This window comes from Micromonospora sp. NPDC049645, assembly GCF_040675155.1.
Classification (GTDB): Bacteria; Actinomycetota; Actinomycetes; order Mycobacteriales; family Micromonosporaceae; genus Micromonospora.
This window is the reverse complement of record NZ_JBFAOI010000008.1, coordinates 1-56834: the sequence shown is the minus strand read 5'-3', so window position 1 is coordinate 56834 and position 56834 is coordinate 1. Positions and strand designations below refer to the sequence as shown.

Genomic DNA, 56834 nt, shown 5'->3' with positions numbered 1-56834 from the left:
CCGCTGGACGAGGTCCCGCTGGTGCAGAAGCGCGCCGTGCAGCTGTGCCGGGAGAACGCCAAGCCGGTCATCGTGGCCACCCAGATGCTCGACTCCATGATCGAGAATTCCCGTCCCACCCGGGCGGAGGCGTCCGACGTCGCCAACGCGGTGCTCGACGGCGCGGACGCGGTGATGCTCTCCGGCGAGACCAGCGTCGGCAAGTATCCGGTGCTCACCGTCAGCACCATGGCCAAGATCGTGACGACCACCGAGGCCGGTTCGATCGGGGTGCCCCGGTTGCAGCACGACCCGCGTACCCACGGTGGCGCCCTCACCGTCGCCGCCTCGTCGATCGCCCGGGCCATCAACGCCAAGGCGCTCGTCGCCTTCTCGCAGACCGGCGACACCGTGCGACGGCTGTCCCGGTTGCACTGCGACCTGCCGCTGCTGGCCTTCACGCCGGTCCCCGAGGTGCGCGACCAGCTCGCCCTCACCTGGGGCGTGGAGACCTTCCTGATGCCGTTCGTGCAGCACACCGACGACATGTTCCGCCAGGTCGACCAGGCGCTGCTCGGCCTCGACCGGGCCAACCCCGGTGACTACGTGGTGATCGTGGCGGGTAGCCCGCCCGGCACCCCCGGCTCGACCAACACGCTGCGCGTACACCAGCTCGGCTCGCTGGTCGACGCCGCGTCGGCGCGGGCCCTGCAGTGAGCGACGGTCGGGTCGCGGTCGGCCAGGCGGCGGTAGACCAGCTGCTGGAGGTACTGGACCTCGACCCGACCGGCGAGATGACCTTCCGGGGGATGAGCCCCCCGGTCGGTCCACAACGGGTGTACGGCGGCCAGGTCGCCGGCCAGGCCCTGGTCGCCGCCGGTCGTACCGTCGACCCGGAGCGGTTCGTGCACTCGCTGCACGGCTACTTCGTCCGCCCCGGCGACCCGGTCGAACCGATCGCCTACGAGGTGGAGAACGTCCGCGACGGTCGGTCCTTCTCGGTCCGCCGCTCGGTCGCCCTCCAGCACGGCAAGCCGATCTTCTTCATGTCGGCGTCGTTCCAGCGGGCCGAGGAGGGTCTGGACCACCAGGCCCCGGCCCCGCTGGACGTGCCGCCGCCGCAGGACGTGCCGACGATGACCGACCGGCTGTCCCGCTACCCGGAGCGGCTGGGCATCTGGGGTCAGATCCCGCGACCCATCGACGTGCGCTACGTGGGGGAGCCCGGCTGGGTCCGCCCCGGCGACCGGCCCGCCGACCCGCACCAGCGCGTCTGGATGCGCATCGACGGCAAACTGCCCGACGATCCGCTGCTGCACGCCTGCGCGCTCACCTACGCCTCGGACCTCACCCTGCTGGACTCGGTGCTCTCCGCGCACGGCGAGGTGTGGGGGCCGGGCGGGCTGGTCGGCGCGAGCCTGGACCACGCGCTGTGGTTCCACCGACCGTTCCGGGCCGACGAGTGGTTCCTCTACGACTGCCTCAGCCCGTCCGCGTCCGGGGCGCGTGGGCTGGCCACCGGTCGGATGTTCACCACGGACGGCCGGCAGATCGCCAGCGCCGTCCAGGAGGGCCTGCTGCGCCGCGTCGGCGCCTGACCTGCCCGGCGCGTGGTCGGCGCCTGTTGGCCGCGATCGCGTCGGTCAGTTCTGGTAGATGGCCTCTCCGGCGATCTCGATCTGCACCGTCTTGCCGACCAGCACCCCGCCGCTCTCCAGCACGACGTTCCAGAGCAGGCCGTAGTCCTCGCGGTTCAGATCGGCCGTCGCGCTGAATCCGAAGATGTTCTGCCCGTACGGATCACGACGGGCGCCACCGAAATTCACCTCCAGGTCGACCGCGCGGGTGATCCCCTTCACGGTCAACTCACCGGTGAGGACGAATCGTCCGGGAATTCCGTCGGACTGCGGCGGAACAATGTGACTCCGGCCTCGTCCGCCCAGCCGATGGTTGCGCAGCCGGGCCCACTGGAATATGGGGTCCTCGTTGCGCTGCCATTTAATGCCGGTGCTTCGATATTCGAGGGTGGGATAGCGCTCCACGTCGAGGAAGTCGGCACTCTTCAGATGCGTGTCCCGGTCGAGGCTGCCGGTGGTGATGCTGGCCGACATGATGGTTGCCGTCACCGACGAGAGCAGCGGGTCCTCCGCCACGAAAATCTGGGCGGTGGCCTCGGCGAACTCGCCACGCACCGGGCTCACCATCATGTGCCGGGACAGGAAACCGATCCGCTTGTGCGCCTGATCGAGAAGATAGGTGCCGGCGGCCGGGATGGTCATGCCATCCCAGGTGCGTGTGGCGACATCGGTCATCGTGTTGCCTTCCCCCCGAGCGCGCCCGGGTGTTTATCAATATGTTGCTGGCGGCCGGGTAATGGGCCGGACATTCGTACTCCCGCCCAGCATAGGGACGCCCCGGAACACCATTTCGGCCGCCACCGCACGGTGGATCATGACGTACCTCACCGGTCCCGCACGCCGTCCCCGACGGGCACGTACCGCACGAGGTTTCATCGATGCGTGGCCGATCGGCCGAGGGTCGCCCGCCCGCCCGGCTGACCAGCGACTAACCTTGCCGACATGCGCCTCTCCGCCCGGGTCGACTACGCCCTCCGCGCGGCCGCCGAGCTCGCCGCGACGGCCAGCGGTCCCGGGCGTGGCCGGCCGGTCACGGCCGACCAGATCGCCCGTGCCCAGGAGATCCCGCCGAAATTCCTGGAGAGCATCCTGCTCCAGCTGCGCCGGGGCGGCATCGTGCACGCCCAGCGTGGCCCGGAAGGCGGCTACTGGCTGGCCCGCCCCGCCGAGGAGATCTCCCTCGCCGAGGTGATCCGCGTGATCGACGGACCCCTCGCCCACGTACGCGGGCAACGCCCCGAGCAGCTCGGCTACCACGGCCCGGCCCACGCCCTCCAGGAGGTCTGGATCGCGCTGCGGGCCAGCGAACGGGAGATCCTCGAACTGGTCAGCGTCGCCGACGTGGCCGCAGGCACCCTGCCCCCGCGGGTCACCGAGCTGGCCGCCGACCCCCGCGCCTGGATCTGAGCACCGGGCCCGGTCCCCGGCCGCGCCGCCCTTCCGGTTCCCAGCGCCGCCCGGCTTCTCGGCCTGCGGCGACGCGGGGGCCGTCGTCGGGGAAGCGCAGCCACGCGATGTCCTCGGGCTTGTCAACCTGCGGCCGCTGTCCCGGCTTGTCAGCCTGCAAGCTTGTCCGGCTCCTCGGCCTGCGGAGTTGCCCGCTCTTTCAGCCGGGCGTCGGCCGGCTGTTGACCCGTGGCGCCGCCCGCCGCGTCCCATCCACCGATCGGGGGCTTGACCCTGGCTGCCCCATCCCGCATTGTCGACCAAGTCGATAGGAGATACCGAAAAGTCAGGGGGCGCTCGTGCGCAAGCTGTTGGTCCTCGCTCTGGTCGGGCTCGTCGCGCAGTTGATCGATGGCTCGCTCGGCATGGCGTACGGGTTGACCTCGTCCACCCTGCTGCTGGTCGCCGGGGTCGCCCCGGCCGCCGCCTCGGCCTCCGTGCACCTGGCCGAGATCGGCACCACGCTCGCCGCCGGGGTCGCGCACTGGCGGTTCGGCAACGTCGACTGGCGGGTGGTGACCCGCATCGCCCTACCCGGCGCGATCGGCGCCTTTGCCGGCGCCACCGTGCTCAGCTCGATCTCCACCGAGGCCGCCGGACCGTGGATGGCCGCCATCCTCTTCACCCTCGGCGCGTACCTGCTGGTCCGCTTCGCCCGACCGCTGCGCACCGACCGGGTCGGCGGGCGGCTCCGTGGCCGCTTCCTCGGCCCTCTGGGTCTGGTCGCCGGCTTCGTCGACGCGACCGGCGGCGGCGGATGGGGTCCGGTAGCGACGCCGGCGCTGCTCGTCTCCGGCCGCATGGAGCCGCGCAAGGTGATCGGCTCGGTGGACACCGCCGAGTTCGTCGTGGCCGGCGCGGCCAGCATCGGTTTCCTGATCGGGCTGGGCGCGGAGGGATTCCTGCTGCCCACCGTCGCCGCGCTGCTGATCGGCGGGCTCATCGCCGCTCCGCTGGCCGCCTGGCTGGTGCGAATCGTGCCCGCGCAACTGCTCGGCGCGGCAGTCGGCGGCGTGATCGTGCTGACCAACGCCCGCACCCTGATCCGCTCCGCCGAACTGACCGGTCCGACCCGCCCCGCCCTCTACGCCGTACTGGCCGCCGGCTGGCTGGTCGCCCTGGTGTTGGCAGTACGCGCCCTCCGCCGCACCCGTCAGGCCCGCGCCCAGGCCGCGAGTGCTTCCCTCACCGCCGCGCCCGCCGCCGTGGTCCCGGCCGATCTGGCCACCACGGGTACGTCCACCCCAAGCTGACCCCGTTCGGTTTGTGCGGCACCACAACTCCATGATCAACGCGCGGGTGTGGTGCAGGGCGCGGTGCGACGCGCTGCGGGGCCGGGCGGAGGGCGGGGTGCGGAGGTGCGTGGGTCGGAGCGGGGTGACGCTCGGTCGCACGTTGTGGTGCCGCGGCTTACCCCAAGATCGTGCTCGATCGTGGATGTAGTGGCTTCCCGGCGCTTCGTGGCCACTACATCCTGGGATCGAGCATGACCTTGACCGCTACGGGCGATCGAACCCCGCTTCCGGCCGATCGAGCACGGTGATCGTCGTCAAGATCCGAGCAGTTTCAGCGATGTCGCTGTCTCGCGCGTGTCGGAGGCACCAACATCACGGAAGTTGCGCGGGGCGCGGGGAGACGGGGCGCGGGGAGACGGGGCACGGGGCATCGCCAGATCCGCGGCGAGATCAGGGGGCGCGCGGGGCGTCAGGGGGAGGGCAGGGTGTCGGCTGCCTCGGACAGCAGTGTCCAGGCCTCGTCGACGTGTGCCTCGGTGGTCTGCGGCGAGCCGATGGCCAGCCGTAACGTGTAGCGGCCGGCGACGCGGGTGTGTGTCAGGAGGACCCGTCCGGTGGCGTTCGCCGAGGCCAGCAGTGCCGCGTTGGCCTCGTCGTCGGCGCGTAGTCGGAAGCAGACCAGCGAGAACGGGTGCGCCGCGGCCAACTCGAACCGGTCGTCGGCGCGGACCCGTTCGGCGAATCGCGCGGCCAGCGTCACTCCGGTACGGATGTGTGCCCGCAACCCCTCGACGCCGTACCAGCGCAGCACGAACCACAGCTTCAGGGCTCGGAACCGCCGGCCCAGTGGTACCTGCCAGTCCCGGTAGTCGAGCACCGCGCCGGACTCCGAGGCCGCGTTGCGCAGGAACTCCGGCAGTACGGTCAGTGCCTCGATCAGTTCGGCGCGGTCGGCCACCCAGAACGCGTCGCAGTCGAAGCCGGTGAGCAGCCACTTGTGCGGGTCGAAGCAGTACGAGTCGGCGTACTCCAGGCCGGCGTGTGACCACCGCAGTTCGGGGCAGACGGCGACGGCGCCCGCGTAGGCGGCGTCCACGTGTAGCCAGATGCCGTATTCGGCGCAGATGGCCCCGATTGCGGGGATGGGGTCGATGGCGGTGGTGGAGGTGGTGCCGATGGTCGCCACCACGATGGCCGGTACGTCCCCGGCGGCCAGGTCGGCCTCGATCGCCGCGCGCAGCGCGCCCGGCAGCATCGCCTGGGTGTCCGGGTCGACCTCGATCGACCGGACGCCGTCGCTGCCCAGCCCGGCGATGCGTACCGCCTTTTCGATGGACGAATGCCCGTGGGTGGAGGTGTAGGCGCGGTAGCGCCGGTCGATGCCGGTGTCGCGCCAGCGGCCTGCGCTGGCCCGGTGCAGTGCGGCGAGGGTGGCCACCAGTGTCGCCGAGGAGGCCGAGTCCTGGATGACGCCGCCGCCGGTGCCACTCGACCGGAACCGTTGTGGCAGGTCCAGCAGGTGGGCCAGCCAGTCCATCAGCACCGTCTCCAGTTCGGTGCAGGCCGGGCTGGTGGCCCAGAGCATGCCCTGGACGCCGAGCCCGGCGCTGACCAGGTCGCCGAGGACGCTCGGGCCGGAGGTGTTGGCCGGGAAGTAGCCGAAGAAGCCGGGGTGCTGCCAGTGGGTCAGTCCCGGTACGACGATCGAGTCCAGGTCGGCGAGGATCGACTCGACCGGTTCGCCGCCGGTGGTGGGAGGCACGCTGGGCAGGGCGGCGGCCACCGTGCCCGGGGGATCGGCCGGGGTGACCGGCCGTTGCTCCACTGTCGCCCAGTAGTCGGCGATCCAGTCGACGACGGCGTGTCCGGCGCGACGGAATTCGGTCGGGTCCATGTGGTGGGCGCTCACCCGGACGAGTTGATCAGGCATTGATCGTGGGGGCAAGACCCGGAGTTCAGGGACGGTCATCGATGTTGCGTGTTGGAAAGCGCTTGCCTTACGATGCGCGGTGAGTCGGAATCCGTGAGTTCCAGGGCGTTTCACCCCCGATCAGATCGCCGTCCGTCGCCGTCGCGACGGGGTAGGTCCACTGTGCTTCCCCGGGCAGGGCCGGTGGGCCGCAGCGATCACCACCGGATCCCGGAGGCAGTCCATGCACCCGTCCAGACATCGGCTGATCCTGCTCGCCGGCACGACGGCCGCCGCCGTCGTGGCCGGCACCCTCGGCACGGTCGTCGCCTCGGCCGCCGCCGTCGGCTGCCGGGTCGACTATCAGATCACCAACCAGTGGCAGGGCGGCTTCGGCGCCAACGTCACGGTCACCAATCTCGGCGACCCGGTCAACGGGTGGGCCCTCACCTGGTCGTACCCGACGGGCCAACAGGTCGGCCAGGCGTGGAGCGCCACCGTCACCCAGTCCGGTACGCAGGTCACCGCCCGTAACGTCGACTACAACGCCGGCCTCGCCACGAACGGCAGCACCGCGTTCGGCTTCAACGGTTCGTGGACCGGCAGCAACCCGGCGCCGAGCAGCTTCGCGCTCAACGGCACCACCTGCACCGGCGCCCCACCCACCGGAGAACCGACCACCCCGCCGCCCACGACACCGCCGCCCACGACCCCACCGCCCACGACGCCCCCTCCGTCGTCGGCCGGGGTGGTGCAGATGGAGGACCTGGACCGAGGGCTGGTCAGCGTCCGCTCCGGCAGCGGCAACCTGGTTTCCTGGCGGCTGCTCGGCACCGAGAACTCCGGTGCGGCGTTCAACCTCTACCGGGGATCCACCAGGGTCAACGCCAACCCGATCACCGGCGCCACCAACTACCTCGACAGCGGGGCGGCGGCCGGCTCGACGTACACCGTGCGGGCCGTGGTGGGCGGCGCGGAGCAGGCGGCGTCGGCGCCGGCGTTGCAGTTCGGCTCGGGCTACCTGGACGTGCCGTTGCAGATCCCGGCCGGTGGCAGCACCCCGAGCGGCGAGAGCTACTCCTACAGCGCCAGCGACGCCTCGGTCGGTGACCTCAACGGCGACGGCAGCTACGAGATCGTGCTCAAGTGGGAACCGTCGAACGCCAAGGACAACTCCCAGTCCGGCTACACCGGCAACGTCTACGTCGACGCGTACACCCTCACCGGCAGCCGGTTGTGGCGGATCGACCTGGGCCGCAACATCCGGGCCGGTGCCCACTACACCCAGTTCCAGGTGTACGACTACGACGGCGACGGCAAGGCCGAGGTGGCCATGAAGACCGCCGACGGCACCCGCTCCGGCACCGGTCAGCTCATCGGCTCGTCGTCGGCGGACTACCGCAACTCCAGCGGTTACGTGCTGTCCGGCCCGGAGTATCTGACCATGTTCAACGGTCAGACCGGCGCGATCGCCTCGACCGTCAACTACGACCCGCCCCGCGGCACCGTCTCCTCCTGGGGTGACTCGTACGGCAACCGGGTCGACCGGTTCCTCGCCGGCACCGCGTACCTGGACGGGCAACGTCCCTCGTTGATCATGGCCCGGGGTTACTACACCCGCGCGGTGATCGCGGCCTGGGACTTCCGCAACGGCACGCTGACCAAGCGCTGGACGTTCGACTCGAACTCCTCCGGCAACGGCGCCGCCGCCGGGCAGGGCAACCACCAGCTCTCGGTGGCCGACGTCGACGCCGACGGCCGCCAGGAGATCGTGTACGGCGCCGCCACCATCGACGACAACGGCCGGCTGCTGTACTCGACGGGCAACGGTCACGGCGACGCCCTGCACGTCGGGGACCTGGACCCGGGCCGCGCCGGCCTGGAGGTGTTCAAGGTCGACGAGGATGCCAGCAAGCCCAGCTCCTGGTTCGCCGACGCCCGTACCGGTCAGATCCTCTGGTCCACGCCGGCTTCCGGCGACAACGGCCGGGGCGTGTCCGCGGACATCTGGGCGGGTAGCCCCGGCGCGGAGTCCTGGTCGTCTGCGGTCGCCGGACTGGCGAACACCCGAGGTCAGAACGTGGGCCGCAAGCCGTCCTCGGCCAACTTCCTCGTCTGGTGGGACGGCGACCCGGTGCGGGAGCTGCTCGACGCCACGAAGATCGACAAGTACGGCACCGGCGGCGAGACCCGGTTGCTCGACGGCAGCGGGGTGGCGTCCAACAACGGCACCAAGTCCACCCCGGCGCTCTCCGGCGACATCCTGGGTGACTGGCGCGAGGAGGTGATCTGGCGGACCACCGACAGTCGGGCGTTGCGCATCTACAGCACACCCACCCCGACCAGCACCCGGATCTACACCCTGATGCACGACCCGCAGTACCGGGTGGCGATCGCGTGGCAGAACACGGCCTACAACCAGCCGCCGCACCCGGGGTTCTTCATCGGCAACGGGATGGGCACTCCACCCACGCCGGACATCCACCTACGTTGATGCTAGCCCTGGCGGTCCCGAGCGGGGTCGCCTAGGGTGGCAGGCACCGGGCCGCAGCCGCGGAATCCGCTCAGCTCCGGCCCGGTGCGCCACACCGCGGCATTCCCAACCCGTCCCGACCGGGAATGCCGTACCACCACCGGCACCAACATTAGGCACCGTCCGGGTCGGCAGGGTGACGCTGACGTGAAGATCGTGTTTCACGCGCTCCGGCGCAGACCGCCCGCCACCTGCTCGGCGATCAACTCGTACGACCGCACCCGGTCCTTGACGTCGTACACCAGCGTGGTCAGCATCAGCTCGTCCGCGCCGGTGCGCTCCAGCAGCTCGGTCAGCTGCCGACGCACCGTCTCCGGCGAACCCATCGCCTGACCGTCGCGGCGCGCCAGGACGAACTCCCGCTCGATCTCCGAGTACGGGTACGCCGCCGCCTCGTCGGGCGTCGACAGCGGCTCCGGCCGCCCGGAGCGCAGCTTCAGGAACGACAGGGCGCTCGGCCCGGCCAGCCACTCGGCCCGCTCGTCGGTCTCCGCGCAGACCGCGTTGACCGCCACCATCGCGTACGGCTTGTCCAGCCACTGCGACGGCCGGAAGTTCTGCCGGTACAGGGCCAACGCCGGCAGGGTGTTCGCCGAGCTGAAGTGGTGCGCGAAGGAGAACGGCAGGCCGAGCAGGCCGGCGAGCTGGGCGCTGAAACCACTGGAGCCGAGCAGCCACACGGCCGGCTGCTCACCGCGACCCGGCGTCGCGATAATCTGCCCCGGCTTCTCCCCGCTGAAGTAGTTCATCAGGTCGGTCAGCTCGCGCGGGAAACCCTCCGCCGACAGGCCCTCCATGGTGCGCCGCAACGCCAGCGCGGTCACCTGGTCGGTGCCCGGCGCCCGGCCGATGCCCAGGTCGATCCGACCGGGGTGCAGCGCTTCCAGGGTGCCGAACTGCTCGGCCACCACCAGCGGCGCGTGGTTGGGCAGCATCACCCCGCCCGATCCCAGACGGATCGTCGACGTGTTGGCCGCCAGGTGCGCCAGCAGCACCGCGGGGGCGGAGCTGGCGATCGCCGGCATGTTGTGGTGCTCGGCCACCCAGAACCGGTGGTAGCCCAGCTCCTCGGTGCGGCGGGCCAGCTCGGTGGTGGCCTGTAGGGCCGCGCCAGCGGTGGTGCCCTTGGCGACCGGGGCAAGATCAAGAACAGACAGCGGTACGGTGATCACACGCATTGCCAACTCCCTGGCCTGCCCGTTCATTCCACCGCCGCTCAGCCCATCCCGCGCGCCTGCTCGAAGATCAGACTGGTCTGCGTGTGCTGCACCACCGGGTCGACCGCCAGGTGGTCCAGCACGAAGTCCCGCAGAGCGTCGCCGGACGCCGCCCGCACATGTAGCACGTAGTCCTCCGCGCCGGCCACGTGGAACACCGACACCACCCCCGGCAGCCGCACCGACCGGGCCCGGAACGCGTCCACCGCCGCCCGCTCGTGCGCGGTCAACCGCACCGACACCAGCGCCTGCAACGGCAGGCCGAGCGCCGCCGGATCCACCTCGGCGTGGAAACCACGGATCGCGCCGCGCTCGCGCAGCGCCCGGGTACGCGTCAGGCACGTCGACGGGGCCACGCCCACCCGTTCGGCGAGAGCGTTGTTCGGCAGCCGACCATCCGCTGCCAACTCGGTCAGGATCGCGCGATCCACCTCGTCCAGGGCCGGATACGGCCGCACATCATTCGGTTCCGGGGGCATCCCACCATCATCGCCCGAACTAACTGCGAAAACCATCCCGTCTCGCAGAATGATCTGCCTTTCTATTGCCCCTGGATGGGCAGATGTTCGACGCTACCGGCATGACGACGGTGGACACCCGGGCCGTGCACGCCGGCCGCGACGACCTGCGCACTCTCGGCGTGCACGTGCCACCCATCGACCTGTCCACCACCAATCCGCTGCCCTCGGTCGACGAGGGCGGCGCCGCCTACGAGCAACTCGCCACCGGCGGCACCCTCCCCGCCGGGGGCGGCGCCGTCTACCAGCGGCTCTGGAACCCGACCGTCGCCCGCTTCGAAACCGCCCTCGCCGAACTCGAAGGCACCGCACAGGCCGTCGCCTTCGCCAGCGGCATGGCCGCCCTCACCGCCACCCTGCTCGCCGCCGCCCGCGACGGCCGCCGGCACGTCGTCGCCGTCCGGCCCCTCTACGGCGGCACCGACCACGTCCTCGCCACCGGTCTGCTCGGCACCACCGTCACCTGGACGCGCCCCCACGAGGTCGCCGCCGCCCTCCGCCCCGACACCGCACTGGTCATCGTCGAGACACCCGCCAACCCCACCCTCGACCTGGTCGACATCGCCGGCATCGCCGCCGCGACCGGCGACGTCCCGCTGCTAGTCGACAACACCGTCGCCACCCCCGTGCTGCAACAACCCGCCCGGCACGGCGCCACCCTCGTCCTGCACAGCGCCACCAAGAGCATCGGCGGACACGGCGACGTGCTCGCCGGCGTCGTCGCCTGCGACCACGCCTGGGCCGCACGGCTACGTCAGGTCCGCGCGGTCACCGGCGCGATCCTGCACCCCCTCGGCGGCTACCTGCTGCACCGCGGCCTGCAAACCCTGCCGCTGCGGGTTCGCGCCCAGCAGGCCACCGCCGAGAAGCTCGCCGGCTGGCTCGCCGACCACCCCGCCGTACACCGGGTGCACCACCCCTCGGTGCACGACCCGGCGGCGCTGGTCGGGCGGCAGATGTCCGGACCCGGCAGCCTGCTCGCCTTCGAGGTACGCGGCGGCGCGCCCGCCGCGGCCACCGTCGCCGGCGCCTGTCAGCTCATCACCCACGCGGTGTCCCTCGGCGGCGTCGACACCCTCATCCAGCACCCCGCCTCACTCACCCACCGGCCGGTCGAGGGTGACGCGAAACCCGCCGCCGCCCTGCTGCGACTCTCGGTCGGCCTGGAAGACCCCGAGGACCTGCGTGCCGACCTCGCTCACGCCCTCGACACGATCGCCTGACGCGGTCAGCGCAGCTCGCGGTTGCCCAACACCCGGACCGGCGAACCCTGCCGCGCCACCCGCAACATCGCCCGACCGATCCCGTCGGTGGTGGTGACCTGGTTCGGCAGCAACCGTCGCAGCACCGGAAACAGCGGACGGGTGACCGCGTACCCGAGCCGATACCACCGCGTCTTCGACACCGCCCCGTACGTCGGCTGGATGAACCCCGGCCGGGCCGCGTACCCGTTGGGCAGCAAATCCATGATCGCGTTCTCGGCGCGACCCTTGACCCGCGCCCACATCACCCGACCACGACCCGACGAATCGGTCCCCTGGCCCGAAACGTAGACGAACGTGACCTGCGGGCTCACCTGCGCCAACAACCGCGCCGCAGCGACCGGGTAGTCGTAGCTGACCCGCGTGTACGCGGCCTCGTCCAGACCCAACGAGGACACGCCCAGGCAGTAGAAACACGCGTCGACACCGGTCAACTCGGCCTGTACCGCGTCCAACTCGCCCACGTCCGCCACGGTCAGCTCCCGCAGCTTCGGGTCCTGCCGGCCGGTCGGCCGCCGACCGACCGTCAACACCTCCCGCACGTCGTCGGCGAGCAGACACTCGCGCAACACTCCCTGCCCGACCATCCCGGTCGCGCCGAAGACAACCACCCGCATCAGATCCAACCCCTGTCGCCGCCCGCGTTTCGCCGTGATCGTCAGCCAGGCTCCCACGGTCGGCGTCATCCAGCGGGCAGCGGTCAGGACTTCGGGCCGACGTGCCGGTCCAGCGTGGCGACAGCGGCGCGGCGCGCCACCGACAGCGAGTTGGGCCGGTTCATCCGCCAAGCGACGCCGAGCAGGTCGAGGCCCCACTGGCAGAGCCCCATGATGTCGGTCGACTCGTTGACGAACATGTAGCGCGGGTAGACGTACTCCTTGCCGCGCACGGTCACCCGGTTGGCGAACCGGCAGCCGTCGGAGTGGAACAAGCCGCGCAGGAAGTCCCCCGGATGCGTCGCGACGATGTCCCGTTGCCAACCGGCGAGAATGATCGGACGTTCGTGCTTCTTGCCGGGGCCATGCTGGGGAAGCAGGCATGGCCATTGCTTCGCGGAGCTCTGCACGCTGACACAACCAGGCTGCTGGACGCGCTGGACCTTCGCCGCGAGCACCTGCCGCATGCTGGCGTCGCATGCCTCGATCAAGCCCGGCCAACTACTGCTGCAAGCGATGCGGAGCACCGGTACCCGTGCGGAGGTGACGAGATGCCCGTCGCCCAGGTAGAGACCGAGCAGGTAGAGGTATGCAGACGGATCTGTCTGATTCTTGACCTCGGGCCGGCAGCGAAAGCAACGAAGCTCGCTGCCGGACCTTCTCGGCTCGACCTGGTGCTTGCACCAGTCCCTGACCGTCGGGTAAGGAAGTCTCAGACGTCTGGCAACCTCGGCGACCGTGCTGCCGGCGAGGTGCTGCTGCCGCGCACGAATGCGTAATTCAGGTGGATGCACACGACTATTTTGGAACAGCCGTACGACACTTTTGGTGCCCCCGGTGGGATTCGAACCCACACTGTCGGAGGTTTGAGCTCCGCTTCTCTGCCGGTTGGAATACGGGGACGCTTGGCCGAATGCTCTGGTGGCCTCCCATAGGTTACCTACTACGCTGAGGGCGGCGACACCCGGTCGGGTTGGTGTCGGCTTATGACTGGTGGGGGTAGGGCTGGTGGCTGAGACGCCGACGGATGCCGAGCGCAGGCGCGTACTGATCGCCGAGGACGAGGCGCTGATCCGGCTGGACCTCGCCGAGATGCTGGTCGAAGAGGGCTACGAGGTGGTGGGGGAGGCCGGTGACGGTGAGACAGCCGTCCGCCTCGCCGAGGAGCTGAAGCCCGATCTCGTCATCCTCGACATCAAGATGCCGATCATGGATGGGCTGGCCGCCGCCGAGCGCATCGCCGGCGCCCGGATCGCCCCGGTGATCATCCTGACCGCGTTCAGCCAGCGTGACCTGGTGGAGCGGGCGCGGGCGGCCGGCGCGATGGCGTACCTCGTGAAGCCTTTCCAGAAGAGCGACCTGGTCCCGGCGGTGGAGATCGCGCTGTCGCGTTACTCGGAGGTTGCCGCCCTGGAGGCGGAGGTCGCGAGCCTGACCGACCGCCTGGAGATCCGTAAGTCGGTGGAGCGCGCCAAGGGCGCGCTGATGACCACGTACGGGATGACCGAGCCGCAGGCGTTCAAGTGGATCCAGCGCACGGCGATGGACCACCGGATGACCATGAAGGAGGTCGCCGAGCGGATCCTCGCGGAGACCGCCGGCGGCGAGGTGTCGCAGCAGCCGACCGTCTGATCACCGGGTGCCACTCGGCGGCGGGTGGTCGGATCGATAGCATCGACCGCGTGTCGGTCCGGCGTGCGATCGCGGTGTTCGGGGTTGTCGTCACGCTGCTCGCCGGCTGCCGGGCCGCCGAGAACGAGCGCCTTCCGCAACCGGTTCGGCCGCGGTGGGAGATGGCGGTCCTGCCGGTGCCGCCGGGCTCGCCGGGTCGGCTGATCGTGCGCGATGTGACCGCCTGCGCGGGTCGGTGGTACGCGGTCGGCGCGGTGGGTGCGCCGGACGGCGGCACCCGGCCGGCCGCCTGGCGCAGCGCGGACGGTCGAGAGTGGACGCCGCTGCTGTCGCGTCCGTCGAGTTACTACGGTGAACGGGCGATCCTCTACGCCGTTGGCTGCCACGAGGGTCGGATCGCCGTCATCGGGGCGCGGGCGGGCGGCGCGCACGGCAACCCGCGGGTGCGGACGTGGCGGCAGGACGCCGACGGCGGTCTGCGCGAGGTGTCGGCGGAGTTCGAGCTGTACGGCGGGCCGGAGGCGGTCAGCGCGAGCCGCATCGCGGGCGGCGCCGGCGGGTGGCTGATCGCGGGGGCCCGGACGGGTGGGGCGGCGGTCTGGCGTTCCCCGGACGCGAGTGGCTTTGAGCTGGTCGACCGTGCCGCGCAGTTGGCAAGCGAGGCGGGCCTGACGACGCTCGCCACGGACGCGGTCGCGGTGCCGGAGGGTTGGTTGGTCGGTGGCGGGGGGCGACCTGCGGGTCGGGCCGATCGTGACCCGTTCGTCTGGTTTTCCGCGTCCGGCGTGACGTGGACGCGGTTGGCGCTGCCGGCGACGGGGGAGGACGAGATCGTGCAGCGCCTCGTGCGGGTCGGCTCGTCGGTGTATGCCGTGGGGGTGCGGGGGAGCGGGTTCCAGGCGTGGGTGCGGGAGTCGACGGGTGCGGTTCCGGGTGCCGGGACGTGGCGGGCCCTGGGGTCGTTCGGGGCGACGGGCGCGGGCGCGGTGGCCGGTGTGGAGTCGGCGGCCGGCGGTGGTGGCGCGGTGTTGGCGATGACGGTGGCGGCCGACGGGCACCGGTTGTGGCGATCCGACACGGGCGGCTCGTCGTGGCTGCCGGTGGTGCTTCCGGCGGACGTTTCCGCAGGTGGGGACACGTCCGCGGCGGCCACTATGTGGGACGGCCGGATGGTGGTCACTGTCGACGACGGGGTGGCGGCGAAGGTGTGGTTCGCGCCGTTGGGGCCCGTCTGACGGGTTGTCGACAGACGCCGATGTGACATCTAAACGCGAGGTTCCCCGCCTCTGGTAACGGTTGAGTCAATGCCGCCTACGACACCTTACGGTGAGTAGTGCTTGTGGGATAACGTCCCGCCCCAGACCGGGTGAACGGTCCGGTCCGTGGTCGCCTCCGGCGTTCTGCCAGGCGACTTCGGGCTTCTGGACGGAGGAGGGGTTCCAGCCTTGAGGCAAAACTTCGTGCGCGTCCTCGGCAGCGTCGCCATCTTGGCGCTTGTTGCCGGCGGCGCCAGCGCATGTAAGAAGGACGAGGGCACGTCGGAAGGTTCCGCCAACAAGGCGTGCGACCTCAAGATCGGTTTCTTCGGTGCGCTCTCCGGCGCCGACGCCGGCCTGGTCACCCCGATGAAGCAGGGTGCCGACCTGGCCGTGGAGAAGTACAACGCGGAGAACGCGGACTGCAAGGTCACCGTTCAGGCGTTCGACTCGCAGGGCAAGGCCGACCTGGCGGGTGGCCTCGCGACCAGCGCGGCGGCCGACACGAAGATCGTGGCGATGGTCGGTCCGGCGTTCTCCGGTGAGAGCGAGGTCGCGCTGCCGATCTTCGACACCGCGGGTCTCGCCGTCATCAGCCCGTCGGCCACCCGGCCGAGCCTGTCGGAGAAGGGCTGGAAGGTCTTCCACCGCGGCGTGGGTAACGACTTCTCCCAGGGCCCGGCGATCGCCAGCTACATCAAGAACGTGCTGAAGGCCCAGAAGGCGTTCGTCATCGACGACCAGTCGGCGTACGGCGCGGGTCTGGCCGACGAGGCCAAGAAGGGCCTCGGCCCCCTGGTCATCGGCACCGACAAGGTCGTCGACAACGCGCAGGAGTTCGGTGCGCAGATCTCCAAGGTGAAGACCAGCGGCGCGACCGTGCTGTTCTACGCGGGCTACACCGAGGAGGCCGCGCCGTTCCTGAAGCAGCTGCGGGCGGCGGGCTGGACCGGCACGTTCATCGGTGGCGACGGCATCAACGACGCCAACATGCTGTCGGTCGCCGGTCAGAAGGACGTCGAGGGCACCATCGCCACCTGCCCGTGTGGCCCGGCGACGGCTGCCAAGGGCACCTTCGTGACCGACTTCAAGGCCAAGTACAGCGTCGACCCGGGCGTGTACGCCGACGTGTCGTTCGACCTGGCCAACATCTACCTCGAGGCCATCAAGTCCGGCAAGACCAGCCGCGCTGACATCCAGGCATTCCTCTCCACCTACAACAAGGCTGGCTCCGCCTCGGGCGTGACCTACAAGTGGGAGCCGAACGGCGAGCTGGACCCGGCGCAGGTCAAGGTGTGGGCCTTCAAGGCGACCGCCGGTGCGTGGGCTCCTGACGTGGAGGTCCCGAAGGCCTGATCCCTTCGGGGTCACAGGTTTGAGGGCGTGACGAACAGAGTTGTTTCGATGCGGTCGGGGTGTGTAACCCCGGCCGCATCGGCTCAACGCAACACCCTTCGGAGCATCGGTGGACTTTGCAGAACTCGTCCGGGGCTTCCCGGAACTGACCACAACCGGGTTGGTGCAGGGTGCGATCTACGCGCTCATCGCCCTCGGCTACACCCTCGTCTACGGCGTTCTTCGCCTGATCAACTTTGCGCACTCCGAGGTCTTCATGATCGGCACGTTCGGTGCCATCTGGACCTGGGCGGCCTTCGGGCTCGATAGCAACAGTGGTGCGCCCTCGGTGGGTCACGCGCTGCTTCTGATCGCCCTCGCGATCGTGGCGGCCGCGTTGCTGTCCGGCAGCGTCGCGCTGCTGATCGAGGTTACCGCCTACCGGCCGCTGCGGCGCCGCAACGCGCCGCCGCTGGCCTTCCTGATCACCGCCATCGGCGCGTCGTACGCCCTGATGGAGCTGATGGGGACGCTGACCCAGCGTCGGCAGGTCGGCTCGCCGGCTCTGCTGCCGGCCGACACGCTGTTCAGCATCGGCGGCTGGAGCATCACGCCCGTGCAGATGCTGACGCTGAGCGTGGCCATCATCATGATGGTCGGGCTCGACTGGTTCGTTAACCGCACGCGCTTCGGCAAGGGCATCCGCGCGGTCGCGCAGGACGCCAACACCGCCGCGCTGATGGGTGTCAACAAGAGTCGCGTGATCGCGTTGGTCTTCGTGCTGGGTGGTCTGATGGCCGGTGTGGCCGCCGTCTTCAGTGACATGAAGAGCGGAAACACCCGGTACAACATCGGCTTCCTGCTCGGGCTCAAGGCGTTCTCCGCCGCGGTGCTGGGCGGTATCGGCAACCTGCGCGGCGCGGCGATCGGCGGCGTGTTGCTGGGGCTGGTCGAGAACTACGGGTCGGCTCTCTTCGGCTCGCAGTGGCGGGATCTCATCGCGTTCGTCGTGCTGATCGTCCTGCTGATGTTCCGGCCGACCGGTCTGCTGGGCGAGTCGTTGGGGAGGGCGCGGGCATGACCGCTCTGCGAGAGCGTTGGCACTCCGCTTCGAGTGCCATCGGTCGGCGGGTCGACGAGCTGCCGAAGTCCGCCCGGATCACCGGCTTGCTGGCCTTCATCGCGTTCCTCTACGTCCTGCCGAACAAGTGGTTCTACGAGTACCTGAACATCCCTGGTGTGTGGATCCCGCTGTACACCACGCGCAACGACATGGCGGCGGTGCTGTTCTACTGCGCGTGGATCGTGCTGCTGTCGCTCGGTCTCAACGTGGTGGTGGGCTACGCCGGCCTGTTGGACCTGGGCTTCTTCGGCTTCTTCGCCGTCGGCGCGTACACGGTGGCGTTGTTGACGTCGCCGGAGAGCAAGCTCATCACCGAGTACAACTGGCTGGAGAGCCCGTGGCCGTGGTTGGTCACGGTGCCGATCGCCATCGCCCTGGCGTTGCTGTCGGGTGTGCTGCTCGGCGCGCCGACCCTGCGCCTGCGCGGCGACTACCTGGCGATCGTGACGCTCGGCTTCGCGGAGATGATCCGGATCGTCGCGAAGAACCAGGACTGGATCCTCAACGGTGACCGGGGCATCCCGCAGGTGGGGCACCCGCCGGGCAAGTACCCGGACGGAACGGCCATTTTCCAGTTCGAGTTCAAGCCGTACTACTGGCTGCTGCTCACGGTGATCATTGGCGCCGTCTTCCTGATCCGCAACCTGGCGAACAGCCGGGTGGGCCGGGCCTGGGTGGCGATCCGCGAGGACGAGGACGCGGCGGAGCTGATGGGCGTACCGACGTTCCGGTTCAAGCTGTGGGCGTTCGCCATCGGTGCGGCGGTCGGTGGTCTGTCCGGCACGTTGTGGGCCGGTCAGGCGAACTTCGTCAACTCCTCGACGTTCTCGTTGGAGAATTCGATCCTGGTGTTGGCGGCGGTTCTGCTCGGTGGTGCGGGCAGCATCGGCGGTGCGATCCTCGGTGGCTTCCTGGTCATCTACATTCCGGAGTGGCTGCGGTCGGTGGGTGACGTGTTCGGTCTACCGGAGACGGCCACCGTCTTCGGTAACGACTTCGACGTCAGCCCGACGTCGTTGCGCTACTTCATCTTCGGGATTCTGCTGATCATCGTGATGATCTTCCGACCGCAGGGTCTCTGGCCGAACCGGCGGCGGGCCGCCGAGCTCAAGGACCGGCAGAAGGAGGTGGCTGTCGTTGAGTGAGCCACGGATGGGTAGCGAGCGCGACGCCAGCAGCGAGCGCGACATGGCGATCGACGCGCGGACGACGGTGGGTAGCCCGCCGGAGACGTCCTCGACGCCGGACGAGACCGTCAGCGAGCCGGCCCCGGCGACCGACGGTCGTAAGCCGCTGCTGGAGGTCGACCACGTCACGCTTCGCTTCGGCGGCGTGGTGGCCCTCAACGACGTCAACTTCACCCTCTACGAGGGGGAGATCCTCGGGCTGATCGGCCCGAACGGCGCGGGCAAGACCACCTGCTTCAACGCGATGACGGGCGTGTACGCCCCGACGACCGGGCAGATCCGGTTCCGGGGTGAGAAGGTCAGCGGCCGTAAGCGGTTCCAGATCACCAAGCTGGGCATCGCCCGTACCTTCCAGAACATCCGCCTCTTCCCGGAGATGACGGCACTGGAGAACGTGCAGGTCGGCGCGGACGCCAACCACAAGACCAGCGTCCCGAGCGCCCTGCTGCGGTTGCCGCGGCACTGGCGGGAGGAGCGGCAGGGCAAGGAGAAGGCCCGCGCGCTGCTGGACTTCGTGGGCATCCAGGGTCGCGCCGGCGACCTGGCCCGCAACCTGTCGTACGGTGACCAGCGTCGTCTGGAGATCGCCCGGGCCCTGGCCACCGATCCCACCCTGCTCTGCCTCGACGAGCCGGCCGCCGGCTTCAACCCGGCGGAGAAGGTGGCGCTGCTACAGCTGATCCGTAAGATCCGCGACTCCGGCGTGACCGTCCTGCTGATCGAGCACGACATGCGACTGGTCATGGGCGTGGTGGACCGGCTGGTGGTGCTGGAGTTCGGGCAGAAGATCGCCGAGGGGTCGCCGGCCGAGGTGCGCGACGACCCGAAGGTGATCGCGGCCTACCTGGGAGGTGTCGAGGATGCTGCTTGAGATCGACAATCTGAAGCTGCTCTACGGCCGGATCGAGGCGCTGCACGGCATCAGCCTGCACGTGGACCAGGGCGAGATCGTCGCGCTCATCGGCGCGAACGGTGCCGGTAAGACCACGACCATGAAGGCGATCTCGGGGTTGCACGCCATCTCCGGCGGCAGCATCAAGTTCGACGGCGTCGACGTCAGCCGGCTGCGGGCCGACCTGCGGGTGATCCGCGGGATCGGGCAGTCGCCCGAGGGCCGCGGTGTCTTCCCGGGCATGACGGTGCTGGAAAACCTGGAGATGGGGGCCTACACCCGCCGGGACAAGGCCGACATCGCCAAGGACCTGGCGATGGTGTTCGAGCTGTTCCCACGGCTGCACGAGCGGCGCAAGCAGGCCGGCGGCACGCTCTCCGGCGGTGAGCAGCAGATGCTCGCGGTCGGTCGGGCGCTGATGACCCGTCCGAAGCTGCTGCTGCTGGACGAGCCGTCGATGGGTCTGGCACCGAAGTTGATCCAGCAGATCTTCGAGATCATCACCCGGATCAACGAGCAGGGCACCACGATCCTGCTGGTCGAGCAGAACGCCCAGCAGGCGCTCTCCCGGGCCCACCGGGGCTACGTGTTGGAGACCGGCCGGATCGTCAAGGAGGGCACCGGCGAGGAACTCCTGCACGACCCGGCGGTCAAGGAGGCGTACCTCGGCGTGGCCTGATCAGCGACGCGGAACAGAACGAGCCGGCCGGTGAGGGATAACCCTCGCCGGCCGGCTCGCACTTGTCAGGCGTCGGGACCGTCAGCTCATGAAGTAGCTGAGATACCAACCGCGCACGCCGCACCGACCGCAGTCCTTCGGGTACGTGGTCAATGTGCAGTAGTGCGAGACGTAGCGCTCCCCAGCCGCGTCGCACGCCGCCTCGCTGGGGTACGGATTGGTGGTCGTGTGTACCCAGCCGTCGGCAAGCGCTGGCGCGGCCAGCCCCAAGACCCCGGTCAGGCCGAGAAACATCGTCACCAGGACGCGACTCGTCCAGATCTTCATTGATAACCCCCGTTACGTAAAGATTGAGGGGAGTCTAACTGGGCTGATCGGATCTTGCTGTCCCACGCGGGGGCGGATGATCGCGGCACCTGTCAAGTGCCGAGCGAGAGTTCGCGAGGCCGCCGGTTCGGAACTGCCATTGGTGGCGGGGAGACGGTGATTCGCGAGGGCTGCACCGAGCATCTCGAGATCGGTTCTGTTTCCGGGATCTCAACCTGCCCTTCTCAGGCGCGAGGTTGGCGCGGGGTTGTCGGTCCGACGGACTAGAGTCGCTGCCGTGACAGCTACGACACCGCGTCTACTCCTCGTCGACGGACATTCCATGGCATACCGGGCTTTCTTCGCCCTGCCGGTGGAAAACTTCTCCACCACGACGGGGCAGCCCACCAATGCGGTGTACGGCTTCACCTCGATGCTGATCAACGTGCTGCGCGACGAGCAGCCCACCCACATCGTCGTGGCCTTCGACGTCTCCCGCCGGTCCTTCCGCACCGACAAGTACGCGGAGTACAAGGCCGGCCGCAGCGAGACCCCGACCGACTTCAAGGGCCAGGTCAGCCTGGTCAAGGAGGTCCTGGCCGCGCTGCGGATCCCGGTGGTGGAGAAGGAGGGCTTCGAGGCCGACGACGTCATCGCCACGCTCGCCTGCCAGGCCCGCGACCAGGGCATGTCGGTGCTGATCAGCAGCGGTGACCGGGACGCGTTCCAGTTGGTCGACGACCAGATCACCGTCCTCTACCCGCGCAAGGGTGTCTCCGACCTGGCCCGGATGGATCCGGCGGCGATCGAGACGAAGTACGGCGTTCCGCCCCAGCAGTACCGGGACCTCGCCGCGCTGGTCGGCGAGACCAGCGACAACCTGCCCGGCATTCCGGGTGTCGGCCCGAAGACCGCCGCTAAGTGGATCATCACGTACGGCGGGGTGGAGGGCGTGATCGCCCGCGCCGACGAGATCAAGGGCAAGGCCGGCGACAGCCTGCGGGAGCGGCTCGCCGACGTGATCCGCAACTACGAGATCAACGGCCTCGTCTCCGACCTGGAGCTGCCGCTGCGCCCGGAGGACACCCGCTGGGCCGGGTGGGACCGGGAGGCGGTGCACCAGGTCTTCGACACCCTGGAGTTCCGCATCCTGCGCGACCGTCTCTACCAGTACCTGGAGTCGGTCGAGCCGGAGGCCGAGTCCGGCTTCGACCTCGCCGGCGAGGTGCTCACCGAACCCGGCGCGTTGGCCGGGTGGTTGACCACGCACGCGCCGACCGGCACCCCGGTCGGCTTGGCGGTCAAGCTCGACACCGGCCCCAACCGCCGGCACACCGCCTCGATCATCGGTCTCGCGCTGGCCACCGCCGGTGGCGCGGCGGCGTGGGTCGACCCGGCCGGGCTCGACCCGGCCGACGAGGGCGCCCTGGCCAGTTGGTTGGCCGACGCGCAGCGGCCCAAGGTGCTGCACGACAGCAAGCCGGCCGTGCTGGCCTGCGCGGCGCACGGCTGGCAGCTCGACGGCATCGTCCGCGACACCCAGATCGCCGCGTACCTGGCCCGCCCGGATCAGCGGTCCTACGACCTGACCGACCTGGCGCTGCGCTACCTGCACCGGGAGCTGCGGGTGGACGTCCCGGAGACCGGCCAGCTCACCCTCGACGGGCTCGGCGACGAGGGCGTGATCGAGCAGAACCTGATGCTCCAGGCCCGCGCCACACTCGACCTCGCCGACGCCATCGACGCCGAGCTGTCCCGCGACGGCGAGCAGTCCGCCCGGCTGATGGCCGGCGTGGAGCTGCCGTTGATGCGGGTGTTGGCCAGCATGGAGAGCACCGGCATCGCCGCCGACACGCACTACCTGTCCGAGCTGGAGGCACACTTCGCCGCCGAGGTGAAGGCCGCCGCGCAGGGCGCGTACGAGGCGGTGGGTCGGGAGTTCAACCTCGGCTCGCCCAAGCAGTTGCAGGAGATCCTCTTCACCGAGTTGGGCCTGCCGAAGACCAAGAAGATCAAGACGGGCTACACCACCGACGCCGACGCCCTGCAGTGGCTCTACGCGCAGCAGCCGCACCCGGTGCTGGCCCACCTGCTGCGGCACCGCGACGTGGCCAAGCTCAAGTCGACGGTCGACGGGCTGCTCAAGTCGGTCTCCGACGACGGCCGGATCCACACCACCTTCAACCAGACCGTGGCGGCCACCGGTCGGCTCTCCTCCACCGAGCCCAACCTGCAGAACATCCCGATCCGCACCGAGGAGGGTCGACGGATCCGCCGGGCCTTCGTGGTGGGGGAGGGCTACGAGTCCCTGCTCACCGCCGACTACAGCCAGATCGAGATGCGCATCATGGCGCACCTCAGCTCGGACGACGCGTTGATCGACGCGTTCAACTCCGGCGCCGACTTCCACGCGGCCACCGCCTCGTCGGTCTTCGGGGTGCCGCTCGACGAGGTCACCCCCGACCAGCGCCGCAAGATCAAGGCCATGAACTACGGCCTGGCGTACGGGCTCAGCGCGTTCGGCCTGTCCCAGCAGCTCAGCATCAGTACCGAAGAGGCGCGCGGGCTGATGGAGAACTACTTCGCCGGCTTCGGCGGGGTGCGCGACTACCTCCAGCAGGTGGTCGCCCGGGCCCGCCAGGACGGCTACACCTCGACCATCCTGGGTCGCCGCCGCTACCTGCCCGACCTGGTCAGCGACAACCGGCAGCGCCGCGACATCGCCGAGCGGATGGCGCTCAACGCCCCGATCCAGGGCTCCGCCGCGGACATCATCAAGGTGGCCATGCTGCACGTCGACACCGCGCTCGGTGCGGCCGGGCTGCGCTCCCGGATGCTGTTGCAGGTGCACGACGAGCTGGTCTTCGAGGTCGCTCCCGGTGAGCGGGAGGCGTTGGAGGCCCTGGTCCGGCGGGAGATGGGCGAGGCGTACCCGCTGTCGGTGCCGCTCGAGGTGTCTGTCGGCCTGGGCCGGGACTGGAACAGCGCCGACCACTGATCCGCTCCCGTTCTCGGTGTGGGGGTTCCGGGGCAGCCCGACCCACTCCGGGCGGTCAAGCTTGATCCCTGCGTGGGTCGGGCTGCCCCGGAACCCCTGACCGGGTCACAGTGGTCGCGGCCGTTGGCGGCTACGTGCCACCACGTGCGGCGGATGACGGCTACTTCAGGGGGTCGTGGCCCCAGTTCATGAGGGACCAGCGCCACTTGGTGTCCCGGACGTCGCCGGAGGGGCGCTGTGCCATGTGCCGGCGTACGTAGCCGACCACCTTGCGCATGTGCTTGTAGTCGCCCTCGGACAGGTCGCCGCGTTTACGACGGAGCAGATTGATGATCTTCCGGCCGGACTCGTGCCCGACGGACTCGCCGCCACCGGCGTGACCACCCTTGTGCCAGCCGACCTGCTTCGACTCGTCGGTCTCCAGCCACGTGGACAGCTCACCGGGCTTCATGTTCACCGCTTCGGTGAACTCCCGGTAGGTGTCCCGGCCGTCGTCACTTCTGCTCATGACGCAGCGCCTCGGGGCGGTGGGTCACGTCGCGGCCCGTGCCGTCACTGCGGACCCGGTACTGCGGGTCGTCGGGGGCCGCGTTCACGGCCCGCCCACGGATCCGCGTCCGCTCGGTGATCGTCCCCCGCACCACGCCGTACGCGCGGCTACCGTGGGCCGACCAGGAAACATGGTCGCCCTGGTGGAATCTCTGTTCGGCCATGGTCCTCGGCTACCCGACCCGGCCGGGGAGAAACGGGCTACGGGGTGATCTCGGCGACCGGCAACTTGATGTCGAACGGCTCGGTCAGTTCGATCACGTCGGCACCGTCGGCGACCAGCTCGTACTGCCGCTCACCGCCCGGCCCCACATGGTCGCCGATGCGGTACGCGTAGACGTGCACCGGGTCCTGCTCGATCCGCCAGTAGAAGGGGATTCCGGCGGCGGCGTACTCACCCGGTTTCGCGAACCGGTCGATCCGTCGCGTGCCGGGCAAAACGATCTCCACGGCGAGTACGACATCCGCCGACTCGGCGCTCATGGGCCTGAAGCTACCGGCGATCCACGGGTCGCAGGCCGGACCGCAGGTGCGACGGGCTCAGTCGGCGGGCTTCTCGGTGACGAAGATGGCGGTGCCGGGGAAGAGTCGTCCACGCAGCGGACTCCACTGCCCCCAGATCCCCTCGTGTCCCTCCGGCCACTCCGGCTCCACCAGATCCAGCAGCCGGAACCCGGCGCCGACCAGCTCGCGGATCCGGTCGCCGAGCGTGCGGTGCTGCTCGACGTAGGTGGCCACACCGGACTCGTCCTGCTCGACGTAGGGGGAGCGGTCGAAGTACGAGTGCACGGCGGTCAGCCCGCCCTCGCCGGGGTCGTCGAGGAAGATCCAGCGTATCGGGTGGGTCACCGAGAACACCCACCGGCCGCCCGGACGCAGCACCCGGTGCACCTCGGCGAGCAGCGCGGCCGAGTCGTCCACGAACGGGATCGCACCGAACGCGGTGCACGCCGTGTCGAACGACCGGTCGGCGAACGGCAGGGCGAGCGCGTCGGCCTGCACCAGCGGTACGCGTACCCCGGAGCGGTCGGCGGCCTCGGCGGCGTGCCGCAACATGCCGGCGGACAGGTCGAAGGCGACCGGCCGGGCGCCCTGGGTGGCGAGCCAGCGGGCGGCCGCCGCGGCACCGGCGCCCACCTCCAGCACCCGTCGCCCCGACACGTCGCCGAGCAGTCGGGCGTCGGCCTCGCGCAGCCCCTCGGGGCACCACACGAAGTCGACGTCGCCGAGGAACGCGCCGTGCTCGGCCTGGTAGTCGTCGGCGTCGGTGTCCCACCAGCCACGGTTGGCGCGCCGGGCCTCGGCGTCACCGACCCGGCGCCGGGTAACCCGGCTGTCGTCATCCACGCGCCCACGCTAGGCCCCACCCGTCCGGTTCGGCGCGGCGACGCGTCCACGATCTGCGCGACGGCGCGCCTGAGGTTTTCGGCAAGTCGCGGTGTCCGGGCCGGTGGGAGGCGCGGGCAGCCCCGCGAAACCAGTCGATCACGAACGCCGCCGCCGATGCCTTCGAACGCTACTTCTGGGGCTGCTGTGACGCAGGAGACAGCAGGGGTGGTTTCCGGGTGATTGTTCGGCTTTCGCAGGTCATCGCACGCAGAGAAGCCGGGAGGGCTTGCACGCTGTGGTAATGCGCACGGTAGGCTAGACGATGCGCTCGCGGATCGCGTTGCCTCGGCAGGGAGCAGGTGCGCGGTCGACGGAGCCACATCATGATCTCACTAGGCGATCGTTCGGTGTGCCCGGCGACGGATCCGCTGGCGCGAACAGGTCACTGCGACACACCAGCCTGCTGTGACAACCCACCGACCGGAGCAACCGCCCACATGACGAGCAGCATCGAGGCCCCCTCGAGCGCCACCCGGGTCACCCACGACGATCTCGGTTCCGAGGAGGCTTTCCTCGCCGCGATCGACGAGACCATCAAGTACTTCAACGACGGCGACATTGTCGAAGGCACCGTCGTCAAGGTCGATCGGGACGAGGTCCTGCTCGACATCGGCTACAAGACCGAGGGTGTCATCCCCTCTCGGGAGTTGTCGATCAAGCACGACGTGGACCCCGCCGAGGTTGTGACGGTTGGTGACCACATCGAGGCCCTGGTCCTCCAGAAGGAGGACAAGGAGGGTCGTCTGATCCTCTCCAAGAAGCGGGCACAGTACGAGCGGGCCTGGGGCACGATCGAGAAGATCAAGGACGAGGACGGCGTCGTCCGCGGTTCGGTCATCGAGGTGGTCAAGGGCGGCCTCATCCTCGACATCGGGCTGCGCGGCTTCCTGCCCGCCTCCCTGGTCGAGATGCGGCGTGTGCGCGACCTGCAGCCGTACGTCGGGCGGGAGCTCGAGGCCAAGATCATCGAGCTGGACAAGAACCGCAACAACGTGGTCCTGTCCCGCCGGGCCTGGCTGGAGCAGACGCAGTCCGAGGTGCGCACCGAGTTCCTCAACAAGCTGCAGAAGGGCCAGGTCCGCAAGGGCGTCGTGTCCTCGATCGTCAACTTCGGCGCCTTCGTGGACCTGGGCGGCGTCGACGGTCTGGTGCACGTCTCCGAGCTGTCCTGGAAGCACATCGACCACCCGTCCGAGGTCGTCGAGGTCGGCCAGGAGGTCGAGGTCGAGGTCCTGGACGTCGACCTGGACCGCGAGCGCGTCTCGCTGTCGCTGAAGGCGACCCAGGAGGACCCGTGGCGGCAGTTCGCCCGCACCCACGCGATCCAGCAGATCGTGCCGGGTAAGGTCACCAAGCTGGTCCCGTTCGGTGCGTTCGTCCGGGTGGACGACGGCATCGAGGGCCTGGTCCACATCTCCGAGCTGGCCGAGCGCCACGTGGAGATCCCGGAGCAGGTCGTGCAGGTCGGCTCCGAGGTCATGGTCAAGGTCATCGACATCGACCTGGAGCGCCGCCGGATCTCGCTGTCGCTCAAGCAGGCCAACGAGGGCTTCGTCGAGGGCGAGGAGCACTTCGACCCGACCCTCTACGGCATGGCCGCGACGTACGACACCGAGGGCAACTACATCTACCCGGAGGGCTTCGACCCGGAGACGGGCGAGTGGCTCGAGGGGTACGACAAGCAGCGCGAGACCTGGGAGAACCAGTACGCCGAGGCTCGTCTGCGCTGGGAGGCCCACACCAAGCAGGTGCAGACCTCTCGGGCCGCCGACGCCGAGGCTGCCGCCAACCCGACTCCGGCCGTTCCGGCCGCGGCCGGCGGTGGCGGTGGCACCACCTCCTCGTCCAGCCCGGCCCCGAGCCGGCAGGCCGAGGAGCCGGCCGGCACCCTGGCCACCGACGAGGCGCTCGCCGCACTGCGGGAGAAGCTCGCCGGCGGTAAGTGACCCGCTGAACGACGACGGGCCCCGTCCCCGCGATCTCCGGATCGTTGGGGGCGGGGCCCTCGCCGTACCCGGGCGAGCTGCGCGCCCGGCCCCGCTGACCGGCAAGATCGCACTCGATCCAGGATGGACGGGCCGCCCGGAGGCCGGACACCACTACATCTTGGATCGAGCACGATCTAGCGGCGCCGCGCGGGCCGTCGGGGGCGCCGGGCGGGTGGTTTGGCGACGGGCTTGTGCATCCGGTTGACTGTTCGGGTGCTGAGGGTGGGATTGACCGGCGGGATCGGGTCGGGCAAGAGTGCGGTGGCCGCGCGGCTCGTCGAGCGGGGCGCGGTGCTCATCGACGCCGACCGGGTGGCCCGGGAGGTGGTGGCGCCCGGTACGGACGGGCTGGCCGAGGTCGTGGCCGCCTTCTCCGACGCGGTGTTGGACGCCGACGGGGCGCTGGACCGTGCCGCGCTGGGAGCTGTGGTGTTCGCCGACGAGAGCGCCCGTCGTCGGCTGGAGGCGATCACCCACCCCCGGGTCCGGGCCCGTACCGCGGAGCTGACCGCCGCGGCGGCGCCCGACGCGATCGTCGTCAACGACGTACCGCTGTTGGTCGAGGTGGGGCTCGCGCCGACGTACCACCTGGTGCTCGTGGTGCAGACGGCCGTGTCGACCCGACTGGAGCGGCTGGCGCGCGACCGGGGGATGAGCCGCGCGGAGGCCGAGCGGAGGATCGCCGCGCAGGCCGACGACGCCCGTCGCCGGGCGGCGGCGGACGTGGTGTTGACCAACGACGGGAGCCTGGCGGCGTTGCACGACGCCGTCGACCTGCTCTGGCGGCAGCGGCTGGTGCCCTACGAGGACAACGTGCGCCAGCGGCGGGTGGTTCCCGCGGACCAGGTCGACCTGGCCGGGGCTGACGCGAGTTGGCCGGAGCAGTACGCGCGGCTGGCCGCTCGGATCCGGCACGCGCTGGGCTCGGACGCCCTGCGGATCGACCACATCGGCTCGACGGCGGTGCCCGGCCTCGCCGCGCAGAACGTCATCGACGTGCAGGTGGCGGTGTCCAGCCTCGCCGACGCCGACGGGCCGCTGGCCGACCGGCTGGCCAACGCCGGGTTTCCCCGGGTGCCGGGGCAGTGGTGGGACGACCCGCGCCCGGCCGGCAGGGGTCGGTGGGAGAAGCGGCTGCACGGCAGCGCGGACCCGGCCCGCCCGGTTCGTCTGCACGTGCGGGTGGCCGATTCGCCGGGGTGGCGGTACGCGCTGCTGATGCGCGACCACCTGCGGGCCGACCCGGATCAGCGGGCCGCGTACCTGCTGCTCAAGCGGGATCTGGTCGACGCGGCCCCGGAGGCGGGCGATTCCGGCACGGCCCGGGATCCGTGGTTCGACGAGGAGTACCTGCGGGCCGAGCAGTGGGCCGAGCAGACCGACTGGCACCCCTGAGGGCACGAGTCAGCGGGCACCGGCCCGAGGTGCGGAGGACCGCGGGGCGGTAGGACGCGGGGCTGCGGGCCGAGGGGTGGCAGCCAGCCGGGGCACGACGGCGGGAGACAGATCGAGGTGTGCCCACGCGCCGGCCTCGGTCCGCAACTCCAGTCGGCGTAGCGAACCGTCGTGGTCGATCCAGTAACGCAGCCGCGCGCCGGTCGGGCCGGACTCGACGACGTCGACCGTCCGTCCGGCGGTGACGTCCTCGCGTACCCGCACGGCCGCCCCGCGGTGCCCGACCGACCCGGCGGCCAGCGCGGCGTCGATCAGCAGGCCCAGGTCGTCCCGGCCAGGTCGGGAGACGCGCCAGCTTCCCGCCGGTGGCGGCAGCGGTGGCCGGACCGGTGCCTCGGCGGTGCCGCCGCCGGCGGCGACCGCCGGCAGGTCCGCTCGGGCCAGGCCGGCGGCGTCGCGCCGCAGCAGGGTCCGGCGATTCGGCACCCCCAGATCGGCGATCGAGAGGTACGCGGTCCGCGCGGTCCAGCTCAACCAACCGGCGCCCCGCAGGTTCGTGTCGGTGCCGATGGGCGCGCTCAACGTCAGCGTGGCACCACCCTGGGCGCGTAGCCGGGCCGGTAGCCGCTCCAGCCGACGCTGCTCGGTGTCGGTCAGCGCGCGGGGCAGACCGGGTCGGCCGCCGAGCGCGTCCACCGGCTGCAGGGTCGGCCGGTCCGCCCGGTTGAAGATCATCGTGACCGGGTCGGCGTCGGGTAGCCGGGTCACCAGCTTGTGCAGCCGGGCGTCCTGGTCGAGCCAGTACCGGGTCGTTCCGTCCGGCGAGACCGTCGCGCTGCCGGGTGCCGCACCGGCCGGTGGGGCGCGGGCGGGCAGCGGCGCCTGGATGACGTCCAGCGGGCCGGCCGGCACGGTGTCCCGGGCGACCCAGCGCGCGCCGCTGGCCGTGGCCGTCCTGGTCCGGTCCGGGCGGTCGGCGGCGAGATCGAGGAGCAGGTCGAGCACCGGCGCCAGGCGCGCTCCGGGGGCCAGGCGGTGCAGCCGCCAGCGATCCGCCGGAGGCACCAGCGGTGGTGTGGCGGGGGTGGGCACCGCCGCCGGGTCGGGGCGGATCACCAGCACCGGACCGCTCTTCTGCAACAGCCCGCGCTCGGCACCCGCACCCGGCCCGCCCACGTCGACGTAGAGCAGGGCCCGGGACCAGTCCACCCAGCCCACCAGCTCCAGGCGGGCGGCGCCGGTGCCGGCGGTGACGCGTACCCCGGCGCGCAGGTCCCGCAGGTTGGTGACCCGCATCGCGGCCAGCCGCTCGCTCTCCGCGACGGTCAGCGGCCGGGCCGGCTCGGGCGGGTCGGGCGCCCAGCTCAGCAGCCCGAGCACCAACGCCGTCGCGGACGTCACCGCGGTCAGACCGAGCAACAGCAGGACCGTACGTCTGCGCCGACCGGCCGAGCTGCCGGGGTCGTCGCCGCCGCTGCTGCTCTCGCCGCCGCCGCTGCTCTCGTCGCCGCCGCCGCTGCCGGTGTCGGTGGTCGTGTCGGTGTTGTCCGGCCGGGGCGTGCCCGTGCGGGCGGTGGTGTCGGGTGCCGGGGTCGGAGAGGTGTCCACGGAGGTGAAACGGGCGGGACGGCATCGGGGTGACGAGCAGGGGCGCTCGCGGCGGCCGGTCTGCGCCTCGAGCGCGACCACACGGGTGCGCACGCCGGACGAGCCGGGTGCTGCGACCGCAGTGCCGAGGGTGACCGGCCGTGATGACGGCCTGGCCACCGGCCCGGTCGGCCGCCGCGAGCGGCCTACAGGAAGAGGGTAGTCCCGGTGACATGGGCCACACAATGGGAATATTGAAGCCGATCACGTACCTGGCGTGACGGCCGAACCTGTCGGACCTGCGGCGTACCGTTGATGACATGGCGCTCGACATTCCCCGGCTCGACGGCCGCTTCCAGGTCGTCAGTGACTTCCAGCCGGCTGGCGACCAGCCGGCCGCGATCGACGATCTTGAGCGTCGGGTTCGGCGCGGCGACCGTAACAGCGTGTTGCTCGGCGCGACCGGCACCGGCAAGAGCGCCACCACGGCGTGGCTGATCGAGCGGCTGCAACGCCCCACCCTGGTGCTCGCCCCGAACAAGACGCTCTGCGCGCAGCTGGCCAAGGAGTTCAGCGAGCTGCTGCCGCACAACGCGGTCGAATACTTCGTGTCGTACTACGACTACTACCAGCCCGAGGCGTACATCCCGCAGACCGACACCTACATCGAGAAGGACTCCTCGATCAACGAGGAGGTCGAGCGGCTGCGGCACTCGGCGACCATGTCGCTGCTCACCCGCCGCGACGTGATCGTGGTGGCGACCGTCTCGGCGATCTACGGTCTGGGCACCCCGGAGGAATACCTCGATCGGGCGGTGCGGGTGCAGGTCGGCCAGGAGCTCGACCGCGACCAGTTGCTGCGCCGGCTGGTCGACATCCAGTACACCCGCAACGACATGGCCTTCCAACGCGGCACCTTCCGGGTCCGTGGCGACACCCTGGAGATCATCCCGGCGTACGAGGAGCTGGCGGTCCGCATCGAGCTGTTCGGTGACGAGGTGGAGAAGCTCTACTACCTCAACCCGTTGACCGGTGACGTGGTGCGCGAGGTCGACCAGCTGGTGATCTTCCCGGCCACCCACTACGCGGCGGGTCCGGAGCGGATGGAGCGGGCGATCCGTGACATCGAGGTCGAGCTGGCCGAGCGGCTCGCCGAGCTGGAGCGGCAGGGCAAGCTGCTGGAGGCGCAGCGGCTGCGGATGCGCACCACCTACGACATCGAGATGATGCGGCAGGTGGGCTTCTGCTCCGGCATCGAGAACTACTCGATGCACATGGACGGCCGGCTGCCCGGCAGCCCACCGCACTGCCTGCTCGACTACTTCCCCGACGACTTCCTCACCGTGGTCGACGAGTCGCACGTCACCATCCCGCAGATCGGCGGCATGTACGAGGGCGACGCGTCGCGTAAGCGGATGCTCATCGACCACGGTTTCCGGCTGCCCAGCGCGGCCGACAACCGGCCGCTGCGCTTCGACGAGTTCCTGGAGCGGGTCGGCCAGATGGTCTTCCTGTCGGCGACCCCGGGCACCTGGGAGATGGAGCAGGCCCAGGGCGAGTTCGTCGAGCAGGTCATCCGACCCACCGGTCTGGTCGACCCGGAGGTGGTGATCAAGCCGACCAAGGGCCAGATCGACGACCTGATGCACGAGATCAAGCTGCGCACCGACCGGGACGAGCGGGTGCTGGTCACCACCCTCACCAAGAAGATGGCCGAGGACCTGTCCGACTACCTCCTGGAGAACGGCATTCGGGTGCGCTACCTGCACTCGGAGGTCGACACGCTGCGCCGGGTGGAGCTGTTGCGCGAGCTGCGCAAGGGCGACTACGACGTGCTCGTCGGCATCAACCTGCTCCGCGAGGGTCTGGACCTGCCCGAGGTGTCGCTGGTGGCGATCCTCGACGCCGACAAGGAGGGCTTCCTGCGCAGCGGCCGGTCGCTGATCCAGACCATCGGGCGGGCCGCTCGTAACGTCTCCGGTCAGGTGCACATGTACGCCGACAAGATCACCCCGTCGATGGCGGCGGCGATCGACGAGACCGATCGGCGGCGGGCCAAGCAGATCGCGCACAACGAGGCCAACGGCATCAGCCCGGAGCCGCTGCGCAAGAAGATCCACGACATCCTGGACGACATCTACCGCGAGGCGGAGGACACCGAGAACTCCCGGGTCGGGGGTGCGGTGCGTCAGCTATCCCGGGGCAAGGCGCCGGTCAAGGAGACCCGCAGCCGCAGCCGGTCCGCCGCCACCACCACCTCGCGGGAGGGGATGGCGAGGGCCGACCTCGCCCAGCTCATCCAGGAGCTCAACGACCAGATGCTGGCCGCCGCCCGCGAGCTGCAGTTCGAGCTGGCGGCCCGGATCCGCGACGAGGTCTCCGACCTGAAGAAGGAACTGCGCGGCATGGACGCCGCGGGCGTGAAGTAGCGGTCTTGGTCGCCGGGTCGCCCACGGCCGGCGTTCCGCTCGGGTGTGGGTGACCGGGGCACGCGAAGGGCGGGCGAGGGTGACGGCGCTGGCACCGATCGACGAGCTGGTCGTCGGGCTGCCGGACGCCCGCCTGCGTCCGTTCGTGGACCGGTACGTCGGCTACCGGGAGCGGGCAGACCTGCCACTGGTTCGTCGGGAGCCGGCGGGCGCCTTCGTGGTGGTGATCCTGGGTTGGGGCGCTCCGCTGGACGTGACCGACCCGCGCAGCGCGGAGCGCGGCGCCAGCACTGTCGACTCCTTCGTGGCCGGCACCTTCGACGGCTGGTGCACCACGCGCATGGTGGGTGTGGGGGAGGGCGTCGAGTTGCTGCTCGCGCCCCTGACCGCCCGTCGGCTCCTCGGCCTGCCGTTGGGTGAGCTGACCAATCGGGCCGTCGACCTGGGGCGGCTACCGGGCCGTTGGCTGGATCGGCTGCGCAACACCCTCGCCGAGACGCCCGGCTGGCCGGAACGGTTCGCCCTGCTCGACCGGGTGCTCGCCGCCCGGCTGGCGGCGTCCCCGCCGGTGGACGCCCGGCTCGACTGGGCGTGGCGGCAGTTGGTGGCCAGCGGGGGCCGGGGCAGCGTCGGCGTGCTGGCCGACGAGTTGGGCTGGAGCCGACGGCATCTCGCCTCCCGGTTCCGGCAGGAGGTCGGGTTGCCGCCCAAGATGGCCGCCCGGCTGCTGCGTTTCCAGCGGGCGTACGCCGCGTTGGCCGAGGTGGGCGGGTCCGTCGACGGGGCCGAGGTGGCGGCCAGGTGTGGCTACTACGACCAGTCCCACCTCATTCGGGACTTCCACCAGTTCGCGGGGGCCACCCCGGCCGCGCTGCGCGCCGCCGGTGGACGATGACCGGCTGGGACGGCCGACCGAGGTCACATTCGTCCAATCCGAATCCGGCCGCCGGTCGCAGAATCGGGTCATGCGAACCGTCTATCCGATCTTCCGTTACCCCGATCCCCGTTTCGCGATCGACTGGCTCCGGTCAGCCTTCGGTTTCCAGGTGCACGCCGTGCACGAGACACCGGACGGCGCGGTCGCGCACGCCGAACTCGTCCTCGACACCGGCATGATCATGCTGGGTGGTCGGGCCGACGCGAAGCCCCGGCCCGCCGACGACGACTGGTCGGTCTACGTGGCGGTGCCGGACGTCGACGCGCACTGTGCGCGGGCCCGCGCGGCCGGCGCCGAGATCGTCCGCGAGCCGTTCGACACCGACTACGGCTCCCGCGACTACGCCGCCCGGGACCTGACCGGCAACGTCTGGTCGTTCGGCACGTACCGACCCTGAATCCACCGCTGAGCTGCGGAAACGGTACGTGGAACCGGGTCCGACCGGTGACCGGCGTCGAATGACCTGATTGCGGTGTGCGAGCAAGCTATTGCACTGGGTGATCGTCCTGCGTAGTCTCCCTGCGTGGGGAGGCCGGGATGCCGCTGCCAACAAGTCCTGTCATTCGACGTGCACGTCTCGGCGCAGAGCTGCGCCAGCTCCGTCGGCGCGAGTCGCTGACCCTGGAGCAGGTCTGCGACCGGCTGGGTTGGGCCTCGACGTCGAAGCTGTCCCGCATCGAGCTGGGTCAGAGTCGCCCGGACCTGGCCGACGTGCTCGATCTGCTGGACGTCTACAAGGTGCCGACACCGGCCCGGGAAGCGCTCATCGTGATCGCCCGGGACGCGGCGACCAGCCGAGGCTGGTGGAAGACGCTCGGCGAGATGAGCGAACGGCAGCGCACCTACGCCGAACTGGAGGCCGGCGCCGCCGACATCGTCGAGTACCAGCCGTCGGTCGTGCCGGGGCTGCTCCAGACACCCGCGTACGCCCGGGTGCTGGTCACGGCCGGCGCCCAGCTCACACCGGAGGTCGACGTGGAGGCCGAGGTGCGCGCTCGGGCGCTGCGGCAGGAGGTGCTGCGGCGGGCCTATCCGCCGCGCTACACGGCGGTGCTCGCCGAGGCCGTCTGCGAGCCGGGTGACCTGCCGGTGGCGGTCTGGCGTGAACAGCTGCGGCACCTGGTCACCGTGACCGGGCTGTCCCACGTCACGGTGCGACTGCTGCCCCGCGGGACGGCCGGCGGTGGGCTGCACCCGCTCACGCCGTACTCCTGCTATGCCTTTCCCGACCCGGCGGACCCGCGCACGGTGATGCTCGAGGCGTTGACCACCGACGTGCGGTTGGCCACCGCGCCCGACATCGACCGCTACGAGCGGATGACCGAGGCGCTGCTGGCCGCCGCGCTGTCACCGGAGGAGACGGTCACCGTGCTGGCCCGCCGCGTCGGCGAGTGAGGCCGAGGGCGCCCAGGGTGGCGCGCCGCGCGGCCACCGGGCCCGGCGCCCCCGAGCCCGTCGGGACCGGCGGCCGGCGCGTGCGCCCGGCACGATAACCGTGGGGTACGACAGCGGCGCTCAGGCCGGTACGTCGAGGAAGTGTTCGACCACCGGCGGCCCCGCGAAGTGCGGTCCGATCAGGGCACGCCACTTCTCGAACCGGTCGGTGGCCCGGAAGTTCTGCTCGTGCGCCTCGACCGAGTCCCATTCGACGAGCAGCACGAAACGGGTCGGAGACTCGATTCCCCGGGTCATCCGCACGGACCGGCAGCCGGTCGCCCCGGCGAGCACCGGGTGACCCTCGGCGTACGCGGCGGCGAACGCGTCCTCGTGTCCGGGTAGTACGTCGATCAACGCGACCTCAAGCACCATGCCGGAAAGCCTCCCACGGGGGCCGGGGTGGGCGGTGTCGCGGGGTCTGTTCCGGCGTCCACGGCACACCTAGGGTGGGCATCGTGATCATTGACTGGCTCACCGGCACCGCGTTTCGGGTGGCCGGTACGGGCACCACCTGGGCGGAGCTGCTGGGGTTCGTGACCGGTGTGCTCAACGTGTGGCTGGTGGCCCGGCAGAGGATCGCCAACTGGCCGATCGGCATCGCCAACGTGCTGCTGCTCATGCTGCTGTTCTGGACCGCCGGGCTGTACGCCGACGCCGGGCTCCAGATCGTCTACGTCGCGCTCGGCTGCTACGGCTGGTGGCACTGGCTGTTCGGTGGCGAGCGGCGCAACGGGCTCACGGTGAGCCGGACGGGGCGACGGGAGTGGTTGACGCTGGGCGTCGTCGGTGTGCTGCTCACCGGCGCGCTGTGGGTGCTGCTGGACCGGGCCACCGACTCGACCGTGCCGTTGCCGGACGCGCTGACCACGGCGCTGTCCCTGCTGGCCACGTACGGGCAGACCCGCAAGCGGGTGGAGAGCTGGTGGCTCTGGATCAGCGCCGACCTGATCTACATTCCGTTGTACGCGTACAAGGGGCTGCACCTGACGGCCGTTCTGTACCTGGTCTTCCTCGCCCTGTGCGTGCTCGGGCTGCGCGCCTGGCGGGCCGACCTGCGTCGGGCCGAGCGGCCGACCGCCGTCCCGCCCGGCCCGGCCCCGGTCGTCGCGTGAGCGCCGGGCCGTCCGGCCGCCCGCCGGCTCCACGCCGGCCGGCGCGGTCCCCGGAGTTCGGGCACGGGCTGGTGGTGGGCAAGTTCTATCCACCGCACGCCGGGCACCACGCGCTGATCGGGGCCGCCGCCGCCCGGTGCGCCGAGGTCACGGTGGTCGTGGCGCCCTCGCGTCGGGAGTCCATCCCGCTTCCGCTACGACTGGACTGGCTGCGCGAGGCGCACGCGGACACGCCGTGGGTTCGGGTCGTCGGCCGGTACGACGACCATCCGGTTGACTACGCCGATCCGGCCGTCTGGGACGCGCACTGCGCGGTGTTCCGCGAGGCGATCGGGCCGGGGCCGGTGGACGCGGTCTTCTCCTCCGAGGCGTACGGCGTCGAGCTGGCGCGCCGCTTCGACGCCGTACCCGTGTCGGTGGATCCGGATCGGCGGACCGTGCCGGTGTCCGGGACGGCCGTGCGCGCGGACCCGGCGGGGCACTGGCGGTGGTTGAGCCCGTCGGTGCGGGCGTGGTTCGTCCGGCGGGTGGTGGTGGTCGGGGCGGAGTCGACCGGGACCACGACGATGGCGGCGGCGCTCGCCGCGCACTACGGCACGTCCTGGGTGCCGGAGTACGGCCGGGAGTTGACCGCCGCCAAGCTGGCCCGGCTGCGCGAGCGCACGCCGGAGGCGACCGTCTTCGACGTCGGTTGGGACCGGGACGACTTCCGCACGGTGGTCCGCGAGCAGCAGGCGGCCGAGGACGCGGCGGCCCGGACGAGCGGGCCGCTGCTGGTCTGCGACACCGACGCGCGGGCGACGGCGGTGTGGGAGGAGCGCTACCTGGGCAGCGCGTCGCCGCAGGTGCGGTCGGCGGCCCGTCGGCCGGCGCTGTATCTGCTGACGGACCACCGGGGGGGTGCCGTTCGCCGATGACGGGCTGCGCGACGGCGAGCACCTGCGGGCCTGGATGACCGAGCGGTTCCGGAGCGAGCTGGCCGGCTGCGGGGTGCCGGTGGTGGAGCTGACCGGGTCGCACGCCGAGCGGTTGGCCCGGGCGGTGCGGGCCTGTGACGACCTGCTCGCGGCCGGCTGGTCGCTCGCCGACCCGATCGCCGCACCCGATGTCAACTAGCCTCCTAGGACACCCTTGCGGAGGTGACGGCGGCGGCAGCCGACGTGACGGGCAGCGACAACTGCTGCGCCGGCACCGTGGCCGGCGCCACCGGCTGCCCGGGGTGTGATCACGGGGCGTGGTGGGCAACAATGGTCACCGAGGAGGGGAGTATTCCCCCGCAACGGAGTCGTCAGCACGGTCGATCGCCGGAACCACGGCGGCCCGACCCGGCCCCGTAGGTCGCCGCCCCTGCCGGGGCGACGGCGGAAGAGACCTCCGACAGTCACCAGAGTGAGCGACAGCGGCACACCGGCCCTCGCGGGGGCGTACGGTGTGCCCGACGCCGCGTGTCTGCCGGAGGAATGAACGTTGGACGTGTCCGGATTGGTGTGGGCGGGGACGCTTGTCGCACTGACTGCGGTCCTGCTCGTCGACCTGTTGATCATTGGTCGGCGCCCGCACGAGCCGAGTGTGCGGGAGTCGAGCCTCTGGGTCGCCTTCTACGTCGGCCTTGCCCTGCTCTTCGGCGCGGGTGTCTGGTTGACCTCCGGGGCCAGCGCGGCCGGCCAGTTCTACACCGGCTGGCTCACCGAGTACAGCCTCTCGGTGGACAACCTCTTCGTCTTCGTGATCATCATGGCCCGTTTCGGGGTGCCTCGGCAGTACCAGCAGAAGGTGCTGCTCGTCGGCATCGTGCTGGCCCTGGTGATGCGCGGTGGGTTCATCGCCGCCGGCGCGGCGCTGATCTCGCAGTTCTCCTGGGTCTTCTACATCTTCGGCGCGTTCCTGATCTACACGGCGGTGAACCTGGCCCGGCAGGGTGAGCCGGACGAGGACGAGTTCTCGGAGAACCTGCTGATCCGGTGGAGCCGCCGAGCGCTGCCGATCTCCAAGGGCTACGACGACGCGAAGCTGATCACCCACGAGAACGGCCGTCGGCTGTTCACCCCGATGCTGATCGTGATGATCGCGATCGGCACCACCGACCTGATCTTCGCACTGGACTCGATCCCGGCGATCTTCGGCATCACCCAGGAGCCGTACCTGGTCTTCACCGCGAACGTCTTCGCGCTGATGGGCCTTCGTCAGCTCTACTTCCTGCTCGGTGGCCTGCTCGACCGGCTGATCTACCTGAGCTACGGCCTGGCCGTGGTGCTCGGCTTCATCGGGGTCAAGCTGGTGTTGGAGGCGTTGGCCGACAACAACCTGCCGTTCATCAACGGTGGCGAGCACGTCGGCTGGGCGCCGCACATCCCGATCTGGTTGTCGCTGCTGGTGATCATCGGCACGCTCGGCGTCGCCACCGCCGCCAGCCTGATCAAGTCCGCTCGGGACCGGCGCCGCGAGTTGGCCGACGCCCGACGTTGACGGCTCGCCGGCCGGGTGCGGACACGCGCCCGGCCGGTCAGACCCGGTGCGCGCCGACCAGCGTCGCGGCCCGGTCGGCCGGCAACGGCTCCTCGATGACCCGTCGCCGCCGGTAGCAGGCGTGCAACATCCGACGCTGGCCATCGTCGCCGGGGGCGGTGACGATGCCGATGTGGTGGATCTTGCGGCCGGGGCGGGCGAAGAAGTAGAGATCACCGGGGCGTTCCGCGCCCAACGGCACCGGGGTGGTGGCCACGGCCTGGTCGTCGGCGTCGCGGGGGAGCAGCACCCCGAACCGCCGCCAGGCCAGGTGCACCAGCCCGGAGCAGTCGATGCCGTGCGCGGAGAGCCCACCCCAGATGTAGACCACGTCCAGGAGCCGCTGTGCCACCGCGAGCGCCTGCTCGGCGGTCGGCGTCGCGGCCGACGCGGGGGCCAGGTGCTCGTCGGGCAGCCAGAGCGGGGCGGCCCGGCCGGGGACGTGCACCGGTCGCCAGTCGTCCTGCGCGGGGCCGGCCGGAACGAGACGGGTGCCGACGACCACGCCGGGCAGCACCACCGGGCCGTTCGGGGTGGCGTGCAGCGCAGTGACCGTGGCATCCACCGCCAGCGGGTGCTCAGTGCCGGTGCGGGCCGGGTCGATGGGGGCCAGTTGGTCGGCGGGGAGCCAACCCGGGTAGCCGCGGGGGTCCAGCTTGGCGGCTGGTTGTTCGACGGCGACGACCCGGGCCCAGCCGTCCGGGCGTAGCTCGCCGACGAGGACCCGCTCACCGAGTAGAAGTTGGCTCAGCACGCAGTCGCCGACCTGCTGGTCGGTGTCCATTCCGGACACCCAGGCCGAGATGTCGGCGCCGGCCGTCAGCGCCGGGCGGTCGACCGGGCGGACTGCCTCGGGGGAGGTCCACAGCGTTGCCACCGCGACCCGGACGACGGCCTCCCGGCCCGGTTGCAGCTCCACGTCAACCCCCAGATCGTCTCGGTTGTCCAGGGAAACCCTATGAAGAAAACTACCCATCCTCAACCGCGAGCCTGCACCTTAGCTTCAGCAATTCCGGAGATGCCCAGGCCAGGGGAGTTCGGTAGCACCACGGTCGCGCCGTCGTAGCGGATACCGCCCTGCACCGGCGACCAGGCCAGCCACCACGCCGCGTCCAGGTCGGCCACGGCGGTGGTGCCGTACGCGCCGACCAGGCTCGCCGCCGCCCCGATGCCGACCTGGCTCTCCATCATCGAGCCGACCACCGTGCCGAGCCCGTGCGCGGTGGCCAGATCCAGCAGGGTCCGGGCCGGGTGCAGCCCGCCACACTTGGCCAGCTTGACGTTGACCAGGTCGGCGGCCCGGCGGCGGATCACCTCCACCAGGTCGCGGACCCCGAAGACCGCCTCGTCGGCCAGGATCGGCACGGACACCCGGTCGCTGACCCAGGCCAGCCCGTCCAGGTCCCAGCGGATCACCGGCTGCTCGACCAACTCGACGTCGAGCCCGGCGTCCTCGATGCCGCGGATCACCCGGACCGCCTCCCGGGGCGTCCAGCCCTGGTTGGCGTCGAGCCGGATCCGGGTGCCGGGGCCGACGGCCGCGCGTACCGCTCGGACCCGGTCCAGGTCGGTGGCCGCGTCGGTGCCGACCTTCAACTTGAGCACCTCGAAGCCGTCGGCCTGCCGCTGGCGCGCCGCCGCCGCCAGGTCCACGGCGTCGCCCGCCGCCAGGGTGACGTCCGTCGGGACGCGCAGCGTGGTGCCCCCGAGCAACCGCACCAGGGGTACGCCCAGCCGTTGCGCGGCGAGGTCGTGCAGGGCGACGTCCACCGCCGCCTTCGCCGCCTCGTTGCCGACCACCGCGCGCTGCACCTCGGCGCAACGGGTCACCAGGTCGTCCGGGTCACGGCCGATCAGCTGCGGGCCGAGCAGTTCGCGGACGCACGCCTGCGCCCCGGCGACCGACGCTCCGGTGACCTGCCACACCTGGGGCGCCTCCCCGAAGCCGGACCGGCCGTCGCTGTCGACGAGTTCGACGATCAGCGTGTCCACTGTGGTGGTACGACGCAACGCGGTGACGAACGGGGTGTGTAGGGGAGCGGAAACCCGGTGGGTGTGTACCGCCGAGATCGTCATGTAGGGCACCCTATACGCAGGTTCACGGTGGGAGGGGAGACCGGATGACCGGGCAGGGCTGGGAGCTGGTGGGTGCACCGAACGCGCGTGACCTGGGCGGGTTGGTCGGCGCGGACGGGCGGCGGGTCCGGGTGGGTCAGCTGATCCGTACGCCGGCGTTGGGGCGGCTCACCGACGAGGACCTGCCGGTGCTCGCGAAGCTGGGGCCGGCGTGCGTCGTGGATCTGCGTGATTCCACGGAGATCGCGGTCGCTCCGGCGGATCGGCTCGCCGGTGAGCCACGGGTGGTGCGCCTGCCGGTGCACGATCCGGAGCACCCGGTCTTCACGTACGTGTCGGCGGTGTTGCTCGGTCACGACCTGGACGCGTACGCCGAGCTGGCCCGGCAGGGGACCGGCGGGGCGATGGCGGCGATCTACCGCTGGTTCGTCACGGGCGAGTCGGCGCGGGTCGGTTTCGCCGAGGCGGTGCGCTTGGCGGCCCGGCCGGAGAACCTGCCGCTGCTCTACCACTGCTCGGCCGGCAAGGACCGCACCGGCTGGTTGACCGTCATCCTGTTGACGGCGCTCGGGGTGGACGAGGCGGCGATCCGCGCGGACTACCTGCGCAACAACGAGTTGACCGACAGTCTGCGCGCGGTGATCGTCGAGGCGATGCGGCGGCGGAGTCCCGAGTTGGACGTCGACGCGGTGTTGCCGGTGCTGGAGGTCCGCGCCGAGTACCTCGACGCCGGTTACGACGAGGTGCGCCGGGTGCACGGTTCGTTCGACGCGTACCTGCGCGACGGGTTGGGTCTCACCGACTCCGAGCTGACGGCGCTGCGGGCGCAGCTGCTCGAGTGACCGGCGCGCCGGTGGGGGCGTGGGGCGAGGCTGTCGGGTCAGAGCTGGTGGCGGGCGGCCCAGACCTGCGCCGAGACGTGCGCGATCAGCAGGCAGGCGTCGTCCTCCACGTGGTCTGCACCGGCGGTGCCGTCGGCCGGGTCGGTGGTGGTGCAGACGGCGATCAGGTAGGGCGGGGCGTCGTCGGGGAGCACCACGCCGGCGCCGTGGCGGACGCCGCGTACCCAGCCGTTCTTGTGCGCGATGCGGGTGCCCTCGGGCAGGCCGGCGGCCAGGTCCTCGCGGTGTTCCTGGGCGAGTAGGACGTCCAGCATGGCGGTGCAGGCGGTCGGCGAGGCGAGGTCGCCGGGGGTGGTGGCCCCGGTGGCCAGCGCGCCGAGCAGGGCGGCCAGGTCGGCGGCGGTGACGGTGTTGGTGATGCCGGCCGCACGGGCGGCGAAGTCCTCGATGCCGCGGCCGGTGACGCTGTTGCGGGCTCCGGCGAGCGCCCAGACCTCGGCGACCGCGGGCAGCCCGACGTGACCGAGAACGAGGTTGGTGGCCAGGTTGCTGGAGCGCACGATCATCCGGTCGGCCAGCCAGCGCAGGGACGCGGTGTCGCCGAGCCGGTCCCAGACCGCGTCGTCGTTGTCGTAGGGCTGTGCGCAGGGGAACCGGGGTGCGCCGGGTTGGGCGGAGTCGAATTCGTTGACGACCGGGACCGGGGCGTCCAGTTCCAGGGTGCCGGCGTCGGCGGCGCGGTGCAGCGCGGCGAGCACCGCCACCTTCATGGTGCTCGCGGCGTAGTGGGTGGCGTCCGGGTGGCGGGTCCAGGTGGGTGGGGCGTCGAGCCGGCCCACGTACGCCGAGACGGCGCCGGGCACCCGGTCCAGGTGGGCGTCGAGATCATCCCAGATCATGCCGGTGACCGTAGCGGATCAGCGGTGGGCGGGTTCGGGTGCCCGTGGCGGAAGACACCGGGCGCGCCGGCCGCAAGCGGCCGACGCGCCCGGTGTCGGGGTGCTGGTGGGGTCAGCCGGCGTGCTTGCGGCGGGCGGCGGCCCGGCCGCGCTGCTGCTGGTCGAGCACCACCTTGCGGATGCGCACCGCGGTCGGGGTGACCTCGACGCACTCGTCCTCGCGGCAGAACTCCAGCGCCTGCTCCAGGGAGAGCTTGCGCGGCGGGATCAGCTTCTCCGTCTCGTCGGAGGTCGACGCCCGCATGTTGGTGAGCTTCTTCTCCTTGGTGATGTTGACGTCCATGTCGTCGGAGCGGGAATTCTCCCCGACGATCATGCCCTCGTACACCTCGGTGGTCGGGTCGACGAAGAGCTGGCCGCGCTCCTGGAGGTTGATCATCGCGAAGGCGGTGACCGCGCCGGCCCGGTCGGCGACCAGCGACCCGTTGTTGCGGGTGCGCAGCTCGCCGAACCACGGCTCGTACGACTCGAAGACGTGGTGCAGGATGCCGGTGCCGCGGGTGTCGGTGAGGAACTCGGTGCGGAAGCCGATCAGGCCGCGCGCCGGGACCAGCCACTCCATCCGGATCCAGCCGGTGCCGTGGTTGACCAGCTGCTCCATCCGACCCTTGCGGGTGGCGAGGAGCTGGGTGATCGCGCCGAGGTATTCCTCCGGGGCGTCGATGGTCAGCCGCTCGACCGGCTCGCAGGTCTTGCCGTCGATCTCCTTGGTGACGACCTGCGGCTTGCCGACGGTCAGCTCGTAGCTCTCCCGGCGCATCTGCTCGACCAGGATGGCCAGTGCCAGCTCGCCGCGGCCCTGCACCTCCCAGGCGTCCGGTCGCTCGGTGGGCAGCACCCGCAGCGACACGTTGCCGATCAGCTCCTTGTCGAGCCGGTCCTTGACCATCCGCGCGGTGACCTTGGAGCCCTTGACCCGGCCGACCAGCGGCGACGTGTTGGTGCCGATGGTCATCGAGATGGCCGGCTCGTCGACGGTGATCAGCGGCAGCGCGACCGGGTTCTCCACGTCGGCGAGCGTCTCGCCGATCATGATCTCCGGGATGCCGGCGACGGCGATGATGTCGCCCGGTCCGGCGGTCTCGGCCGGCTTGCGCTCCAGGCCCTCGGTCATCAGCATCTCGGAGATGCGGACCCGCTGGGTGCTGCCGTCGGTGCGGCACCAGGCCACCGTCTGACCCTTGCTGATGGTGCCCTGGCGGACCCGGCACAGCGCCAGCCGGCCGAGGAACGGCGAGGCGTCGAGGTTGGTGACGTGCGCCTGCAACGGCGCGCCGTCCTCGTACGCGGGTGCCGGGATGGTGTCCAGCAGGGTGCGGAACAGCGGCTCCAGCGAGGTGCTGTCGTCGGGCACCGAGCCGTCGGCGGGCTGGGTCAGCGAGGCGATGCCGTCGCGGGCGCAGGCGTAGACGATCGGGAAGTCGATCTGCTCCTCGTCGGCGTCCAGGTCGAGGAAGAGCTCGTAGGTGTCGTCCACGACCTCCTTGATCCGGGCGTCGGGACGGTCCACCTTGTTGATCACCAGGATGATCGGCATCCGCGCCCGCAGCGCCTTGCGCAGCACGAAGCGGGTCTGCGGCAGCGGGCCCTCGCTGGCGTCGACGAGCAGCACCACACCGTCGACCATGGTGAGGCCGCGCTCGACCTCACCGCCGAAGTCGGCGTGGCCGGGGGTGTCGATGATGTTGATGGTGACCGGGTCGGAGCCGTCCGCCGGCAGGTAGTGCACGCCGGTGTTCTTGGCGAGGATCGTGATGCCCTTTTCCCGCTCCAGGTCCCCGGAGTCCATCACCCGCTCGGTGTTCTCGCCGCGTGCGCCGTACGCGCCGGCCTGCCGCAACATGGCGTCGACCAGGGTGGTCTTGCCGTGGTCGACGTGAGCGATGATGGCGACGTTGCGGAGGTCGGTGCGAAGCTGCATACCCTCTATCCTTCCGCCTGCGCTCGCGCAGGCTGCGTCGGGGTCACCCCCAGGTGCCCCTGATCTATGGTGAAACCGCTGTGCCGGTGGTTCCCCCGGCTGGCATGCTGGCTCCCGTGTCCCGGGGGCCTGAGTGCACGACCTGCTGACCTGGGTGCAGGGTCTGCCCACCCTGTGGATCTACCTGGTCGCCGCGCTGATCGTGGCGGGCGAGACCGCGGTGATCTTCGGCCTGCTCGTGCCGGGTGAGGCTACCCTGCTGCTGGTCGGCTTCCTCACCTACAACGGTACCTTGCGGCTCGGGCCGGCGTTGCTCGCGATGATCGTCGCGGCGGTCGTCGGCGACGGGCTGGCCTTTCGCGCCGGGCGGCGGTACGGCCCCCGGCTGCGCGCCGGGCTGGGTCACCGGGTCGGGCCCGCGCGGTGGGCGCGGGCCGACGCCATGCTGGCCCGCCTCGGTGGGCGGGGTGTGTTCGCCGCCCGGTGGGTGGCCTTCGCCCGCACCCTGGTGCCTCGGCTGGCCGGTGCGGCCGGCATGCCGTACCGGCGGTTCGCGCTGTGGAACCTGGCCGGGGTGGTGACCTGGGTGGGCGGTTCGGTGCTGCTGGGTCACCTCGCCGGTGAGTCGTACGACACGGTCTCCCGGTTGCTCGGCCGGGCCACCGGTGTGGCGCTGCTGCTGCTGGCCGGTCTGGTGGGTGTGGTGCTCGTCGGGCGGTGGCTGGGTCGCAACCCCGACCCGGTGCGCGCGTTGCTGTCCCGCGCGGGGGCGTTGCCCCCGGTGCGCTGGCTCACCGCCCGCTACGGGGTGCTGTTCTTCCTGGTCGCCATGCGGGTGGGCCCGGCCTGGACGCTGCTGCTGAACCTGGCCGCTGGGCTGGTGTTGCTGTTCGCCGCCGGGCTGGCCATCGCCGGTCTGCTCGCCGTGGCGGTACGCAACAGCGGGCTGGCCGCGCTGGACGGCGCCATCGCGGGATGGTTCGCGGCTCGACGTACCCCGGACGCCGCCGAGGCCACCCTGGTCGTGGTGTCGGTGGTACGGGGGTCGGTGTTGATCCTGTTGGTGGCGCTGGTGGCGGCGGTGCTGGCGTGGCGCAACCGGCCCTGGCGGGCGGACCTGCTCAGCGTGGTCGGCACGGTGGGCGCGTTCGTGCCGCTCGTGGTGCTGGCCGTGGTGGCCGAGTTGACCGGCCCGAACGGCACGGGCCCGGGCGGCGGTGAGGTGGCGGCGCTGTCCACCCAGAACGCCGTGGTCGCGGCGAGCTTCTGCACCCTGGCCTGGCTGGTGTCGCGCAGCGCCCGGTGGCCGGTGGCGGTGGCCGCCTGGACCACCGCCGCGGCCGGGGTGCTCGGGGTCGGCGGCGCGCGGCTCTACCTCGGGTTGGACACGGCGAGCGGCACCGCCGCGGCGGTGCTGCTCGGGGTGCTCTGGACGGTGGTGTTCATGGTGGCCTGGGCCACCCGGGACCGGGCGGTGGGGGACCGCGAGTCGCCGGCCGAGCAGGCCCGAGGACCGTCGAAGGGGCACCGCCGGCCGGTCGAGCCTTGCTAGGGTGCGGCGACGACCACTGGGGGAGGCAACGGCATGGTTCGACACACCGGTCGGCGGGGCGCCGCGGTGCTCGCCGGGCTCCTGCTGGCCAGCGCCCTGGTCGGCTGCGCCGGCAAGGGCGAGAGTCCGCAGGGCCTGGCCGCGCCGGTCGCTGCCACCGACGCGGCGACGGATGCCCCGTCCGACGAGGTCGGCGGGGAGCCGAGCCCGTCGGTGAGCGCGGTGGAGTCGATGGGCGTCGCGCCGACCTCCCGGGCGACCCCGAAGCCGACGCCGACGCCGCCGAAGAAGCCGACCCGCGCGGCGCCGAAGCCTCGCGCGATACCGAAGCCGCCCACCGAGACCGAGGTCCCGCCGGCGCCGCCGAAACCGGCGCCGACCTCCTGCAAGCCGACCTACAAGGGCACCCAGGCGAGCCGGGCCGCGGTGAAGGCGGCGCTGACCGACGCGGCGGAGCGCACCTACTGGCCGGTCTCCGCACCGGACATCAAGATCCCGCTCAACCTGCTCAAGGCCACCGCCTGGCAGGAGAGCGGCTGGCAGTCCAACATCTACGCCTGCGACGGCGGGGTCGGGTTGTTGCAGGTGATGCCGGGCACCGCGACCTGGATGAACCAGCGGTTCGAGAAGAGCTACGAGATCGACGTCTACCAGGACAACGCCTACCTCGGCGCGACCTACCTGGCCTGGGCGACGAAGTACATCGGTGACATGTACTTCGAGTCCGACTTCCGTCTCGACCCGGCCCTGTGCACCGCCGAGTTGAACTCCTGCCTGCTCAACGCGGTCATCGCCGCGTACAACTTCGGGCACGGGGCGGTGGCGCGGGAGGGGGAGCCGTTGACCATCCCCAACCCGTCGTACGTGCGCAACGTGCGGGCGTTGATGAGCGAGTGCGTCTGCCTGGACTACTGACCCCGACGGGGGGCCACGTCGACGTCGAAGTGGCCCCGCCGCAGCGTCGGTCAGTCGTGCGCGGCCACCGGCTCCGGTGATGTCGGGGTGGCCCGCGCCGGGTCGCGGGTGATCCGGCCGGGCCACCAGAAGCCGTCGCCGAGCACGAACGCCAGCGCCGGCACCAGGACCGTCCGGACCAGCAGGGTGTCGAGCAGGACGCCGATGCAGACGATGACGCCGATCTGGGTCAACGTGATCAGTGGCAGCACACCGAGCACGGCGAAGACCGCGGCGAGCAGCACCCCGGCGCTGGTGATCACGCCGCCGGTGACCCGCAGGGCGGAGAGCATCCCCGCGCGGGTGCCGGCGCCGCGAGCGTCCTCCCTGGCCCTGGTGACCAGGAAGATGTTGTAGTCCACCCCGAGCGCCACCAGGAACACGAAGGCGAGCAGCAGCACCCCGCTGTCCAGGGCGGGGAAGCCGAGCACGTGGTCGAAGAGCAGCCAGGCCGCGCCGAGGCTGGCGAAGAACGACGCGATCACGGTGAGCACCAGCAGCAGCGGCGCGAGCAGGCCACGCAGCAGGAGCACGAGCACGGCGCCGACCAGCAGCAGGATGATCGGCAGGATGAGCCGCAGGTCACGGTCGTTGGCCTCGTCGGAGTCGTAGGTGGCGGCCACCGAGCCGCCGACGATCGCCCCGGACGGCGCGTCGGCGTCGGCGGCGGCCGGCGGCGCGGAGTCGGGCACGGCGGCGACCGCCGTACGCAGCGCCTCGATCGCGCGGTCCGAGGCGGTGGTGCCGGGTTCGGCGTCGAGGACCACGTCGACCTGGGCGACGGCCGCACCGGCGTCGCCGGGGCGGGCCGAGGCGACACCGGGTACCGCGGCGGCCGCGTCGGTCACCGCCCGCACCGCCGCCGGGGTGGTGATCACCGCGACCGGTTGGGTGCTGCCGGCGGGGAACGCCCTGGCCAGGGTCTGTGCCCCGGTCACCGCCTCGGGCTCGGACCGGAACTGTTCGGTCTCGGACAGGCCGGTACGGATGCCGAGCCCGCCCAGCGCCAGGCCGGCGAGCAGGAGGGTGGCCAGCGTCGCGACCACCACCGGGCGGCGTTCCACGGCGGCGCCGAGCCGACCCCAGAACCGACCCTCGCGCACCGGGCCGCCGACGCGGGGCACGAACGGCCAGAACAGGCCACGCCCGAAGAGCACCAGCACGGCGGGGAGCACGAACAGGGCCGAGAGCATGGCGAAGACCACACCGGTGGCGCAGGCCACCGCCAGTGCCCGGTTGGTCTCCTGCTCACTGAGCAGCAGGGTGAGGACGCCGAGCACGACGGTGCCGCCGCTGGCGACGATGGGTTCGGCGGTGCGGCGCAGCGCGGCGCGCATCGCCGCGAACCGGTCCTCCTCGCGGCGCAACTCCTCCCGGTAGCGGGCGATGAGCAGCAGCGCGTAGTCGGTGGCGGCGCCGAAGACCAGCACGCTGGCGATGCCGGTGACCTGACCCTGTTGGAGGTTGATGCCGACGGCCGGCACGATGACGTCCACCGCGCGCAGGGTGAGCTGCTCGGTCGCGGCGACCACGACCAGCGGCACGATCCAGAGGAACGGGCTGCGGTAGGTGATCAGCAGGAGCAGCGCGACCACGGCGGCGGTCACCGCGAGCAGGGTGACGTCGGCGCCGTCGAACACCGAGGAGAGGTCGGCGGTGAAGGCCGGTGCGCCGGTCACCTCGGCGGTCAGCCCGTCGGGCAGGTCCGCCAGGGCGGTGCGCAGCTGGGTCACCGTGTCGGTGACGACGTCCTGCCCGCCGGCGGTGTCCAGCGGCACGGCGACGAGGGCCACCGCGCCGTCCGGGGAGACCTGGGCCGGGCTGACCTGCCCACCCACCGCGAAGCGGCGCAGGTCGTCGGTGCGAGCGCCGACGGTGGCCCGGTCGGTCTCGCTCAGCGCGCCGCCGTCGGCGCGGCTGACCACCACGATGGCCGGCTGCACGTCGCTGGCGGGTAACTGCTCCTGCAACCGCTGCACCTGGGTCGACTGCCAACCGGCGGACAGGCCGGTGGCGGAGACCGGCGCCGGGTTGTCCGGTTGCGGCGTGGCGAAGACGGCCGCGCCGACGACGATCGCGGCGGCCACGGTGAGCCAGGCCGCCAGTCGGCCGCGAGCGACTCGGGTGAACACAGACATCAGCTGCCCCAGGTCTTTTGAAAGACAAGTATCTTGATAGTCGAGATTATCGACGGCTGTTCTATGCTGCAACCCGGGGGACCGACGACGGGAAGAGCGGCGCGAGGTGGCGACTCACGGCATGTACCGGCGGCGCGACACGCGCCGCGAACAGCTGGTCGCGGAGATCACCAACAACCTCCGGCGGTACGCGGCGGACGCCCAGCAGGTCGGCCACGCCTTCGCCAACCTGCACGGCCTCAACCCGACCGACCTGCAGGCGTTGATCGCGGTGATGGACGCCGAGCTGCTCGGTGACCCGATCACCCCCGGCCGCCTCGGTGAGCAGCTGAACCTCTCCTCGGGCTCGGTCACCGCCCTGATCGACCGACTGGAGCGGGCCGGGCACATCCGCCGCGACCGGGACACCGTCGACCGACGCAAGGTGCTGCTGCACTACGCCGACCAGGGCGCCGCCCTGGCCATGGAGTTCTTCCAGCCGCTGGGCGCCCGTACCGACACGGTGATGGCCCGCTTCGGCGAGGACGAGTTGGAGGTGGTGCACCGGTTCCTGGCGGAGATGAGCGAGTCGCTGCGCGGGCACCGGGACGACGTGCGCGCCGCCCGGCCCGAGCCGCCCCGCCGCCCGACGGGCTGAGCGGTGCCGCACCGGCTCGTCACCCGCCTCGCCAGCGCCGCACTGCGCCTGCCACCGACCCGTCCCAACCCGGTGCGGGTCACCCGCGACCTCGCGGTGCCGGCCCGTGACGGTGTGCTGCTGCGCACCGACCACTACGCTCCGGGCGTCCGGGACGCGCCGACCGTGCTGATCCGCACCCCCTACGGCCGGGGTGGACCACTGCGGCTGCTCGGTCGGCTGCTCGCCGCGCGGGGTCGACACGCGGTGATCCAGTCCTGTCGGGGCACCGGCGGCTCCGGTGGGACGTTCGCCCCGCTCGTGCACGAACGCGACGACGGTGTGGACACCCTGCGCTGGCTGCGCCGCCAGCCCTGGTGGTCCGGCCAACTGGGCATGTTCGGGGTCAGCTACCAGGGCTTCGCGCAGTGGGCGTTGGCCGCCGACGCCGACGAGGAGCTGCGCGCGATGGTCGCGGTGGTGACCGCCTCGGCCACCCGCGACTCGACGTACGCGGGGGAGTCCTTCGCCCTGGACACCGTGCTGACCTGGGCGGAGCTGCTGCACGCGCAGACCGTGCCGTGGCTGGCCCGGCAGTGGGAACTCAAACGCGGGCAGCCCCGGCTGGCCGCCGCGCTGGAGCACCTGCCGCTGGCCGAGGCCGACCAGGTGGCCACCGGCGTGACCATCCCGTTCTTCCAGGAGTGGCTGCGCCACCACACCCCGCAGGCCGCGTACTGGCGGACCCGGGTCTTCGCCGACCAGGTCGCGAAGGTGCGGGCGCCGGTGGTGATGGTCAGCGGTTGGCACGACATCTTCCTGCCCGCCCAACTCGACGACCACGCCGTGCTGCGCGCCGCCGGCACACGGCCGCGCCTGGTGATCGGCCCGTGGACGCACGGCAGCCCCGGACTGTTCGTGGCCGCGCTGCGCGAGGGGCTGGCCTGGCTCGACGAACACCTGCCGACCGGGCCACCGGCGGGTGGGCGGTCCCGGCCCGCCGACCCGCCCGTGCGGCTCTACGTCAGTGGTGCCGGTGGCGGCTGGCGGGAACTGCCGGACTGGCCACCGCCGGCGGTCGCGACCGCCTGGCACCTGCATCCGGGCGGTGAGCTGGCGATACGGCCCCCGGTCCCGTCCCCACCGGACCGGTTCCGCTACGACCCCGCCGACCCCACCCCGTCGACGGGTGGGCCACTGCTCGTCGCCCAGCGGGCCGGCCCGGTGGACAACCGGACGGTCGAGGCCCGCCCGGACGTGCTGACCTACACCAGTGCCTCGTTGACCGGGCCGGTCGAGGTGATCGGTCCGGTCAGCGCCGAGATCCACGTCCGCAGCGAACTGTCGCACCTGGACGTCTTCGTGCGGCTGTGCGACGTGGACCGGCGGGGCCGCTCGTGGAACGTCTGCGACGGCCTGGTGCGGGTCACCCCCGAGCGCTTCCCGGCCGACCCCTCCGGGGTGCTGCGGATTCCGGTGTTGCTCTGGCCGACCGCGTACCGGTTCGCCGCCGGGCACCGGCTGCGCGTGCAGGTCTCCGGTGGCGCCCATCCACGGTGGGCCCGCAACCCCGGCACCGGGGAACCCCTCGGCACGGCGGTGACGCTGCGTGCCGGGTGGCGGCAGGTCTTGCACGATCCGGCGCACCCCTCGGCGTTGCTGCTGCCCATCGTCCACTCTGCCCCGCCTGAATATCCATTCTGAACGGACCCCTCCTGAGCTGGGCGTTTGTCGGAAACGCGGGCTATGGTTGAGTCAACGCCCGGCGCCGTGCACCAGTAGGCCGGGCTCGTCCAAAGCCCAGCACCGCGTACGCGGTGTGACGTCATGCCCGGCCCCCGTTCATCGGAAAGGGGGACCCCATGACCCGGGCCCCGGCTAATCTCCTGGCCGTCCGAAGCCTGCTCCTCACCCACCTCGACAACGCCCCCGGGCCGGACGACCTGGACCCGGGCGAGGTCGGCATCGTCGGCGACACGGCCCATCGAGGCGGCTACCACTGCGGTTCGGACCGGGTGGTCCCCAACGACTACTCGGTGGTCGAGTCGCCTCGCGACCGGCGCGGGCTGACCCTCGACGCGGCGGCGTTGGACGTCGGCCAGTTCAACGTCCGCTCCGGTGGTCGTACCAACACCCTGCCCAGTTTCTCGATCTGGTGCGTTGCGCAGTGCGCCGCGAACGCGGCCGACACCCGGGACATCCGCGAGATCATCTACAGCCCCGACGGCACCACCGTGAAGCGGTGGGACCGCCTCGGCAAGCGGACCACCGGCGACAGCTCGCACCGCTGGCACACCCACTTCAGTTTCTTCCGCGACGCCATCAAGGCGGGCCGCGACCAGCGGCCGTTGTTCCGCCGCTACCTCAGCTCCATCGGACTCCTGGAGGACGACATGACCCCCGAAGAACACAACTGGCTCGCCACCGTCCACAAGAACCTCACCGTGCTGGACGGCCGTAACCCGGTCGGGCAGATCTACACCCGGATGGCGATGGGTGAGGATGTCACCGTCCCGAACTACACCCCGGCGCACCCGACGCTCAAGTCGATCGCCGCGCAGGTGGGCGCCGTGCAGGCCGCGCTGACCGCGCTGTCCAACCGGGACTTCACCGACGAGGAGGCGATCGTCCAGGGCGTGCTGGCCGGGCTGACGCCGGAGGAGATCGCGGCCGCGATCCCGCCCACGATCGCCAAGCAGGTAGCCGACGAGTTGGCCCGCCGGCTCGTCGCCTGAGCGAGGGGCGGCTCGTAGCCGCCGGGCCGCCCCTCTTGACGCAATGCGCAACGACTGTTGGGCAATGAGTATTGCGCAACAGTCGTTGCGGATGTCAGGCTGTCGGCATGGACACCCCCGACGTACGGCAGATCACCGACTCCCGAGTGTTGGCCGCCATGGCCCACCCACTGCGCCGCCGGCTGATGGACGTGTTCAAGGTGCACGGGCCCTCGACCGTCGGTCTGCTCGCCGAACGCACCGACCAGGCCCCCGCGAACGTCAGCCACCACCTCAAGGTCCTCGCCGCCGCGGACCTGGTCACCGAGGCGCCCGAGCTGGCCCGGGACCGGCGCGAGCGCTGGTGGCGCCTGGTCACCCGGAGGCTGAGCTGGTCCAACGCCGACTTCGACACCGACCCGGCTTCCCGGGCGGTCGCCGACGCCGCCACCTCGCTCAACCTGGACCGGCACGTCGCTCTCGCGCGGGCCTGGCACGCCGTCGACGAGACCACCCAGGCGACCTGGCACGACGCGCCGTTCTCCACCGACCACTGGCTGCACCTCACTCCGGACGAGTTGGCCGAGCTGAGTCGCGAACTGATCGGCGTCCTCGCGCGGTGGGCCGACCGGGAGGTGCCCGACGACGACGTCGACCGTCGGCCGGTCTTCGTGTTCGTCCACGGCGTACCGGCCCGCCCGTGACCACCGCCACCCGCAGCGACCCCACCGACGCCCGGCCTGCCGGCGGGCTGCTGCGGCACCGCGACTTCCGGCTGCTCTGGGCCGGTCAGGCGGTCAGCAGCGTCGGCAGCAACGTCACCACCGTCGCGTTGCCCCTGGTCGCGGTCGCCGTGCTCGACGCCGGCACCTTCCAGGTGGCGGTGCTCACCGCCGCGGCGTGGCTGCCCTGGCTGCTGATCGGCCTGCCGGCCGGCGCGTGGGTCGACCGACTACCCCGTCGACCGGTGATGGTGATCTGCGACCTCTTCTGCGCGGCGGCCTTCCTCAGCGTCCCGCTGGCCGCCCTGCTGGACCGGCTCACCGTCGGGCAACTGCTGGTGGTCGCCCTCGGTGCGGGCGTCGCGCGGGTCTTCTTCGAAACCGCCGACCAGGTCTACCTGCCGGTGCTGCTGCGACCCGAGCAACTGCCGGACGGCAACGCCAAACTGCAGGCGACCCAGACTGTCAGCTACGTCGTCGGGCCCGGCCTCGCCGGTCTGATCGCCCAGCTCACCGGCGCCGTCGCCGCGCTGCTGCTGGACGCCCTCACGTTCCTGCTCTCCGCGGTTTTCCTGCTGCGGATCCGCACCCGCGAACCACGCGTACGCCGAGCGGGGAAGCCCCGCTCGCTGCGTCAGGACATCACCGAGGGGCTGCGCTTCGTCATCCGCGATCCGTACCTGCGGGTGCTGACCCTCTTCGGCGCGGCCAGCAACATCGGGCTGATCGGCTACCAGGCCGTCCTGGTGGTCTTCCTGGTACGTGAGTTGCGTCTCGAACCGGGCCTGGTGGGCGGCCTGGTCGGGGTGATGAGTGCGGGCGGGATCGTCGGAGCGCTCCTCGCCACCAGGCTCGCCCGCCGCTGTGGGACGGCGCGGGCCCTGCTGATCGGGGGGGCGTTCACCGGCCCACCGGCCCTGCTGATCCCACTCGCCGCGCCCGGCATCGGATTGGTCTGGCCGGCCGTCGGTGGCGTGCTGATCGGCCTGGGGGTGGCCATCGGCAACGTGGTCAAGGGTGCCTTCCGACAGACGTACACGCCGCACCAGCTGCTGGGCCGGGTGACGGTCAGCATGCAACTGCTCAACTACGGAACGATCCCGCTGGCAGCCCTGCTGGCCGGTGTGATCGGCGCGCGCTACGGCGTCGGAACAGCGATCCTCGTGATGACCGCCTGGTCGGCGTTCACCCCGTTGATCCTGTTGGTCGGGCCAATCCGGAGGCGGCGGGACCTGCCCGCCGCCCCGGTGGCGTCTTGAGTGCGCTGCGACGGCGGCCGGAGACCGGCCGCCGTCACCGGCACGGAGCTACATCGGGCGGACGTTGTCCGCCTGCGGACCCTTCTGCCCCTGGGTCACCTCGAACTCGACCTTCTGGCCCTCGTTGAGCTCCCGGTAGCCGCTCGTCGCGATGGCGGAGTAGTGGACGAACACGTCCGGCCCTCCACCGTCCTGCTCGATGAAGCCGAAGCCCTTTTCCGAGTTGAACCACTTAACCGTGCCGGTTGCCATGCATCTCTCCCTGTTCAAAGCGGCTGACCCTCGGCCTCTGGCCGATGATCGCCCGTACCTGTTCGACAGTAACGGGCAAAACCCCGATCCGCTGGCCGAAGTGCCGTAGGTCTTCGGCGGAAGTCGGGTGAACTCTGCGCGCCGGCATGCGAAACCCGCCCCGACCAACCGTCGCTGGGGCATGCTTGCGCCGATGACAGATGCCGCAGCCGACGCGCTGACCAAGCTGGAACGCGAGATCGACGCGCCCGGCGCCGGTCTGGACCGGCTCCGGTTGATGCCCACCCCGTTCGTCCCCGAGGTACGACTGCACCTGGCCGAGGACGCCATCGTCTGGTGGTCCCGGATGGAAGCCGCCGCCGGGCACGCATTGCCGGCGCCGTACTGGGCGTCCGCCTGGCCCGGAGGGCAGGCCCTGGCCCGTCACCTCCTGGACCACCCGGAGTTGGTCGCCGGTCGTCGGGTGCTCGACCTCGCCGCCGGGTCCGGGCTGGTGGCCATCGCCGCCGCGCTGGCCGGCGCGGCGGAGGTGACCGCCAACGACATCGACCCGTACGCCGTCGCCGCCATCATCCTCAACGCGCGGGCCAACCGGGTCCCCATCGACGCCACCGGTGACGACCTGCTCGACGGCACCGAGACGAAAGCCGACCTGGTCCTCGCCGGCGACGTCTTCTACGACCGCGCGATGGCCGACCGGATGCTGCCGTTCCTGCAGCGGGCCGCCGCCGCAGGTGCCGACGTGCTGGTCGGCGACCCCGGGCGCGGACACCTACCGGCGGACCGCCTGACGGTGCTGGCCGACTACCCCGTGCCCACCACCGAACCGTCGGTCGACTCGTCGCTGCGCCGCGTGCAGGTGCTGCGACCCTGCTGAGCCGCCGCGCCGCCTCAGGGGCGACCCCGAGGCGGATACCAGGGGTCACTGGGGGCTACGACCCGATGTCCGAAGTGGTACGGCGGCCATAGCGTCGACGCATGACGCAATGGCTGACCCAGATCGGAGAACTACCGGTTCTGCTGCTGATGGGTGCGCTCGGGCTCGTCATGCTCTTCGACGCCGTACCCCTGCTGGGTGTCCTGATCCCCGGCGACGTCGCGATCCTCGCCGCGGTCGGGGTGGGCCGCCCGACCACCGGGCTGGCCACCTTCACCGCCGTGCTGGTCGGCTGCCTGGCCGGCTGGTCGACGAGCTTCCTGATCGGCCGCCGCTACTCCGAACGGCTCCGACACAGCCGCATCGGCGACTGGATCGGCGAGACCCGCTGGGCGGCGGCGGAAGGCATCCTCCGACGTGGCGGCGGCCGGATGATGGTCGTCGCGCCGTTCCTGCCGATCTTCAACGCGTTGCTGCCGCTCGCCGCCGGTGGGCTGCGGATGTCGTACCGCCGATTCCTCGGCTGCGCGACGCTCGGCGCGGCCGCCTGGGCCGGTCTCTACCTCGCTTTGGGCACCGCGTCCCGGTCGGTGGCCGGGCTGCTGCCCGGGAACCCCAGCCCGCTGCTGGTCACGATGGGGGTTGGACTGGTGCTGGCTTCCGTCGTGTTGCTGGGGGCGCGGCGGCGGTTGTTCTCGGTCGTTGGCTGATTTTGTGCTCTTTCCGGGGGGCGTGGGGGCTTGGGGTCGGGTTGCGGTGGGAGGCGGGGGCCCGCCGTGCCCGGCTCCGGGCGGTCAGGCTTGGTCCCTGCGCCGGGCACGGCG

53 protein-coding genes and 1 tRNA gene (1 of these 54 running past the window's edge) are annotated in these 56834 nt (G+C 71.1%); 34 read left to right on the top strand and 20 right to left on the bottom strand.

Features of this window, described 5'->3' with window-relative positions; all coding sequences use genetic code 11:
- Together pyk and AB0J33_RS19225 are read left to right on the top strand one after the other, a co-directional pair.
- A protein-coding gene (gene pyk, locus AB0J33_RS19230) for a pyruvate kinase (RefSeq protein ID WP_363615329.1) crosses the window boundary here: on the top strand, positions 1-696 show its 3' end. The gene continues 753 nt to the left of window position 1, outside the view; only the last 696 of its 1449 coding nucleotides appear in the window; its start codon lies beyond the left edge, outside the window; its stop codon occupies positions 694-696.
- Entirely contained in the window at positions 693-1577 is an 885-nt protein-coding gene (locus tag AB0J33_RS19225; protein WP_363615327.1) for an acyl-CoA thioesterase II, read from the top strand. Before pyk ends, AB0J33_RS19225 begins: the two co-directional genes overlap by 4 nt.
- A gap of 45 nt (positions 1578-1622) precedes the next feature.
- Here the strand turns inward: AB0J33_RS19225 and AB0J33_RS19220 are convergent, their stop codons facing one another.
- Positions 1623-2291: a YceI family protein gene (locus AB0J33_RS19220; protein WP_363615324.1), complete on the bottom strand. Its 669-nt coding sequence runs from the start codon at positions 2289-2291 to the stop codon at positions 1623-1625.
- 267 nt (positions 2292-2558) lie between these two features.
- On the opposite strand from AB0J33_RS19220, the gene AB0J33_RS19215 reads away from it, so the two are divergent.
- Positions 2559-3023, top strand: coding sequence for an Rrf2 family transcriptional regulator (locus AB0J33_RS19215; RefSeq protein WP_363615322.1), 465 nt, complete (start codon positions 2559-2561; stop codon positions 3021-3023).
- 338 nt (positions 3024-3361) lie between these two features.
- Positions 3362-4315, top strand: a complete 954-nt coding sequence (locus AB0J33_RS19210) for a sulfite exporter TauE/SafE family protein (protein WP_363615320.1) — start codon at positions 3362-3364, stop codon at positions 4313-4315.
- A 451-nt stretch (positions 4316-4766) separates the two neighbouring features.
- Here the strand turns inward: AB0J33_RS19210 and AB0J33_RS19205 are convergent, their stop codons facing one another.
- Positions 4767-6206: a pyridoxal-dependent decarboxylase gene (locus AB0J33_RS19205; protein ID WP_363615318.1), complete on the bottom strand. Its 1440-nt coding sequence runs from the start codon at positions 6204-6206 to the stop codon at positions 4767-4769.
- A gap of 244 nt (positions 6207-6450) precedes the next feature.
- Here AB0J33_RS19205 and AB0J33_RS19200 point away from each other — a divergent pair, with 244 nt between their 5' ends.
- Complete coding sequence (locus tag AB0J33_RS19200; RefSeq protein ID WP_363615316.1) at positions 6451-8700, top strand: cellulose binding domain-containing protein; 2250 nt, start codon at positions 6451-6453, stop codon at positions 8698-8700.
- 200 nt (positions 8701-8900) lie between these two features.
- Here the strand turns inward: AB0J33_RS19200 and AB0J33_RS19195 are convergent, their stop codons facing one another.
- The gene (locus AB0J33_RS19195; protein ID WP_363615314.1) at positions 8901-9917 is read right to left on the bottom strand and encodes an LLM class flavin-dependent oxidoreductase; all 1017 of its coding nucleotides are present in this window, start codon (positions 9915-9917) and stop codon (positions 8901-8903) included.
- 38 nt (positions 9918-9955) lie between these two features.
- Positions 9956-10435: an Lrp/AsnC family transcriptional regulator gene (locus AB0J33_RS19190; RefSeq protein ID WP_030334356.1), complete on the bottom strand. Its 480-nt coding sequence runs from the start codon at positions 10433-10435 to the stop codon at positions 9956-9958.
- Positions 10436-10518: 83 nt separating this feature from the next.
- Here AB0J33_RS19190 and AB0J33_RS19185 point away from each other — a divergent pair, with 83 nt between their 5' ends.
- On the top strand, positions 10519-11697 hold the full coding sequence (locus AB0J33_RS19185; protein ID WP_363615311.1) for a PLP-dependent transferase: 1179 nt from the start codon (positions 10519-10521) through the stop codon (positions 11695-11697).
- Between the two features lie 5 nt (positions 11698-11702).
- On the opposite strand, the gene AB0J33_RS19180 is transcribed toward AB0J33_RS19185, so the two are convergent.
- From AB0J33_RS19180 to AB0J33_RS19170, 3 genes are all read right to left on the bottom strand, one after another.
- Positions 11703-12353, bottom strand: coding sequence for an NAD-dependent epimerase/dehydratase family protein (locus tag AB0J33_RS19180; protein WP_363615309.1), 651 nt, complete (start codon positions 12351-12353; stop codon positions 11703-11705).
- 83 nt (positions 12354-12436) lie between these two features.
- Entirely contained in the window at positions 12437-13186 is a 750-nt protein-coding gene (locus AB0J33_RS19175) for a transcriptional regulator (RefSeq protein WP_363615307.1), read from the bottom strand.
- A 32-nt stretch (positions 13187-13218) separates the two neighbouring features.
- Positions 13219-13295, bottom strand: a tRNA-Leu gene (locus tag AB0J33_RS19170).
- 105 nt (positions 13296-13400) lie between these two features.
- Here AB0J33_RS19170 and AB0J33_RS19165 point away from each other — a divergent pair.
- The 7 genes from AB0J33_RS19165 to AB0J33_RS19135 all read left to right on the top strand — a co-directional run bounded on the left by AB0J33_RS19165 (position 13401) and on the right by AB0J33_RS19135 (position 20496).
- Entirely contained in the window at positions 13401-14024 is a 624-nt protein-coding gene (locus tag AB0J33_RS19165) for a response regulator (RefSeq protein WP_238680276.1), read from the top strand.
- A gap of 50 nt (positions 14025-14074) precedes the next feature.
- On the top strand, positions 14075-15259 hold the full coding sequence (locus tag AB0J33_RS19160) for a hypothetical protein (RefSeq protein WP_363615305.1): 1185 nt from the start codon (positions 14075-14077) through the stop codon (positions 15257-15259).
- Between the two features lie 210 nt (positions 15260-15469).
- Positions 15470-16636, top strand: a complete 1167-nt coding sequence (locus AB0J33_RS19155; RefSeq protein WP_363615302.1) for a branched-chain amino acid ABC transporter substrate-binding protein — start codon at positions 15470-15472, stop codon at positions 16634-16636.
- Between the two features lie 109 nt (positions 16637-16745).
- Positions 16746-17696 carry a branched-chain amino acid ABC transporter permease gene (locus tag AB0J33_RS19150; protein ID WP_355426878.1) on the top strand — a complete coding sequence of 317 codons (951 nt, stop codon included), beginning with the start codon at positions 16746-16748 and terminating at the stop codon, positions 17694-17696.
- A complete protein-coding gene (locus AB0J33_RS19145; protein ID WP_363615299.1) occupies positions 17693-18883 on the top strand; it encodes a branched-chain amino acid ABC transporter permease in 1191 nt (396 codons plus the stop codon). The genes AB0J33_RS19150 and AB0J33_RS19145 overlap by 4 nt, the downstream gene beginning before the upstream one ends.
- Positions 18876-19796: an ABC transporter ATP-binding protein gene (locus AB0J33_RS19140; RefSeq protein ID WP_363615296.1), complete on the top strand. Its 921-nt coding sequence runs from the start codon at positions 18876-18878 to the stop codon at positions 19794-19796. Before AB0J33_RS19145 ends, AB0J33_RS19140 begins: the two co-directional genes overlap by 8 nt.
- Positions 19786-20496 carry an ABC transporter ATP-binding protein gene (locus tag AB0J33_RS19135; RefSeq protein WP_363615294.1) on the top strand — a complete coding sequence of 237 codons (711 nt, stop codon included), beginning with the start codon at positions 19786-19788 and terminating at the stop codon, positions 20494-20496. The genes AB0J33_RS19140 and AB0J33_RS19135 overlap by 11 nt, the downstream gene beginning before the upstream one ends.
- Before the next feature lie 81 nt (positions 20497-20577).
- Here the strand turns inward: AB0J33_RS19135 and AB0J33_RS19130 are convergent, their stop codons facing one another.
- Entirely contained in the window at positions 20578-20823 is a 246-nt protein-coding gene (locus tag AB0J33_RS19130) for a hypothetical protein (protein WP_363615291.1), read from the bottom strand.
- Between the two features lie 277 nt (positions 20824-21100).
- On the opposite strand from AB0J33_RS19130, the gene polA reads away from it, so the two are divergent.
- Positions 21101-23800 (top strand): DNA polymerase I, encoded by a 2700-nt coding sequence (gene polA, locus AB0J33_RS19125; protein WP_363615288.1) that lies wholly within the window; start codon positions 21101-21103, stop codon positions 23798-23800.
- A 160-nt stretch (positions 23801-23960) separates the two neighbouring features.
- Here polA and AB0J33_RS19120 read toward each other — a convergent pair whose 3' ends face one another.
- The 4 genes from AB0J33_RS19120 to AB0J33_RS19105 are packed head-to-tail and all read right to left on the bottom strand — an operon-like array spanning position 23961 to position 25696.
- On the bottom strand, positions 23961-24308 hold the full coding sequence (locus AB0J33_RS19120) for a DUF3140 domain-containing protein (RefSeq protein ID WP_363615286.1): 348 nt from the start codon (positions 24306-24308) through the stop codon (positions 23961-23963).
- Positions 24295-24513 carry a DUF2945 domain-containing protein gene (locus tag AB0J33_RS19115; protein ID WP_363615284.1) on the bottom strand — a complete coding sequence of 73 codons (219 nt, stop codon included), beginning with the start codon at positions 24511-24513 and terminating at the stop codon, positions 24295-24297. The genes AB0J33_RS19120 and AB0J33_RS19115 overlap by 14 nt, the downstream gene beginning before the upstream one ends.
- A gap of 37 nt (positions 24514-24550) precedes the next feature.
- On the bottom strand, positions 24551-24832 hold the full coding sequence (locus AB0J33_RS19110; RefSeq protein WP_363615282.1) for a Uma2 family endonuclease: 282 nt from the start codon (positions 24830-24832) through the stop codon (positions 24551-24553).
- A 57-nt stretch (positions 24833-24889) separates the two neighbouring features.
- Positions 24890-25696: a class I SAM-dependent methyltransferase gene (locus tag AB0J33_RS19105; protein ID WP_363615280.1), complete on the bottom strand. Its 807-nt coding sequence runs from the start codon at positions 25694-25696 to the stop codon at positions 24890-24892.
- A 479-nt stretch (positions 25697-26175) separates the two neighbouring features.
- Between AB0J33_RS19105 and rpsA the strand changes: the two genes are divergently transcribed.
- Positions 26176-27684, top strand: coding sequence for a 30S ribosomal protein S1 (rpsA, locus tag AB0J33_RS19100; RefSeq protein WP_363615278.1), 1509 nt, complete (start codon positions 26176-26178; stop codon positions 27682-27684).
- A gap of 255 nt (positions 27685-27939) precedes the next feature.
- Positions 27940-29121: a dephospho-CoA kinase gene (coaE, locus tag AB0J33_RS19095; protein ID WP_363615276.1), complete on the top strand. Its 1182-nt coding sequence runs from the start codon at positions 27940-27942 to the stop codon at positions 29119-29121.
- A 9-nt stretch (positions 29122-29130) separates the two neighbouring features.
- On the opposite strand, the gene AB0J33_RS19090 is transcribed toward coaE, so the two are convergent.
- Positions 29131-30729, bottom strand: coding sequence for a hypothetical protein (locus AB0J33_RS19090; protein WP_363615273.1), 1599 nt, complete (start codon positions 30727-30729; stop codon positions 29131-29133).
- A gap of 299 nt (positions 30730-31028) precedes the next feature.
- Between AB0J33_RS19090 and uvrB the strand changes: the two genes are divergently transcribed.
- From uvrB to AB0J33_RS19070, 4 genes are all read left to right on the top strand, one after another.
- Complete coding sequence (gene uvrB / locus AB0J33_RS19085) at positions 31029-33137, top strand: excinuclease ABC subunit UvrB (protein ID WP_363615270.1); 2109 nt, start codon at positions 31029-31031, stop codon at positions 33135-33137.
- A 79-nt stretch (positions 33138-33216) separates the two neighbouring features.
- Positions 33217-34032 carry a helix-turn-helix domain-containing protein gene (locus AB0J33_RS19080; protein ID WP_363615268.1) on the top strand — a complete coding sequence of 272 codons (816 nt, stop codon included), beginning with the start codon at positions 33217-33219 and terminating at the stop codon, positions 34030-34032.
- A 70-nt stretch (positions 34033-34102) separates the two neighbouring features.
- Positions 34103-34471, top strand: coding sequence for a VOC family protein (locus AB0J33_RS19075; RefSeq protein ID WP_363615266.1), 369 nt, complete (start codon positions 34103-34105; stop codon positions 34469-34471).
- 140 nt (positions 34472-34611) lie between these two features.
- Complete coding sequence (locus tag AB0J33_RS19070; protein WP_363615264.1) at positions 34612-35469, top strand: helix-turn-helix transcriptional regulator; 858 nt, start codon at positions 34612-34614, stop codon at positions 35467-35469.
- Positions 35470-35589: 120 nt separating this feature from the next.
- Here the strand turns inward: AB0J33_RS19070 and AB0J33_RS19065 are convergent, their stop codons facing one another.
- Positions 35590-35883: an antibiotic biosynthesis monooxygenase family protein gene (locus AB0J33_RS19065; protein WP_363615262.1), complete on the bottom strand. Its 294-nt coding sequence runs from the start codon at positions 35881-35883 to the stop codon at positions 35590-35592.
- Positions 35884-35966: 83 nt separating this feature from the next.
- On the opposite strand from AB0J33_RS19065, the gene pnuC reads away from it, so the two are divergent.
- The 4 genes from pnuC to AB0J33_RS19045 all read left to right on the top strand — a co-directional run bounded on the left by pnuC (position 35967) and on the right by AB0J33_RS19045 (position 39089).
- Positions 35967-36623 (top strand): nicotinamide riboside transporter PnuC, encoded by a 657-nt coding sequence (gene pnuC, locus AB0J33_RS19060; RefSeq protein ID WP_363615260.1) that lies wholly within the window; start codon positions 35967-35969, stop codon positions 36621-36623.
- Entirely contained in the window at positions 36620-37540 is a 921-nt protein-coding gene (locus AB0J33_RS19055) for an AAA family ATPase (RefSeq protein WP_363615258.1), read from the top strand. The genes pnuC and AB0J33_RS19055 overlap by 4 nt, the downstream gene beginning before the upstream one ends.
- The gene (locus tag AB0J33_RS19050) at positions 37524-37739 is read left to right on the top strand and encodes a hypothetical protein (protein ID WP_363615256.1); all 216 of its coding nucleotides are present in this window, start codon (positions 37524-37526) and stop codon (positions 37737-37739) included. Before AB0J33_RS19055 ends, AB0J33_RS19050 begins: the two co-directional genes overlap by 17 nt.
- A gap of 351 nt (positions 37740-38090) precedes the next feature.
- Positions 38091-39089, top strand: coding sequence for a TerC family protein (locus tag AB0J33_RS19045; protein ID WP_363615254.1), 999 nt, complete (start codon positions 38091-38093; stop codon positions 39087-39089).
- Positions 39090-39126: 37 nt separating this feature from the next.
- On the opposite strand, the gene AB0J33_RS19040 is transcribed toward AB0J33_RS19045, so the two are convergent.
- A complete protein-coding gene (locus tag AB0J33_RS19040; protein WP_363615252.1) occupies positions 39127-40047 on the bottom strand; it encodes an NlpC/P60 family protein in 921 nt (306 codons plus the stop codon).
- 59 nt (positions 40048-40106) lie between these two features.
- Positions 40107-41204, bottom strand: a complete 1098-nt coding sequence (locus AB0J33_RS19035; protein ID WP_363615250.1) for a dipeptide epimerase — start codon at positions 41202-41204, stop codon at positions 40107-40109.
- Positions 41205-41248: 44 nt separating this feature from the next.
- Between AB0J33_RS19035 and AB0J33_RS19030 the strand changes: the two genes are divergently transcribed.
- Complete coding sequence (locus AB0J33_RS19030) at positions 41249-42046, top strand: tyrosine-protein phosphatase (RefSeq protein ID WP_363615248.1); 798 nt, start codon at positions 41249-41251, stop codon at positions 42044-42046.
- Between the two features lie 38 nt (positions 42047-42084).
- Here AB0J33_RS19030 and AB0J33_RS19025 read toward each other — a convergent pair whose 3' ends face one another.
- A complete protein-coding gene (locus AB0J33_RS19025; RefSeq protein ID WP_363615246.1) occupies positions 42085-42945 on the bottom strand; it encodes a serine hydrolase in 861 nt (286 codons plus the stop codon).
- A 112-nt stretch (positions 42946-43057) separates the two neighbouring features.
- The gene (gene typA, locus AB0J33_RS19020) at positions 43058-44926 is read right to left on the bottom strand and encodes a translational GTPase TypA (protein WP_363615244.1); all 1869 of its coding nucleotides are present in this window, start codon (positions 44924-44926) and stop codon (positions 43058-43060) included.
- 133 nt (positions 44927-45059) lie between these two features.
- Between typA and AB0J33_RS19015 the strand changes: the two genes are divergently transcribed.
- A complete protein-coding gene (locus tag AB0J33_RS19015; RefSeq protein ID WP_363615242.1) occupies positions 45060-46478 on the top strand; it encodes a DedA family protein in 1419 nt (472 codons plus the stop codon).
- A gap of 33 nt (positions 46479-46511) precedes the next feature.
- Positions 46512-47393 carry a lytic transglycosylase domain-containing protein gene (locus tag AB0J33_RS19010; RefSeq protein WP_363615240.1) on the top strand — a complete coding sequence of 294 codons (882 nt, stop codon included), beginning with the start codon at positions 46512-46514 and terminating at the stop codon, positions 47391-47393.
- A gap of 50 nt (positions 47394-47443) precedes the next feature.
- Here the strand turns inward: AB0J33_RS19010 and AB0J33_RS19005 are convergent, their stop codons facing one another.
- Complete coding sequence (locus AB0J33_RS19005; protein WP_363615238.1) at positions 47444-49570, bottom strand: efflux RND transporter permease subunit; 2127 nt, start codon at positions 49568-49570, stop codon at positions 47444-47446.
- A gap of 121 nt (positions 49571-49691) precedes the next feature.
- On the opposite strand from AB0J33_RS19005, the gene AB0J33_RS19000 reads away from it, so the two are divergent.
- From AB0J33_RS19000 to AB0J33_RS18980, 5 genes are all read left to right on the top strand, one after another.
- Positions 49692-50207 (top strand): MarR family transcriptional regulator, encoded by a 516-nt coding sequence (locus AB0J33_RS19000; RefSeq protein ID WP_363615236.1) that lies wholly within the window; start codon positions 49692-49694, stop codon positions 50205-50207.
- A gap of 3 nt (positions 50208-50210) precedes the next feature.
- Positions 50211-51890: a CocE/NonD family hydrolase gene (locus AB0J33_RS18995; RefSeq protein ID WP_363615234.1), complete on the top strand. Its 1680-nt coding sequence runs from the start codon at positions 50211-50213 to the stop codon at positions 51888-51890.
- Between the two features lie 158 nt (positions 51891-52048).
- The gene (locus AB0J33_RS18990) at positions 52049-52921 is read left to right on the top strand and encodes a hypothetical protein (protein WP_363615232.1); all 873 of its coding nucleotides are present in this window, start codon (positions 52049-52051) and stop codon (positions 52919-52921) included.
- A 107-nt stretch (positions 52922-53028) separates the two neighbouring features.
- Complete coding sequence (locus AB0J33_RS18985; RefSeq protein ID WP_363615230.1) at positions 53029-53604, top strand: helix-turn-helix domain-containing protein; 576 nt, start codon at positions 53029-53031, stop codon at positions 53602-53604.
- A complete protein-coding gene (locus AB0J33_RS18980) occupies positions 53601-54881 on the top strand; it encodes an MFS transporter (protein ID WP_363615228.1) in 1281 nt (426 codons plus the stop codon). Before AB0J33_RS18985 ends, AB0J33_RS18980 begins: the two co-directional genes overlap by 4 nt.
- 48 nt (positions 54882-54929) lie before the next feature.
- Here the strand turns inward: AB0J33_RS18980 and AB0J33_RS18975 are convergent, their stop codons facing one another.
- On the bottom strand, positions 54930-55133 hold the full coding sequence (locus AB0J33_RS18975; RefSeq protein WP_007072071.1) for a cold-shock protein: 204 nt from the start codon (positions 55131-55133) through the stop codon (positions 54930-54932).
- 193 nt (positions 55134-55326) lie between these two features.
- Here AB0J33_RS18975 and AB0J33_RS18970 point away from each other — a divergent pair, with 193 nt between their 5' ends.
- Both AB0J33_RS18970 and AB0J33_RS18965 read left to right on the top strand, forming a co-directional pair.
- Positions 55327-56010 (top strand): 50S ribosomal protein L11 methyltransferase, encoded by a 684-nt coding sequence (locus AB0J33_RS18970; RefSeq protein WP_363615226.1) that lies wholly within the window; start codon positions 55327-55329, stop codon positions 56008-56010.
- Between the two features lie 101 nt (positions 56011-56111).
- On the top strand, positions 56112-56720 hold the full coding sequence (locus tag AB0J33_RS18965; RefSeq protein ID WP_363615224.1) for a VTT domain-containing protein: 609 nt from the start codon (positions 56112-56114) through the stop codon (positions 56718-56720).
- Positions 56721-56834: the final 114 nt, after the last annotated feature.

Excerpts from the sequence above, each read along its gene's own strand:
- AB0J33_RS19220 (WP_363615324.1), bottom strand. The coding sequence starts at position 2,291 with ATGACCGATGTCGCCACACGCACCTGGGATGGCATGACCATCCCGGCC.
- AB0J33_RS19215 (WP_363615322.1), top strand. The coding sequence starts at position 2,559 with ATGCGCCTCTCCGCCCGGGTCGACTACGCCCTCCGCGCGGCCGCCGAG.
- AB0J33_RS19200 (WP_363615316.1), top strand. The coding sequence starts at position 6,451 with ATGCACCCGTCCAGACATCGGCTGATCCTGCTCGCCGGCACGACGGCC.
- AB0J33_RS19195 (WP_363615314.1), bottom strand. The coding sequence starts at position 9,917 with ATGCGTGTGATCACCGTACCGCTGTCTGTTCTTGATCTTGCCCCGGTC.
- AB0J33_RS19190 (WP_030334356.1), bottom strand. The coding sequence starts at position 10,435 with ATGCCCCCGGAACCGAATGATGTGCGGCCGTATCCGGCCCTGGACGAG.
- AB0J33_RS19185 (WP_363615311.1), top strand. The coding sequence starts at position 10,519 with ATGTTCGACGCTACCGGCATGACGACGGTGGACACCCGGGCCGTGCAC.
- AB0J33_RS19180 (WP_363615309.1), bottom strand. The coding sequence starts at position 12,353 with ATGCGGGTGGTTGTCTTCGGCGCGACCGGGATGGTCGGGCAGGGAGTG.
- AB0J33_RS19145 (WP_363615299.1), top strand. The coding sequence starts at position 17,693 with ATGACCGCTCTGCGAGAGCGTTGGCACTCCGCTTCGAGTGCCATCGGT.
- AB0J33_RS19135 (WP_363615294.1), top strand. The coding sequence starts at position 19,786 with ATGCTGCTTGAGATCGACAATCTGAAGCTGCTCTACGGCCGGATCGAG.
- AB0J33_RS19130 (WP_363615291.1), bottom strand. The coding sequence starts at position 20,823 with ATGAAGATCTGGACGAGTCGCGTCCTGGTGACGATGTTTCTCGGCCTG.
- AB0J33_RS19120 (WP_363615286.1), bottom strand. The coding sequence starts at position 24,308 with ATGAGCAGAAGTGACGACGGCCGGGACACCTACCGGGAGTTCACCGAA.
- AB0J33_RS19115 (WP_363615284.1), bottom strand. The coding sequence starts at position 24,513 with ATGGCCGAACAGAGATTCCACCAGGGCGACCATGTTTCCTGGTCGGCC.
- AB0J33_RS19110 (WP_363615282.1), bottom strand. The coding sequence starts at position 24,832 with ATGAGCGCCGAGTCGGCGGATGTCGTACTCGCCGTGGAGATCGTTTTG.
- rpsA (WP_363615278.1), top strand. The coding sequence starts at position 26,176 with ATGACGAGCAGCATCGAGGCCCCCTCGAGCGCCACCCGGGTCACCCAC.
- uvrB (WP_363615270.1), top strand. The coding sequence starts at position 31,029 with ATGGCGCTCGACATTCCCCGGCTCGACGGCCGCTTCCAGGTCGTCAGT.
- AB0J33_RS19075 (WP_363615266.1), top strand. The coding sequence starts at position 34,103 with ATGCGAACCGTCTATCCGATCTTCCGTTACCCCGATCCCCGTTTCGCG.
- AB0J33_RS19070 (WP_363615264.1), top strand. The coding sequence starts at position 34,612 with ATGCCGCTGCCAACAAGTCCTGTCATTCGACGTGCACGTCTCGGCGCA.
- AB0J33_RS19065 (WP_363615262.1), bottom strand. The coding sequence starts at position 35,883 with ATGGTGCTTGAGGTCGCGTTGATCGACGTACTACCCGGACACGAGGAC.
- AB0J33_RS19035 (WP_363615250.1), bottom strand. The coding sequence starts at position 41,204 with ATGACGATCTCGGCGGTACACACCCACCGGGTTTCCGCTCCCCTACAC.
- AB0J33_RS19030 (WP_363615248.1), top strand. The coding sequence starts at position 41,249 with ATGACCGGGCAGGGCTGGGAGCTGGTGGGTGCACCGAACGCGCGTGAC.
- AB0J33_RS19025 (WP_363615246.1), bottom strand. The coding sequence starts at position 42,945 with ATGATCTGGGATGATCTCGACGCCCACCTGGACCGGGTGCCCGGCGCC.
- typA (WP_363615244.1), bottom strand. The coding sequence starts at position 44,926 with ATGCAGCTTCGCACCGACCTCCGCAACGTCGCCATCATCGCTCACGTC.
- AB0J33_RS19010 (WP_363615240.1), top strand. The coding sequence starts at position 46,512 with ATGGTTCGACACACCGGTCGGCGGGGCGCCGCGGTGCTCGCCGGGCTC.
- AB0J33_RS19005 (WP_363615238.1), bottom strand. The coding sequence starts at position 49,570 with ATGTCTGTGTTCACCCGAGTCGCTCGCGGCCGACTGGCGGCCTGGCTC.
- AB0J33_RS19000 (WP_363615236.1), top strand. The coding sequence starts at position 49,692 with ATGTACCGGCGGCGCGACACGCGCCGCGAACAGCTGGTCGCGGAGATC.
- AB0J33_RS18990 (WP_363615232.1), top strand. The coding sequence starts at position 52,049 with ATGACCCGGGCCCCGGCTAATCTCCTGGCCGTCCGAAGCCTGCTCCTC.
- AB0J33_RS18985 (WP_363615230.1), top strand. The coding sequence starts at position 53,029 with ATGGACACCCCCGACGTACGGCAGATCACCGACTCCCGAGTGTTGGCC.
- AB0J33_RS18975 (WP_007072071.1), bottom strand. The coding sequence starts at position 55,133 with ATGGCAACCGGCACGGTTAAGTGGTTCAACTCGGAAAAGGGCTTCGGC.
- AB0J33_RS18970 (WP_363615226.1), top strand. The coding sequence starts at position 55,327 with ATGACAGATGCCGCAGCCGACGCGCTGACCAAGCTGGAACGCGAGATC.
- AB0J33_RS18965 (WP_363615224.1), top strand. The coding sequence starts at position 56,112 with ATGACGCAATGGCTGACCCAGATCGGAGAACTACCGGTTCTGCTGCTG.